Below are 56064 nucleotides of genomic sequence, written 5' to 3' on the forward strand. Positions count from 1 at the left end.
CGGACCGCTTTTAAGCCGAATGACTTCGAGGCCCGGGCAGGCTTCCTGCACGCGCCCGCCGGTGGTGCCGGTGGCGACGATCTTGAACTTGGCAAGCGCCTTTTGATGCTGACGGGCGAAGTCCGCCATATCGTCTTTTTTCTCGTCGTGAGCGATGAGCGCGATACAGCGTAGCCCTTCCATGATCCCAGCCTGTGTCATGAGAATTAAATCGATTTGAAGCCTTCTATAACAGCTTGCCGCCATTTGAAAAGGGAAGCTGTCGAATGCCTCCGTTTTGTTTCAGTTCAATGTCGGACGCTGGGTCGGGAGGGGAATATCGGATGGCGGCTGGATGGCCGGAGCATTCTGAATGACCTGTTCTACATTCTGCTGTCGCACGGCCTGAGCCGGAGAGGCGGAATAGGCCTGAGCCGCAATCCCCTCGGGATTGGCGGAAGGAGCAGCTGCAACTGCGGCGCAGGCCGCCGGCAGATCGGAAACCATCACCTGGCGCGGCTTTACCGGCTTGGCATTGGGGTCCTTTTTCGGCGGCGCCCATGGCTCCTTGGTGAACCACCAGGCAAGGGACTTGTCGCAACCATCGCCCTTGCCGACGGATGCCTGCGGTTTGCAATTGGGCGCGCCGGGCGGGCATTCCAGCCGAATGTGGAAGTGCTCGTCATGGCCGTAAATCGGCCTGATCTTGCCCATGAAGGTCCGGTCGCCGGTCCATGTCTGGCAGAGTTTCTGCTTGATGGCCGGGTTGACGAAGACACGCTCCACCTGCGGGTAACTTGCCGCCATCATCACCAGCCGGGCATTCAGCGGCGACCATTTGCGGTCGTCAACCGTCAGAAACTTGCTCTTGTCCAGCATCGAGATGAAGGGCACCGTCTCTCGCTGCTCCACCGTCAGCCGGGGAGTGGGCATGGGCCGCCACCAGACATCCACATCGAGACCGATCTGGTGCGAGGCATGCCCTGTCAGCATAGGACCGCCGCGTGGCTGGGAAATATCGCCAAGCAGCAGGCCCGGCCAGCCGATCTTCTGGGCATCCTGCGAAAACCGCTCAAGAAAGGAAATCAGCTGCGGCTGGCCCCAGCGCCGGTTGCGGGAAAGGCGCATGGCCTGCCAACCGGGGCCATCGGTAGGCATGGCGACAGCGCCAGCCTGGCAGCCTTTGGCATAAGAGCCGATCGGTTGGGAAGCTGCGGCGGAAGGCAGCGCCATGTGGCCGAACACTTCTTTTGCGGGCCTGTCTTCGGCCGATGCGGCCTCGATCTGCCATTGCAGCGCCGAGACGACCGACATCGTGAGCATCGCTGCCTTGAAAATTCTGGATGATCCCGCCGTCATGTAGCCGTGCCCGCCCGATCAGTTGATTCTCTACCTCTGAGGATAAACTGGAACGGGATTTTGTTAAAACCATGTTTCGCTTGGCCCGCACAAAGCAGGATAAATACGTCGATAAAGAGCTTGTGAGACAGCGCATCTGTTTTTTGCCAATCTTTCTTTTATGCTCTCTTGAGCAAGTACAAGAACACGGACATTGACCCGATGATATTGGCACCACTGAAATCCCGCTTTCTCATTGCCCTCACGGCCTCCGCCCTGCTGATCCCGGCGGCGGCTTTTTCCCAGTCGGGCGATGTCTGGCGAAAGGGGATTTCGACGGTCGGGGAGTTGAAGCATCCCGATGGCTTCGACCATTTCGACTATGTGAACACCAATGCGCCCAAAGGCGGCACGTTGCGCCTCTCGACATCGGGCACCTTCGATACGCTAAACCCGCTGCTGGCCAAGGGCGAGGCGGCAACGGGCCTTTCGCTCGTCTTCGATACGCTGATGAAATCGACGGAAGAGGAACTCTCGGCCTCCTATGGTTTGCTGGCGGAAGGCGTCAGCTATCCCGACGATATTTCCAGAGCGACGTTCCGCCTGCGGCAGGAGGCCAAATGGGCGGACGGCAAGCCGGTGACGCCCGAGGATGTCGTGTTCAGCTTCGAAAAGGCCAAGGACCTGAGCCCGCAGCTTGCGACCTATTACACCCACGTCACCAAGGCGGAAGTGAGCGGTGACAGGGACATCACCTTCACCTTCGATGAAAAGAACAATCGCGAGCTGCCGCAGATCGTCGGTCAATTGATGATCGTTCCCAAGCACTGGTGGGAAGGCACCGGCCCGGACGGGAAGCCGCGTGACATTTCGCGCGGCACGCTGGAGCCGGTCATGGGTTCCGGCCCCTACAAGATCGCTGCCGTCGCCCCCGGATCGACCATCACTTATGAGCGCCGTGACGATTATTGGGGCAAGGACGTCAACGTAAACGTGGGGATGAACAACTTCAAAACCATCGCCTACACCTTTTTTGCCGATCAGGACGTGGAATTCCAGGCATTTAAATCGGGCACGATCGATTTCGCGCGGGAAGCTTCCTCCAGCCGCTGGGTCACGGGTTATGATTTTCCCGCTGTCAAAGACGGTCGGGTGAAGAAGGAGGAGCTGCCAAACATCTACCGTTCCGTTGGCATCATGCAGGCCTTTGTGCCGAACATGCGGCGGGAAAAGTTCCAGAACCCGAAACTGCGCAAGGCGCTGAACTATGCCTTCGATTTCGAGGAACTCAACCGCACGCTGGCTTATGGCCAGTTCCAGCGCATCAACAGCTTCTTCATGGGCAGCGAATTGGCTTCATCTGGCCTGCCGACGGGTCGAGAACTGGAACTGCTTCAGGAGCTCAAGGATCAGATCCCACCTGAGGTCTTCACGACGGAATACAAGAATCCGGTGGCGGGCGATCCGGCCAAGCAGCGTGACAATCTGCGCGAGGCCGTCAAGCTGATGAAGGAGGCCGGTTACGAGTTGCGCGGCAACCGCATGGTCAATGCGAAGACCGGTCAGCAACTCGATATGGAATTCCTGATTGATTCCGCCGGCATGGAACGAACGATCCTTCCCTATGTGCAGAGTCTGAAGAAAATCGGCATCAACGCGACCATCCGCACGGTCGATGCCTCGCAATTCACCAACCGCACCCGCAGCTTCGATTACGACATTATCGTCAAGCTCTGGGCGACGTCGGCCAATCCGGGCAACGAGCAAGCCGATTACTGGGGTTCGGCGGCTGCTGATCGTCAGGGATCGAACAACCTCGCCGGCATCAAGAACCCGGCCGTCGATGCTTTGGTGCGCAAGGTCATTTTTGCGCCCAATCGCGATGAGCAGGTCGCTGCTGCCCGGGCGCTTGACCGGGTGCTGCTCGCCAACAGCTATGTCATTCCGCAATTCTACCGTGGCGAGCTGTTCATCGCCTATTGGAACACGATTGTCCGCCCGGAAAACCTGCCCGAATACGGCATCGGATTTCCCGAAGCCTGGTGGTCCAGCCAGGCCGGAAAATGACGCCGGCCTTGCTTTCGCGATCAAGGCTTGATTCACATAGGCCAGGACGAATCGCTTGAAATGCGCACGACGCTGCTTTGAGGAAAGGACCGGGCTTGACCCAGACGAAAGACGCTGACCGAACGGCTGGGAGAAAAGGCTGATGGGCGCCTATATCCTCAGACGTCTGGCGCTGATGATCCCAACCATCATCGGCATCATGGGCATTTCGTTTCTCGTCATCCAGTTCGCCCCGGGCGGTCCGGTGGAACAGGTCGTCGCGCAGTTGACGGGCCAGGGCGACAGCGCTTCCGACCGTCTCTCTGGCGGCGGCGACCTCACGGGGCAGGGGGGCGGCTTCGATGAAAGCGGGTCGAAATATCGCGGCGCGCAGGGGCTCGATCCGGAGCTGATCAAGAAGCTCGAAAAGCAGTTCGGTTTTGACAAACCGCCGCTCACCCGGTTCCTTGAAATGATGTGGAATTACATCCGCTTCGACTTTGGCGACAGCTTCTTCCGCAATTCGTCGGTCATCGATCTCATCATCGACAAGCTGCCGGTCTCGGCCTCGCTCGGCTTCTGGATTTTGATCATTTCTTATGTGATTTCCATTCCGCTCGGCATCAAGAAGGCCGTTTCCGACGGCTCGACCTTCGATGTCTGGACATCGGGCATCATCATCATCGGGTATGCGGTGCCGAGCTTCCTGTTCGGCATCCTGCTCATCGTGCTTTTCGCCGGCGGATCGTTCTTCGACTGGTTTCCGCTCCGCGGCCTGGTATCGGACAATTTCGACCAGCTGAACTGGTGGCAGAAGATCATCGACTATTTCTGGCACCTCACATTGCCGCTCATCGCGCTCTCGCTCTCTGCCTTCGCGACGACGACGCTTTTGACCAAAAATTCCTTCATCGACGAGATCAAGAAGCAATATGTCATCACCGCCCGAGCCAAGGGTCTTACGGAACGCAAGGTTCTCTACGGCCATGTCTTCCGCAACGCGATGCTGATCGTGATCGCCGGCTTTCCGGGCGCCTTTATCTCGGCCTTCTTCACCGGCTCGCTGCTGATCGAGAATATCTTCTCGCTGGATGGCCTCGGCCGGCTCGGTTATCTCTCGGTCGTCAACCGTGATTACCCGATTGTCTTCGGCACGCTGTTCATCTTTTCGCTGATGGGCCTCGTCGTTGGCCTGCTCTCTGACCTCATCTACACATGGATCGATCCGCGCATCGACTTCGAGCGGAGGGACGTGTGATGTCGCTTGCTCATCCCGCCGGAACAGAGATGCTGGTCAAGCCCAAGCGCCCGTGGTTTTCGCCAACCACAAAGCGCCGTTGGCAGAATTTCAAGGCTAATCGCCGTGGATACTGGTCCTTCTGGCTGTTCCTGATCCTGTTCTTCCTGAGCCTCATGGCGGAATTCATCGCCAACGACAAACCCATCCTCGCCTCCTATAAGGGCGAGCTTCTGGTGCCGGTCATGGTCGATTATCCGGAAGAGAAGTTCGGCGGGTTTCTCGCCCAGACCGATTACAAGTCCTCCTTCATTCAGGACGAAATCAACGCCAATGGCTGGATGATCTGGCCGCCGATCCGGTATTCCTACCAGACGGTCAATTCCAATATTCCGCATTCCGCGCCCACGGCACCTTTCTGGCTGATGGATAAAAAGGAGCGCTGCTCGGCCTACCCGCAGGGCGATGCCGATTCCGGCTGCACGCTTGGCAATCTGAACTGGCTCGGCACCGACAATCAGGCCCGCGACGTCACGGCGCGGATGATCTACGGCTTTCGCATCTCCGTGCTGTTCGGTCTGACGCTGACCATTGCTTCTGCCATTGTCGGTGTCACCGCCGGCGCTATCCAGGGCTATTTCGGTGGCTGGACGGACCTGCTTCTGCAGCGTTTCATCGAAATCTGGTCGTCGATGCCGGTGCTTTACATCCTGCTGATCATCGCGGCCATCCTGCCGCCGGGCTTCTTCGTGCTGCTCGGCATCATGCTGCTGTTTTCATGGGTCGGCTTTGTGGGCATTGTCCGCGCCGAATTCCTGCGCGCCCGAAACTTCGAATATGTCCGGGCTGCCCGCGCACTCGGGGTCGGAAACTGGACGATCATGTTCCGCCACCTTCTGCCCAACGCCATGGTGGCAACGCTGACCTTCCTGCCCTTCATTCTCTCTGGGTCGATCACGACACTCACCTCACTCGACTTCCTCGGTTTTGGAATGCCGCCGGGATCGCCGTCGCTGGGCGAGATGATTGCGCAGGGAAAGAACAACCTCCAGGCTCCCTGGCTGGGCCTGACGGCATTCTTTACGATGTCCATCATGCTGTCGCTCCTGATCTTCATCGGCGAGGCCGTTCGCGACGCCTTCGATCCACGCAAGACGTTCCGGTGATCGCCATGATGGAAACAACTATTCAGCCGCTTCTCTCCGTCCGTGATCTCTCCGTCGCCTTCCATCAGGGCGGCGCGACCAGTGTCGCTGTCGATCACGTCTCCTTTGACCTGATGCCGGGCGAAGTCGTTGCCCTCGTCGGGGAATCCGGCTCCGGCAAGTCGGTCACCGCAAATTCCATTCTCAAACTCCTGCCCTATCCGGCGGCCAGCCACCCCTCCGGCAAAATCCTGTTCGATGGCAAGGATATGCTGACATTGCCGGAGCGCTCCCTGCGTGCGGTGCGCGGCAACGATATCACCATGATCTTCCAGGAGCCGATGACCTCGCTCAACCCGCTCCACACCATCGAGCGGCAGATCGGCGAAATCTTGGAGCTGCATCAGGCAATTACCGGCGCAGAGGCACGTCAACGCACCCTGGAATTGTTGTTGCAGGTCGGTATCCGAGAGCCGGAAAAGCGTCTGAAGGCCTATCCGCACGAATTGTCTGGAGGCCAGCGGCAACGCGTGATGATCGCCATGGCGCTCGCCAACCGGCCAAAATTGCTGATCGCCGACGAGCCGACCACCGCACTCGACGTCACGGTCCAGGCGCAGATCCTCGAACTCTTGAGCGATCTGAAGGCGAAACATGGCATGTCCATGCTGTTCATCACCCACGATCTCGGTATCGTCCGCAAGTTTGCCGACCGTGTCTGCGTCATGACCAAGGGCAAGATTGTCGAGACCGGCACGGTTGAGCAGGTGTTTACCGATCCGCAGCACGCCTATACCCGCCATCTTCTGGCTGCCGAGCCGAAGGGCGAGCCGCCGCATTCCGATGCCAGCAAGCCGGTGGTCATGCAGGGTGAAGACATCAAGGTCTGGTTTCCCATCAAAGCCGGGTTGATGCGTCGCGTTGTCGACCATGTGAAGGCGGTTGACGGCATTGATATTACCCTGCGCGCCGGCCAGACCGTTGGCGTGGTGGGCGAGTCCGGCTCCGGTAAGACCACGCTTGGCCTTGCGCTCTCGCGGCTGATCGCGTCTGAGGGACGTATCAGCTTCGTTGGTCAGTCGATCGACCACTATTCGTACGAGATGATGAAGCCGTTGAGAAATCGGCTTCAGGTGGTATTTCAGGACCCTTACGGCTCTCTCAGCCCGCGCATGTCCGTTGGCGAGATTATTGCCGAAGGCCTGAAGGTGCATGAGCGGTCGCTATCGGCCGACGAGCGCGATACGCGTGTCGCCACGGCACTGGAGGAGGTGGGCCTTGATCCGGCCACCCGCTGGCGGTATCCGCACGAATTTTCCGGCGGCCAGCGCCAGCGCATCGCCATTGCCCGCGCCATGGTGCTGAAGCCCCGTTTCGTCATGCTTGACGAGCCGACATCCGCGCTCGACATGAGCGTGCAGGCGCAGGTGGTTGATCTGCTGCGGGATCTGCAGGCAAAACACGAATTGGCCTATCTCTTCATCAGCCACGATCTGAAGGTGGTGAAGGCGCTCGCCAACGATCTCATCGTCATGCGTCATGGCAAGGTGGTTGAAAGTGGCCCTGCGGCTAACGTTTTTGCCAATCCGCAGCAGGACTACACCAAGGCATTGCTCGCCGCCGCCTTCAATATCGAGGCCGTGGAAACGAAAGCGGTGAGCCAGTAAGCCGCATCGGTATTTCGTTCAAGGCGATGACTTCCTGTTGCTTTGCGCAGCAGGCGGACCCATGTTGCGATAAAGGTGACATGGAATTGGATGGATTGCGATGGCAGCGGATGTGATCGTTTTGGGAGCGGGCATCATCGGAGTTTCGGTGGCCCTGCAACTCGCCCGACGGGGCAAGTCGGTGGTGCTGGTGGACCGGCGCGGGCCGGGGGAAGAAACATCCTTTGGCAATGCCGGCCTGATCCAGAGAGAGGGCGTGGTGCCCTACGGTTTTCCGCAGGACCTCGCGCTCTTGCTGCGCTACTCGCTGAACAACAGGATCGATGTCCGTTATCGCCTCTCCGCGCTTCCCAAAATCGCGCCGTTTCTCGGGCGCTACTGGTATAATTCAGCCGCCGCCAGGCACGCCGCAATCGCCCGCGCCTATACGCCTTTGATCGAACATTCGGTGTCCGAGCATAACATCTTGATCGATGAGGCCGGGGCGGGTGAACTGATTGTCAAAAATGGCTGGATGGAAGCCTATCGAACCGCCGAGAGGCGAGATGCCGATTATGCTTTCGCCGAGCGTCTTTCCCGCGAAAACGGCATTTCCCACACCAAACTGGATGCCAAAGAGCTTGCGGCATCCGAACCGCACCTCTCCCGGGATTTCGTTGGTGGACTGAAATGGAATGACCCGTGGTCCGTACTTGATCCGCACGCGCTGACGCTTGCCTATGTAAAGCTGTTCGAAAGCCTCGGCGGCAGCGTCGTGCGGGGCGATGCCTCGACACTGAGCCAGACCACAAGCGGCTGGACGGTGCGCACGGCGACAGGTGCGGTTGAGGGCGAGCAGGCGGTCCTGGCGCTGGGTCCCTGGGCCGATACCGTGACGCAACGACTGGGTTATCGCTTCCCGCTCGGGGTGAAGCGCGGTTATCACATGCATTATGCGCCGCAGGAGGGCGCCAGGCTCAATAACTGGCTGATCGATGCCGAGCGCGGCTATTTCCTTGCGCCCATGCGGAAGGGCATCCGGCTGACGACCGGAGCAGAGTTTGCCGAGCGCGACGCACCGAAATCCCCCGTGCAGATCGACCGCGCGGAGCGCGTGGCGCGCAGCGTTTTCCCACTCGGCGGAAGGCTCGATGCTGAGCCATGGATGGGTGCGCGGCCATGCACACCGGACATGATGCCGATCATTGGCAAGGCGCCGCGTCACAAAACATTATGGTTCGCATTCGGGCACGCCCATCATGGTCTTACCCTCGGGCCAATTACGGGCCGGGTCATAGCCGAAGCCATGCTGGGAGAGCAGCCGGTTATCGCGATCGATGCCTATCGCCCGGAGAGGTTCAATCCGTAAGAAGAGGAAACTGCTGGCCTTCCTGCAACAGGCCACGTAACATGTTCATATACAAAAGGGGAAAAAGGGCGAACGTCATCATGGTGGCGAGGTTTCTCATCTATCAGCAGCAGGACGATTTTCGTTAGCGAAACTCGCTGCGCATGAACGAGATGGAAACGGCTTGCTGGTGCATGATGGATGATATTGAAAACGCAAAGAAATTTTTCGCCGATAATCCCGATATCGAAATTCTCGAAGCTTTCGTCATAGATGCGAATGGCGTTCCGCGCGGCAAATGGATTCCGCGCGAAAGGGCAATCGACGTGCTCGAAAAGGGAATGGCCATCCCGCGCTCCGTCTACGCGCTGGATATCTGGGGCAGGGATGTGCACGCGGCCGGTCTGGCCGAGGGCACCGGGGATCCGGATGGGTTCTGTTTTCCGGTGCCCGGCACACTGTCGCGGGTGACATGGCTTGGCAGGCCGACCGCACAGGTTCTTCTAGCCATGAAAAACCCCGATGGAACCGGTTTTTATGGCGATCCGCGCCATGTTCTGTCGCAGGTTCTGAATGCCTATAACAAGGCCGGTCTAACGCCCGTTGTGGCGACAGAACTCGAATTTTACCTGATCGATCCCGTTCGTTCGGCGCTTGATCCGGTGCGCCCACCGCACAGCCGTGAGGGACGCTGGCACACCGGTCAGACACAGGTTCTGTCGATTTCCGAATTACAGGATTTCGAGGATGTCTTTCATGACATCGCCACCGCCTGCCGCGCACAGGGTGTGCTTGCTGATACCACGCTGCGGGAAAATGGTCCCGGGCAATATGAGATCAACCTCAACCATGTGCCGGATGCCCTGCAGGCCGCAGATTTCGCCGTCTTTCTCAAACGCATCGTCAAGGGCGTCGCACGACGGCACGATCTCGACGCAACTTTCATGGCGAAGCCCTATGGGCTCCAGGCCGGCAATGGCATGCATGTGCATTTCTCCGTTCTCGACAAGAGCGGCAGGAATATCTACGCCGGGGAAGAGGGGCCATCGGACGCGCTGATGCATTCGGTCGGGGGTCTCCTGGAAAACATGGGGGAAAGCATGGCGATCTTTGCTCCCCATGCCAATTCCTATCGCCGCCTCACACCGAGCGAACATGCGCCGACCTACGCCTCCTGGGGCATCGATAACCGCTCGGCAGCGGTGCGCGTCATTGTTGCCAGCAAGGCGGCGACGCGTATCGAACATCGCGTCGCTGGCGCCGATACCAATCCCTATCTGGTTCTTGCCATGATCCTCAGCGCGGCCCTCGCCGGCATGAAGGAGAAGCGCCAACCGGGTGGCGCGATTTCCGGCGACAGCCATGCGATCAACCACGAGCCGCTGCCTACCAACTGGGACTATGCGCTGCAGCGCTTCACGCGGTCGAGTTTTGCATATGCAACGCTCGGGCAGAAGTACCGCACGCTGTTCTCCGCCTGCAAACAGCAGGAGCTTTCCGAATTTTCCCTGCGTGTAACCGACGTCGAATATGACGCCTATATCAGGACGGTGTGAAATGGCTGAGGTAACCGATATTCCCAATCCCGGCCACACATCGTCGTGGTACGCGGCATGCGCCAATATCAAAACCGTGCGGCCGACGCTTGAGGGCGCGCTGGATGCGGATGTCTGCATCATCGGTGGCGGCTTCACCGGCATTTCAGCGGCGCTGGAACTGAGCGAACGCGGTTACGCGGTCATCGTGCTGGAAGGTGTGCGGGTTGGCTTCGGCGCGTCGGGCCGCAATGGCGGGCAGATCGTCAATGGTTACAGCCGCGATCTCGAAACCATCGCCGGCCGCTACGGGCATGACAAGGCAGTAAAGCTCGGCGAAATGTCGCTGGAAGGCGGCGACATCATCCGCAGCCGCGTCGCCAAATACGGGATCGACTGCGATCTCGTCGACGGCGGCTTTTTCGCCGCCTTCACACCGAAGCAGATCCGCGAAATGGAAGCCCATAAGGCTCACTGGGAAAAACACGGCCATGGCGGGCTCGAAATGGTCTCAAAGGCGGATGTCGGGAAATATGTGAAGACCGATCGTTATGCAGGCGGCATGATCGACCGCTTCGGTGGCCACATTCACCCTCTTAATCTTGTCCAGGGGGAAGCGGCGGCAGCCGAAAGCCTCGGTGCGCGCATATTCGAAAACTCGCGTGTCATTGCGGTGGAGCAGGGCGTCAATCCCATCGTGCGCACGGCAACGGGCAGCGTGAAGGCAAAATATGTCCTCGTCTGCGGCAATGCCTATCTCGGCACATTACTGCCGGAAATCGGCGAGCGAATGATGCCGGTCTCGAGCCAGGTCATGGCGACGGAGCCGCTCGATGCCGATCTGATCGAAGCCCTTCTTCCTGCCAATTATTGCGTCGAGGACGCTAATTACATTCTCGATTATTACCGCCGCACGTCTGACAACCGTCTGCTTTACGGCGGCGGCATCGGTTATGGCGGCAGCGACCCGGCCGACCTGACGGGTGTGATCCGGCCGAATATGCTGAAGACATTTCCGCAGCTGGAAAAGGCAAAGATCGACTTCGCCTGGAGCGGCAACTTCGCGCTGACCCTGACGCGCATTCCGCATATGGGCAGGCTCTCGCACAATATCTACTTCTCGCACGGCGACAGCGGTCACGGCGTCACCACGACCCATCTTCTGGGAAAGATATTGGGCGAAGCCGTTGCCGGCCACGCCGAGCGGTTCGATATCTGGAGTTCGCTGCCGAATTACCCGTTCCCGGGTGGAAAGACCTTCCGTGTGCCGCTCACCGTGCTCGGTGCCTGGTGGTACGGCTTAAGGGACAAGCTCGGCCTCTAGCGCATTCCAGTAAAGACGCGGCGTCGTTTACCTCACGCCATGTCTGCTGCTTCCGCAGCCCGGACAGTCCTAGAAGGTCACCGCCTTCAGTCCGGCAAGAGCATTTTTGGTGATCTCTTCAGGTGTGGTGTCGATGCTGACGGTGACGACACCCGGTTCGCCGGTTGGCACTTCCAGCGTGGCAAGCTGTGTTTGAAGCAGCGAGAGTGGCATGAAATGGCCCTTGCGTTCACCCATGCGCCGGCTGAGCAGCTCCAGGCTGCCGTCCAGATAAACGAAAGCAAGCGGACCGCCCGTGGCCTTGCGCAGGTAGTCGCGGTAGATTTTCTTGAGCGCCGAGCAGGATACAACGACGCCACCGCTCGCGTTTCCCTTTTGCAACTCAGCACCGATCAGATCGAGCCAGGGCCAGCGGTCGTCGTCCGTCAGGGGAATGCCTTCGGACATTTTCTCGACATTGGATTTGGGGTGCAGCTTGTCACCTTCAATGAAGGCTATGCCCAGCTTGTCTGCCAGCGCTTCCGCGACCGTGGACTTGCCCGACCCGCTCACTCCCATCACGACGATTGCCTGCGTCACGCCAACCTCTGATATTTCTGTTTCGACAGTGAGCCCCTAACATGTGCGGCAGGTCTCGTGAATACAAAAATGAGGGAGATTTCCTGCAGCCTCCTCCCAAATACTGCTCCGGGTCATCAAGTTCGTTCCGCTTTTGTTCTTTAAATTTTCCCGTGATGATGATAACATCGAAACTTGGGCAAAACGTCCTGGAGTACCGCGGTGGGGTTCGATTTGGCAGACGCGAGGAATTTGGAGCAGCTATCCTTCGAGGGATGGGAACCGGGGAAAGTACGGCGTTTTAATTCTCAATATACCACCAAGCTCTTGATCACCGTGAGACCGCCGGCAGCCCTGGCAGCACGGATTTTTGCCGATTCCTCGCACCACGCGGCGAAGCAGACGAAGCGCGAGGCTCATCCAGCAGCCGTTCTGCATATAACATTGCTTTGTGTTGGATGCTTTGAGGCTGTGCCGGAGGAGCTCGTTCATCGGCTGAAGAATACGCTTGGCGAGATCAAGGCCCGTCCCGTTCCGATAACATTCGATAAGACCTCGCTGTTTGGCAATCGCGGCAGCCTCGCTTTGCACAGCAGCCATGAGATGCTGGAAATGCAGTCTTTATCGACGATGTTGCAACGTGCCCTTTGGCGGGCCAACCTGCCCTTTGTTGCGCCCTCGTCTTTTGCGCCCCATCTCGCGCTGATTACCGGCTGTGGAAGAATTGAGCCGATGCCCGTCGAGAAACCATATAGTTGGCTTGCCGGAAGCTTCGAGCTTGTGTGCAGTCACGTGGGCGAACCGCAGCTTGAGTTACTCGCACGCTTCGCGCTTACCCCGAAAGCAGAGTGTTACGAGCGGCCTGAAAGCCAACTGCACTTACCAGGAAAAATAATCGGACACTCTAAACGGTCGATGCAGAGGGCATCGGCGCAATAACGGGTTAAAGGCTTACGAGCGGGGGGATGCCACGCTACGTTCACTCGGTTGGTCCGATGATCAGTTTCAATTGATGGGACCTTGCAACAACGGCACAGCCTTCTTGTCCACTGGTCCACACTGCGCGCATCAACACCAAAAGGCGTCGATCGCGCAAGCGAGGCGATTTCGCCTCGCTGGAAGCAATGTGCAGCTTAGAGCTGGACCTTGTCAAATGCCTTGCCGTCGATGCCGAGGGCTTCGAGGTCGGCGCGGGCGGGCTTGCGATGTGCGCGAACTGCGGCCGAAACCGAAAGTGCTGCACCGAGAACGGCGAAAGTTTCACCGAAGAAGTGACGCGATGTCTTAGCAACCTGACGCATTTTTTCTCTCCATCTTTGATGCCCAGATAATGGGCATTCCGTCGCCGCTCTACAACGCCTGATGCAGCAGGGAAGCCATGCAGCTTTGCTCGCGCTCGTTTGGATATCAGTCAATTCATTTTTGCATGGCTCGAGAGCTTGAGCGGTATATTTGCGCAGGGCGTCGAGCCGGGCGGGTTGAACGAGCCGGATAATTTGTTATGCCGGGATGCTGAGCGCGACGAAGAGGTGGATGGAATGACGGTCACGATTTACGGTATCAAGAACTGCGATACGATGAAAAAGGCCAGAAGTTGGCTTGAAGCCAATGGCGTAGACTATTCCTTTCATGACTACAAGGCCGCCGGCATCGACCGCGCTCATCTTGAGGCATGGTGCGACGCCGCAGGCTGGGAAACCGTCCTGAACCGGGCTGGCACGACGTTCAAAAAACTGGACGACGCGAAGAAGGCCGATCTTTCCCGGGAGAAAGCCATCGCATTGATGGTGGAGCAGCCCTCCATGATCAAGCGACCGGTGCTGGAGACGCGGGGCAAGATCACGGTCGGCTTCAAGCCGGACACTTATCAGGCCCTTTTTGCGTAAGCAGATTTATCCATGTCGAAAACAACCCGCGCCACGCAAGTGTTGACGAAGGCCGGCATCGCCTTCACCACTGTCACCTATGACTACGACCCGACTGCCGATCGCATCGGTTTGCAGGCGGCGGCAGCGATTGGCGAGCCGCCCCATCTGGTGCTGAAGACGCTGATGGCTGAGCTCGATGGCAAGCCGGTCTGCGTTGTGGTTCCTTCGGATCGGGAAGTGAGCATGAAGAAGCTCGCGACCGCCTTCGGAGGCAAATCGGCCAGCATGATGAAGCCCGCCGAAGCGGAACGGGCAACCGGCTACCACGTCGGCGGTATCAGCCCTTTCGGGCAGAAGAAGCAGGTGCCGACAGCCATCGAATCCACTGCCATGGGCCATGATTACGTCTACATGAATGGTGGGCAGCGCGGCTTGCAACTGCGGCTTTCCCCGCGCGACGCGCAGACGGCATTGAACGCGATCGCCGCGCCGCTGGTCGCCGATTGAAGCGCGAGAGGCAGCGTTGAAAGCATTTGGCTTTCAGTTGGAATGGGCTATGGTCGGCGCCTCCGAATGAAATAGACGAAGGCAGATCATGACTGTTTCTCCCATCGATTCCGTCAAACTCGAAAAACTGGCCGAAGTCGCCATCAAGGTCGGCCTGCAATTGCAGAAGGATCAGGATCTGGTGATCACCGCGCCGCTGGCAGCCCTGCCGCTGGTGCGTTTTCTGACCAAACACGCCTATATGGCCGGTGGCGGGCTGGTCACCACCTTCTATTCCGATGAAGAAACCACGCTTGCCCGCTATCGCCACGCGAGCGACGCCAATTTTGACCGGGCTTCCGGCTGGCTCTATGAAGGCATGGCAAAAGCCTACGCCAATGGCGCAGCGCGGCTGGCGATTGCCGGCGACAATCCGATGCTGCTGGCCGAACAGGATCCGGCCAAGGTGGCGCGCGCCAACAAGGCCAATTCCACCGCCTACAAGCCGGCGCTGGAGAAGATTTCCAACTTCGACATCAACTGGAACATCATCTCTTATCCAAACCCGTCCTGGGCAAAGCAGGTCTTCCCCGATGTATCAGAAGACGACGCTGTCCGCAGGCTCGCTGATGCCATTTTCGCCGCATCGCGCGTGGATGTGGCCGATCCGGTTACAGCCTGGGCGCAGCATAACGCCAATCTTGCCAAGCGGTCGGCGTGGCTCAATGGCGAGCGTTTTTCGGCACTGCGTTTCACCGGTCCGGGCACGGATGTCACGATCGGGCTTGCGGACGGGCATGAATGGCACGGCGGCGCTTCGGTCGCCAAAAACGGCGTAACCTGCAACCCGAATATTCCCACTGAAGAGGTCTTCACGACGCCGCACGCGTTGCGCGTGGATGGTTATGTTTCCAGCACGAAACCCCTTTCGCATCAGGGTACGCTGATCGACGATATCCAGGTAAAGTTCGAAGCTGGCCGCATCGTCGAAGCCAAGGCTTCGAAGGGCGAAGCCGTATTGAACAAGGTCCTCGACACTGACGAAGGCGCGCGGCGCCTGGGTGAAGTGGCGCTGGTGCCGCATTCCTCGCCGATTTCGGCAAGCGGCATCCTTTTCTACAACACGCTGTTCGATGAAAATGCCTCATGTCACATCGCGCTTGGCCAGTGCTACTCGAAATGCTTCCTTAACGGTGCTTCGCTGTCGCAAGAGCAGATCAAGGCACAGGGCGGCAATTCCAGCTTGATCCATATCGACTGGATGATCGGTTCCGACAAGGTGGACATTGACGGCGTGAAGCCGGATGGCTCCACGGTTCCTGTCATGCGCAAGGGCGAATGGGCGTGACGGCTATTTCGGCAACTGGCTGCGCTGGCTGAGCCAGATGCTGAAAAGCACGGCCATGAAGCCGGCGATCTGCGCTGGCGTGAGGCTTTGACCGAGCGCCAGCCAGCCGAGCAGCGTTGCCACAACAGGACTCAAGAATCCGAGCGAGGCTGCCGCTGAAGGTTCGATGCGGGCTAGCCCACGAAACCAAAGAACATAGGTGAGTGCCGCACCGATGAGCCCAAGATAGGCGATTCCGAGAATATTAGTCGCTGATGGCGTCGGCAGTGCCGGCTCCAGAAGATAGGCGAGCGGTAAAAGAAGAATGCCGCCTGCGGTCAGTTGCCATGCGGTGAAGGTGAGGTTCGAGACCGGCGGGCGCCATTTGCGGGTCAGTACTGTTCCGAAGGCCATGGAGACGGCACCCGCAAGGCCTGCGGCAATGCCGATGCCATCGAGCACCGCCCCCGGCGTCAAGACGAGTAGCGCGACACCGGCGATACCGAGAACACCGGCGGCGATGGCCAGCGGTCGGATTTGGGTTGCGAGAAACAGTCGCGAAAGGCCGATCACAATGAGAGGCTGGACCGCGCCCACGGTTGCCGCAACGCCGCCCGGCAATCGATAGGCCGAAACGAACAGCATCGCCCAGAAAAACGCAAAATTCAGCGCGCCGAGAACGAAGCTGCGGTGCCACCAGATACCCTTCGGCAGCCTGCGGACGATCAGCAGCAGCAGGATGCCGGCCGGCAAAGCGCGCAGCATGGCGACATGCAGTGGATATCCCTGCGGCAGGAATTCCGTCGTGACGAAGTAGGTCGTGCCCCAGATGACGGGGGCAAGCGCGGTAACCAGCACGTCAGCTGCAAAAGTCGAATTTGTCTTCATTTCAAGAATCTCTATATCAAGATAAAATGAGTTTAATGGAATTTGTCTTGACGTCAAGATACCTCTCGCTATGCATAGGCGATGAGCAAGAATCCACCTGATCACGTCGACCATATTCTCGCACAATGGCGCAGGGAGCGACCCGATCTCGATGTCGGGCCCATGGGCTTGCTTGGCCGTCTACACCGGCTGAGCACGCACCTCGGCCGCGAGGTTGAGGCGGTGCTCTTGAAGCACGGCCTCTCCTCCTCCGCCTTCGACGTGCTGGCGACCTTACGGCGCGCGGGCTCACCCTATCGGCTCTCTCCCGGCGATCTGCTGTCCATGACCATGGTCAGTTCCGGCACCATGACAAACCGGATTGACCAGCTTGAGAAAGCAGGGATGGTGGAGCGTATCCACAATCCACAGGACCGGCGCAGCGTCTTGATATCGCTGACGGAACGGGGCTTTTGCGTGGTGGAGGCGGCGGTCGCGGCGCATGTCGAAAACCAGCATCGGCTTGTCGCCTGTCTCACCGAAGAAGAACGAACGACTTTAGACGGGCTGTTGAAGCGGTTCCTGCAGGGGGTCGAGGAGTAATATGAAGCGTCACCGCCGGCCCCGCGGCAAGGGGTCTGCGGCGCTTGTTTCCTGAAGAAGAATCCTGTAAGCATTTTTCAAGAAACCTGTACGACAGGTTGGAGGAAGAATGTTAAATCCAATTGCGCATGAGGCCGGTCTTGTCAGCAGCACGATCGGCGCGATCACCCGCCACATCAGAGAGAACGAACTGGCGCCCGGCGCAAAGCTGCCGAGTGAACTTTCGCTCTCGCAACAGCTTGGCGTCTCGCGCACTGTCGTCCGCGAGGCTTTCCGATCGCTTTCGGCGATGCGGCTCATCGATGTCAGCGCCGGCAAGCGCGCCACAGTGGCCACGCTGGATCATGGCGCGATGTCGTTGATGTTCGAACATGGCATTCACACCGAGCAGATCAACATCCAGCAGATCTATGACGTACGCCGCACGATCGAAGTTCGCACCGTGACCCTTGCGGCGCTACGACGCACGGATGCAGAAGCGCTCATCATTCTGGAACATGCCAAGGCCATGGAGAGTGATTTTGGGAAGAACGACAAGGTCATGGAGCATGATCTGGCGTTCCATCTGGCAATCGCCAAGGCTTCCAAGAACCCTGTTTTCGAACTCATTCTTGGCGCGTTCCAGAACGTGACGCGTCAGACCTGGCCGATCGGCTGGAAAAGCCGCACATCCGACGCGCAGCGCCACGCCGCCGGTGAGCTACACATCGCCATCGGACAGGCCATTGCCGCGGGCGATCCGCAAACGGCCTCGACGCTGATGGCGCGGCATTTCGATGAAAGCGTGCACGCGCTTCTGGCGGCTGGCATCGCCTGATTTCTCAAACCCAGTTCCAGACGGAACACGACCTGCCTCTGGAGGAGACACTTCATGAAAATCACCAAACTTGAGACCGTTCGTGTGGCGGAACGGGCCAACCTGCTTTGGGTTCTGGTCCACACGGATGAGGGGATCACCGGATTAGGCGAAACCTTCTATGGCGCGGAGACCGTCGAGGCCTATGTGCACGAATACATCGCGCCGCGCGTGATCGGCCGCGACCCGCTGCAGATCGACCTTCTCGCGCAAGACCTTGTGGGCTATCTCGGTTTTCGCTCATCCGGCGCAGAAGTGCGCGGCAACTCCGCCTTTGACATCGCCCTCTGGGATATTTTCGGCAAGGCCACCAACCAGCCCATAGCCCAGCTGCTCGGTGGTTTCAGCCGCAGGGAAATCCGGACTTACAATACCTGTGCGGGCACCGAATATATCAAGAAGGCGACCGGGCAGCAGACGGCCAATTACGGCCTTTCCGGTGGCAAGGACTATGATGACCTGAATGGCTTCCTGCACCGCGCGGACGAACTTGCGCACTCGCTACTTGAGGATGGCATCACGGCCATGAAGATCTGGCCCTTCGACGCGGCGGCGGAAAAGACACGCGGGCAATATATCTCGATGCCGGACCTGAAAAGCGCGCTGGAGCCTTTCGAAAAAATCCGCAAGGCGGTGGGCGATAAGATGGATATCATGGTGGAGTTTCACTCCATGTGGCAGCTTCTGCCCGCCATGCAGATCGCCAAGGCGCTGACCCCCTACCAGACTTTCTGGCACGAAGACCCGATCAAGATGGACAGCCTTTCCAGCCTGACGCGATATGCCGCCGTTTCGCCCGCACCGATTTCGGCATCGGAAACGCTCGGCTCCCGCTGGGCCTTCCGTGATCTCCTGGAAACGGGCGCTGCCGGTGTTGTCATGCTTGACATCAGCTGGTGCGGCGGGCTTTCGGAAGCACGCAAGATCGCCTCCATGGCGGAAGCCTGGCATCTGCCGGTCGCCCCGCATGATTGCACCGGGCCGGTGGTGCTCTGTGCCTCCACTCACCTGTCGCTCAACGCGCCGAATGCGCTGGTGCAGGAAAGCGTGCGCGCCTTCTACAAGACTTGGTATCGTGATCTCGTCACGGCCTTGCCGGAAGTGAAAAACGGCATGATAACGGTGCCGCCGGGCGCCGGGCTCGGCATGGAACTGCATCCCGACATCGAGAAGAGCTTCACCGTCAGCCGCCGTTTTTCGGATGCGGCTTCGATCTGATCAGAACAGGCTGCCCTGGTTGCCCGGGTCCGAAGAAGCTGGCTTGACCGGCTTCTTTTTCGGCGCGGCGGTGGCATCCGGGGAAGATGTGCCTTCTCCGGTTGTGATCGCCGAGACGCGGCCATCGGAAAATTCCATCGATACCACGGCACCGGAAGCAATGGCCGCAGCGCGGGTCAAAGGGCGGTTCTCCTCATCGCGGATGACAGCATAGCCGCGCTTGAGCACGTTTTTATACGAGAGCGATTGCAGGATACGGTCATGGGCGGCAAGGCCGGACCGGTTTTGCGCCATCCGATGCAACACGGCAGTATCGGCCCGGCGTGACGCCGTGGCAAGGCGCTCCTTTTGCCGCTCAACTTGGCCGAGCAGCCTGGCGGGTAGCGAGCGCAGGGATGAGTCGAAGGAATCGACACGCCCTTTTCCCTGCAGCAGCCGGCGTTCCACCAGCGTCTCCGCCCTGTGCATGCGCTCGGTGATCCTCTGCCTGTGGTGCTTGAGGCCATTCAACAGGGTTTCCGGTCTCAGTCCCGAGGCCGAACGCTCGAATGTCCGCCGCTTGTTCAGCGTCGTCAACTCCAGTCCACGCCCAAGACCACTCGCAGCCTCGTCGAACCGGCGGCGCGGCAAGGCGAGAAGCTGATCGAGCGACGGTAGCGCCCGCACCAGGGCGCGCACGCCTTGCCGGCGATTGTCCATCTGCCGCGAGACAGAGCCGGAAAGGCGGGCAGCGAGGCCGGAAAGCTGCGCCTCGAGTTCCGCCCGCACAGGCACCGCCATTTCGGCGGCTCCCGTCGGCGTCGGCGCACGGACATCGGCGGCGTAATCGATCAGGGTGGTATCGGTCTCATGTCCGACGGCGGAAATCAGCGGAATTTCGCTTTCCGCTGCGGCGCGCACGACGATCTCATCGTTGAAGCTCCAGAGGTCTTCCAGACTGCCGCCACCACGCGCAACGATCAGCACATCAGGCCGTGCGATCTCGCCACCGGGCTGAAGCGCATTGAAACCGCGAATGGCGTTCGCCACCTCCTCGCCCGAACCTTCTCCCTGCACCTTGACCGGCCAGACAAGCACATGAACGGGAAAGCGATCCGAAATGCGATGGAGAATATCGCGGATCACCGCGCCCGTCGGCGAGGTGACGACGCCAATGACGTGTGGCATGAACGGCAGCCGGCGCTTGCGGGCCGGGTCGAACAGTCCCTCGGCCGCCAGTCGACGGCGCCGGTCTTCGAGAAGCGCCATCAAAGCGCCGGCACCGGCCGGTTCAAGGCTTTCGATAACGATCTGATATTTCGAGGAGCCTGGGAAGGTCGTGACCTTGCCCGTCGCGATCACTTCCATGCCCTCTTCCGGGCGGAACTTCAGCCGAGAGAAGGTTCCTTTCCAGATCACGGCATCGATGCGGGCGCGATCGTCCTTCAGCGAGAAATAGGCGTGGCCGGACGAATGTGGCCCGCGATAACCAGAAATCTCGCCACGCACACGCACCTGATCGAAGGCCGTTTCCACCGTTCGCTTGATGGAACCCGACAGTTCGGACACCGAAAACTCGGCAAGATTGCTCAATGCGGCGTGGGAGAAAATATCGCTCATGCTTGCTTTTATCGAAAATGGCTCGATTCGGAAATGCCGGGGAAAGCTCGCACCGATTTTAACGGCGGTGAAACCATATCCTCAACTACAGAGTTAGGAAAACGGGAGTTGGAGGTAAAAACAAGGGTTCGTTAGGGAAGACAGCGTTAGGTCTGTTCCCGGCCCGGCAACCAAAGAGGAGGCGGCACCATGATTTTTCTCACCGCCACAGTGCTCGGCATCGCTGCCGTTGCATTACGTTCGGTCTTCAGCATCGTGTTCATCTGCATGATGATTATCGGAGCCTACGGCGTCGCGATCGCGCTTTCGTCCGGTGCTGTTCCGCTGATGTCTCTGCTTCAGGCGCTCGCGGGTTATAATTTCGGCGTCGTTGGCGTCGTCATCAGCCTTCTGGTACTGCAGCGCCCGCGGTCCACCCCGCCAACTCTCTAAAAGACCACGGCCTTGAGGCTTCGTTCCGTTGCACTCAGCGAGATTTGCGGTCTGGCGGCCGATATAGCCATCACCTGTCTGCTCATTTTCTTTCTCACGGTCGACCCGATCGCTGCGCGTTTGCCGGGGGCGGTGTCCGGGCTTGCAACAAGCTGGCGGCTGAACCGCTCAATGAGTGGCGCGCCAGGCGCCTTTCCGGCCAATGCCGTCACCCTCATTTCCCGCATTGTGAGCGTCGGACTTTTCTCGCTGCTGCAATGGCGCAACCCGCTGATCCAGCCGGTCGTGCCACTTGCCTTTTCTGCGCTCGCAGCTCTGGTCCTCGCATGCTGCGGCCATTGGCGGCTTCAGAAACTGCGTCGGGCAAAGGGCTAAACCGTTTCCCAGCCCTCCTTATCCGCAGCGCGATAAATCGCATCGATGAAAAGCTGGTTGTTTTTGGAGCTTTCCAGCGTGACAACCTCTCCTTCACCCCTTACTGCGCGGGCAAAGGCCTCCGCTTCCAGCTTGTACTGGCGGCTATCCTGAAACCTGAAGATTTGCGACTGGTTGTGGGCCTGATTGGTCAGCTCGACTTCTTCCGCACCCCAGCGGTTTGCATTAAACGGCGATTTGACTTCGATGTAACCGTCCGTGCCGTGGAAAACCATCAGCTGGCGGGCGGCAAGCTGCGTTGCAAGATAAAAACTGAGTTCGAAGCTGCCGAAATCCGCCCGCACACTGGAATAGATATCGGTGCCGAACTCTCTGTCACGCTCCACGGAGGCCTGCACGCGCTTGGGTTCTTCACCGGTGACGAAGCGGGTCACGATCGTCGGATAAACGCCGATATCCGGCAAGGCGCCGCCGCCGAGTTCGGGAATGTTGCGCATATTCTGAGGATCGCGGTTGAAGTAGCTGAAAGCGCCCTGCACATGTTTCAGCGTTCCGATCGCGCCCGAAGAAAGCAATGCTTTCACCTTGGCCCAGACCGGCGCATAGGTCACCATGAAGGCTTCCGAGATGATGACACCGTTGCGGTCCCGCGCAGCGATAAGCGTGTCGATTTCCTGCGCTTTCAAAGCAATGGGCTTTTCGCAGAGAACATGTTTGCCCGCATCGGCGGCCTTGATCGTCCATTCGACGTGCTGCGACGTTGGAAGTGGAATGTAAACCGCGTCGATGACATCGGACGCCAGCATTTCTTCGTAGGAGCCGAAAGCGTGGGGCGCGGAGAACCGATCTGCGACCGCGCGGGCCCTCGAAAGATCACGACTGGCGATGGCGCTGACCACACAGTTCTCAGCATCCTGTATCGCGGGGATGACGTGGTCCTGAGCGATCTTCGCCGTTGAGATGATTCCGAAGCGCAGCATTTAGTCCTCCCGATCTGACATATGCCGGAAACTTATCATTGTCATGCCGAGTGGCAACCCGTTGCTTCAAGATTAGAGAGGTGATGGCTGGATGTGTCCGCTCTTTGTCAGGAAGGTTTCTTTTTTTCCGGGCTTTCATGACGAATTATGCTATGCATCAAGGTAACGGAGAAACATGAAATGTCCTCTTCCCATACAGCCCTAATGGTCATCGATGTGCAGGAATCCTTTCGGCACGCTCCGTATTTCGAGGATAGCGAATTGGCCGCCTATCTCGAGAAACAACAGGCGCTGATTGACGGCGCCAAAGCCGCTGGCATTGCCATTGTCCAGATATTTCATGTTGATGGCGACAGAGCATTTTCGAGCGACAGCGGCTTTATTCGGCCGCTGGAAGGTGTGCGGATTTCCCCTGACGTGACCTTCCGCAAAAACCGGCATTCTGCCTTTGTGGGAACCGGTCTCGAAATCTGGCTGACGCAGAGGGGCATCAACCGGCTGATTATCTCCGGGATCCGTACCGAACAATGCTGCGAGACCACCACCCGACATGCGTCCGATCTCGGTTACGCCGTCGATTACGTCACCGAAGCAACGCTGACTTTCCCGATGACACATGCATCAGGCACTGTTTTCAGCCCGGATGACATCCGTCAGCGCACCGAGCTGGTACTGGCCGGTCGCTTCGCACGGATCGTTGGCGTCGATGACGTGCTGGCGACGATGAAAGAGGCGGCCTGATGAATAAGGGCGACACGCGCGTTGTTCCTTTTTTAACGCTCGTGCCGCCGCATGCGCTTCTGCTGGACATTGCCGGTCCACTGGAGGTGGTTCGTTACGCCAATGCAGAGCAGCAGGATATCCACTTTGAGTGTCGGTACATCGCCGCAAGGAACGAACAACAATCCTCCATCGGCCTTCAGCTTTCCGCACTGGAGACCCTGCCGGCGGCGCTGCCGGAAAACGCTTTCCTTCTGATCTCCGGCAGCACATCCGGCTTCGACGATGATCCGCAGACGCGACGGGAGCGGCGGGCCCTGGCAGCCTGGCTTCATGCGGCGGTGCGTGCCGACACGACCGTTATCTCCATCTGCTCCGGTGCCCTGCTGGCGGGAGAGGCGGGGCTTTTCGACGGGCGAACCTGCACGACCCATGCCGATTGTATCGAAAGCCTGCGACGCATCGCGCCCTTGGCGCAGGTGGCGGAAAATCGTCTTTTCGTGGAGGATGGCAGGCGTTTCTCGAGCGCCGGTATTTCCACCGGTATCGACCTGATGCTGCATGTGATTTCCGGGATGACATCGCCTGCCGTCGCGGCGCGGATTGCCAAGACAATGGTGGTTTATCTCAGGCGCAGCGGCAACGACGCGCAAATCTCCCCCTGGTTGACGGGCCGCAACCACATCCATCCCGCCATTCACCGGGTCCAGGACCGTGTCATGGCCGAGCCGGCGAAGGACTGGTCGCTCGAAGCTCTGGCCGATATTGCTGCACTGAGCGAAAGGCACCTCTCCCGTCTCTTTCGCGACCGTACCGGTCTCAGCGTGATCGACTACGTCAACCTGATGAGGGTCAATCTGGCCCGAGATATTCTCGCCAATAGTCGTCTGGACATGGAGACCGTCGCAGAACGGGCAGGCTTTGCATCTGCACGGCATCTGCGCCGCGTGTGGCAGCAGCACAATCATTTACCTCCCAGCCATTATCGCGGTCTCCAAAGGTGAGTTTCCAACCTCACGGCTGCCTGATGAATGCCATCAAATGAATTCAATGGTTATGCCGGCGGCCAGTTGGTACCCTGTCGCCAGGATAGCAACAGGAGTATTCCCGTGGAAAAACGAAGCCTTGGCCGCACAGGCCTCTCCATCGCCCCGATCGTCTTTGGCGGTAACGTGTTCGGCTGGACAGCGGATGAGAAGACCTCCTTTGCCCTGCTCGATGCCTTTTTCGATGCCGGGTTCAACGCCATCGATACGGCGGATGTCTACTCCGCCTGGGTGGACGGGCATGTGGGTGGCGAGTCGGAGGCGATTATCGGCAAGTGGCTGAAGCAGTCCTCCGTTAAGCGGGAGGATGCAGTGATCGTCACCAAGGTCGGTTTCGACAATCGCGGTCAGAAGACCGGGCTGAGCGCCAAATGGATCGCAGAGGCCGTCGATGCTTCGCTCAAGCGGCTTCAGACCGATTACATCGACCTTTACCTAGCCCATAAGCCTGACGCCGACGTGCCGCTGGAGGAAACGCTTGCCGCCTTCGCCAAGTTGAAGGAGCAGGGGAAAATCCGCGCCATCGGCTGCTCCAACTATTCCGCAAACCAGCTCCAGGAGGCTCTTGATGTGGCTGCCAGGAACAATCTGCCGCGTTACGATGTGCTGCAGCCGGAATATAATCTCTACAACCGGGCAGATTTCGAAGGCCCATTAGCAGATCTTTGTGTGAAACAAGAGATCGGCGTGATCAATTATTATAGCCTCGCCGCCGGGTTCCTCACCGGAAAATACCGTGCCAAGGCAGATACGGAAGGCGTTGCCCGCAGCTATCGCGTGGCTGACTACGTCAATGCCCGCGGCCTCGCCGTTCTCGGCGCAATGGATGCCGTCGCGGTGCAGACCGGGGCAAAGCTCGCCGACATCGCGCTAGCCTGGCTGCTGCGCAAGAAGGCCGTAACAGCGCCGATCGCCAGCGCCACCAGCCTGTCGCAGCTTGAAAGCTTCAAACGCGCCGTCGAGCTGAAACTGACCGACGAGATGATGGCGCTTCTCGACAAGGCGGGGGCGTAAGATGGATCTTGGAATTCGCGATGCCGCTCCGTCGGACCGGGCGGAGTGGCTGCGGCTGTGGAATGACTATCTCGCCTTTTATGAGGTCGATCTCGCCGCCGACGTGACCGAATATACCTGGGAACGCATCCTCGATCCCGCGTCCCGCGTCTCCATGCGCGTGGCGATGCTGGGTGAGCGCATGGCGGGCTTTGCCATTTACCACTTCCACGATTCCACTTGGGTGAAGACACCTGACTGCTATCTTGAGGATTTGTATGTCGATGGCGACATCCGCGGCAAGGGCGCGGGGCGGGCATTGATGGATGATCTGATCACTATCTGTAAGAAAATGGGCTGGTCGCGTCTTTACTGGAATACCGGCGAGGACAATCACCGGGCCCAGAAGCTCTATGACAGTTACGTGAAAAGCGACGGTCACATCCGCTACCGCATCACCTTCTGATCAACTCCGGAAACGGAAGAAATCCACGAAAGCCCTCAGCGCCGGACGCATCTGCCGGCGAGAAGGGTAGTAGATATAAAATCCGTCAAAGGGCGCACACCATTCGTCCAGCACGCGGATGAGCCGGCCTTGCCTGATATCGTCTTCGACGCGCTGCTCGAAAACGAAGGCAAGTCCTGCTCCATCGATTGCCGCCCTTCGGATAAGGCTCTGGTCCGACAAAATAAGCGGCCCCTGCACATCCACAACGAGCGGCTTGCCGTCTTTTTCCAGCTCCCAGCGATAGATGAGGCCGCTTGCAAACCGCCGGCGTATGCAGCGATGCCGGATGAGGTCCCTCGGATCATGCGGTGGCGGGTTATCAGCGAAATAAGAAGGGGAACCGACGATAGCCCCGCGCCATTCACCGCTCGCTTTCACCGCGATCATGTCTGCATCAAGATGCTCCCCGAGACGAAGACCGGCATCGAAACCCTTCGCGACGATATCTTCGAAGCGATCATCGGTCGAAATCTCGAGAGAGATTTCGGGATAGAGCCGTAGGAACTCCCCCAGTCTGGGTACGATAAGGTCTTCGGCGGCAAGCCTCGGTAACGTAATACGCAAGGGGCCGGCCGGTCTGCCGCCCTGTTCGGCCAAGGTATCGATGACGGCGTCAATGTCGGCAAGGGCGGGGCCTAAGGTTTCAAGAAGGCGCTTTCCCTCCTCTGTCGGAGAAACGCTGCGGGTGGTACGGTGAAGCAGCCGCAAGCCGAGGCTGGCCTCCAGTGAGGAAACCGCGTGGCTGACGGCGGAGGGGGCGATACCGAGTTCGGCCGCGGCCTTGCGAAAGCTGCGGCCTTCCGCAACGGCGGAAAGAACGGCCAATTGGGAGAGCTGTACGCGATTCATTGTTCTAAATTATAGAACAACCCGCACGGATTTGCAGCGATTATTTTCGCCGCCGTCATTCGCTATGTTTCGATCACGCCCTGATGACGGGCGATTCCTGATGGAAGGACGAACTGATGAGAAGCAGAACCCTTGGAAACAATCTGACCGTTTCGGCACTTGGTCTTGGGTGCATGGGAATGACCCATGCCTACAGCCCGACAGGTGATGAAAACAGCGCGATCGCGACGCTTCATCGCGCCGTTGATCTCGGCGTTACTTTTTTCGATACGGCGGAGGTTTATGGGCCTTACACGAATGAAGTTCTCGTCGGCAAGGGGCTGAAGCCCTATCGCGACAAGGTGGTGATTGCCACCAAGTTTGGTTTCAAGATCGATGGTAGCAAACCGGCCGGGCAGATGATGGTAGGGACAGACGGTCGGCCGGAAAATGTCCGCGCTGTCGCCGAAGCGTCTCTCAAGCGTCTCGACGTTGACGCCATCGACCTCTTTTATCAGCACCGCGTCGATCCCGATGTGCCGATCGAAGAAACGGTCGGAGCGATGGCCGAACTGGTGAAACAAGGCAAGGTAAAGCATCTCGGCCTCTCCGAAGCCAGTGCAGAAACGCTTCGCAAGGCCCATGCCACCCACCCGATTGCCGCGATTCAGAGCGAATATTCGCTGTGGACCCGCGACCCGGAAGAAAATGGCGTGCTGGATACCTGCCGTGAGCTCGGCATCGGTTTCGTCCCCTTCAGCCCTCTTGGGCGCGGTGCGCTGACCGGAGCGCTGAAATCGCTGGATGGACTCGCAGCCGATGATTTCCGGCGCGGCTTGCCGCGTTTCCAAGGCGAAAACTTCGACGCCAATCTAGCGCTGGTCAAGCTTCTGGAAGACATGGCGGCAGAAAAAGGCGTGACTGCCGGGCAACTGGCATTGGCCTGGGTGTTGGCGCAGGGGGATTTCATCGTGCCGATCCCCGGCACCACGAAGATTGCCAATCTTGAGAAAAACGTCGCGGCGGCGGACGTATCCCTGACACGGCAAGAAGTCGAAAACCTCGGTTCGTTGCTGGCTCCGTCGAAGGTAGCGGGCAAACGATACCCTGAGCGCATGTCACAGATGGCCAACCGTTAAAAAAAGCCGCGGTGGTTGCCGCGGCTTTTTTCAATCTGTTTCGGATGTCAGGCGCGCAGAACGCCGCCTGTCGATTTTTCGACATTGCCGACGATCTTTGCCGTGAGCGCTTCGAAATCCTCATCCGTCGGCGTTTTATCGATCGGCTGAATCTGGACTTCGATGGCGACCGACTTGCGATTTTCTCCGAGCGATGCTCCCTCGAAAATATCGAAGACGTTGACCCCCGTGATCAGCTTGCGGTCGGCGCTTGTCGCCGCCTTGATGATGGCAGCCGCCTCGACCGATTTCTCAACCACGAAAGCGAAGTCGCGCTTCACCGCCTGGAACGGCGAAAGCTCGAGCGCCGGCTTGGTGCGGGTCGCCTTCTTTTTCGGCTCCTGCATAGCGTCGATATAGATCTCAAAACCGCAATAGGCGCCGGATATATCCAGCTCGGACAGCGTTTTCGGATGGAACTCACCGAAATAGCCGAGCACAACTTTCGGACCCATCTTGATGGTGCCGGAGCGGCCTGGGTGATACCAGTCGGGCGCCCCTGCTTCGATCTGGACATTGGCCATGGGTAGACCGCAGGCCTCAAGCACAGCCAGTGCATCGGCCTTGGCGTCATAGACGTCAACCGGCTTGCCACCGCCCTTGGCCGCATTCGACCACATGCGGCCGCTGCCCGCGAGCGAAGCCGTGCCGCGGCGAACACCACCGGCAACACGGCGCTGCGTATCGGGCGTATCGCCCTCATAGGTGCCGGAGACCTCGAAGATCGCGACGTCACCATAACCCTTGTCGGCATTGCGCTGGGCAGCGGTGAGAAGACCGGGCAGAAGCGAGGGCCGCATATCAGACATATCGGCCGCGATGGGGTTTGCGAGTTTGAGCGCCGGTGAACCGCCGCCGAACAGCTTTGCCTGCGCTTCTGGAATGAAGGACCAGGTGACAGCCTCAAGCATGCCGCGGCTTGCCAGCGCCCGGCGCGCGGTGCGGGTGCGGATCTGCAGCGTGGTCAGGATACGACCATTGACGGCGCCGAGGCTTTCCAGTGGCTCCGGCTTGATATTGTCGACGCCATGGATGCGCATGACTTCTTCGACCAGATCGGCCTTGCCATCGACATCCGGCCGCCAGGAGGGCACGGTAACGGAGACCCGTTCGCCGGTTCCCTCGACACCAAAACCCAGACCCTTGAGAATGGCGAGGCTCTCTTCAGCCGAGACTTCGAGGCCTGTCAGGCGCTTCACTTCCGCAAGCGGGAAGTCGACGACTTTGGGTTCGTAGCCCTTGTAACCAACGACCCTGGCTTCGCCGGGAACGCCGCCGCAGAGCTCGAGAACCAGTTCGGTGGTGCGCTCCAGGCCCGGAACCATATATTCCGGATCGACGCCCCGCTCGAAACGATAACGCGCATCGGTGATGATGCCGAGGGAGCGTCCGGTCTTGGCGATATTGATGGGATCCCAGAGTGCGGATTCAATCAGCACGTCGACGGTGTTTTCATCGCAGCCTGAATGTTCGCCACCCATAACGCCGCCGATGGATTCGAGGCCGTTTTCGTCGGCGATGACGACATTGTTCGGGCCGAGCTTATATTCACGCTGGTCGAGCGCGAGGATCGTCTCGCCCTCTACCGCACGGCGCACGGTGAGATCGCCTTTAACCTTCGCGGCGTCGAAGACATGCATCGGCCGGCCCTGATCGAAGGTCATGTAGTTGGTGATATCAACAAGCGCATTGATTGGGCGCAGGCCGATCGCCAGAAGACGCTGCTGCATCCACTTGGGGCTGGGGCCATTCTTCACGCCGCGCACGATGCGTAGCGAGAAGCCGGGGCAGAGCGCGGGATCGTCCAGATCCAGCTTCACGTCGACGGGCGTTGCGCCTTCCACCTTGAAGGAGGGTGCGGGCTTCGTCTTCAGCTTGCCGAGACCGGAGGCCGCGAGATCGCGCGCAATGCCGTAGATGGAGGTGCAGTCCGGACGGTTCGGCGTCAGGTTGATCTCGATGACGGGATCGTCCAAGCCGGCATAGCTGGCAAAGGACGTACCGACAGGTGCATCATCAGGCAGATCGATGATGCCGTCGTGATCGTCGGATATGTTCAGCTCCTTTTCGGAGCACATCATGCCATGGCTTTCGACGCCGCGAATCTTCCCGACAGCGAGCGTCACATCGATGCCCGGAACATAGGTGCCGGGACGTGCCAGCGCACCAACGAGGCCCGCGCGCGCATTCGGTGCACCGCAGACGATCTGCACCGGCTTGCCGTCACCGGCATCCACCATCAGCACCTTCAGGCGGTCTGCCTCGGGGTGCTTTTCAGCGGAAACCACCTTGGCAATGACGAAGGGCTTGTAGGCCGCCTTGTCGTCAACGTCTTCGACCTCAAGGCCAATCGCCGTCAACCGCTCGCAAATCTCGTCCAGCGTCGCATCCGTATCGAGATGGTCTTTGAGCCAGGAAAGAGTGAATTTCATTCGTCTTGTCTCGCACTTAACTATAGGCACAAGGCCACATTGCGTTTCTATGCAGCCTTCTGCGGCGCTTTGGCGCCTGGCGCCTTCCAGCCGAGCAGCATTGATTTTACGGAAACACCCTCATCCATGTCTGGCCACCACACCCCGGAGAATTGTAGCTCCACGTGGGCGCGTTGTTTGGACGAAGCTTTTTCCAGAAATGGATACCACCATAGCGGGGCCCGAATTTGCCGACCATCTGCGAGCGTCACATAGACGAAGCTGGCATCGCATTCGGCTGCCACGGGCATCATGTCTTCGGTTTCAAACTCCAAAGAACTCATTCCACTTCTCCATCCAGCCGTCGCGATTTTCATCGACTTTCGAAAGAAATTCGGCCACTTCGCGACTATTGTAGCCGTGATTATAAGCCATTTCCATGCTCAGAAGCCAGACTTTGGCGGAGCACTTGTCCTTGATAATATGAATATGGGGCGGTTCCGGTCCGTCCGAAGCGTAGAACCGGAACTTGTAACCATGCCATATTAGCAAAGTCGGCATACTAGCTACTGAGGCCTCCGAACAGCGTCGGCATGTCGAGCGGCCGGAAGCCGTAATGGGTCATCCAGCGGACATCGGCGTTGAAGAAGTCACGCAGGTCAGGCATGCCGTATTTCAGCATGGCGATGCGGTCGAGCCCCATGCCCCAGGCAAAGCCCTGATATTCGTCCGGGTCCAGCCCGCCGGCACGCAGGACGTTCGGGTGCACCATGCCGCAGCCGAGGATTTCCATCCAGTCCTTGCCTTCGCCGAACTTGACGATAGGGCCGGAACGATCACACTGGATGTCCACTTCGAAGCTTGGCTCCGTGAAGGGAAAGAAGGACGGGCGGAAGCGCATGACGACGCTGTCGACCTCGAAGAAGGTCTTGCAGAACTCCTCGAGAATCCAGCGCAGATTGCCCACATGCGCCTTCTTGTCGATGACAAGCCCCTCGACCTGATGGAACATGGGCGAATGGGTGGCGTCGGAATCCTGGCGATAGGTCTTGCCGGGAATGACGATGCGGATCGGCGGCTTCTGGCTCTCCATGGTGCGGACCTGCACCGGCGAGGTGTGCGTGCGCAGCACCTTGCGCTCACCCTTTTCATTCGGTGGCAAGAAGAAGGTGTCGTGCATTTCGCGGGCGGGATGGCCTTCCGGGAAGTTCAGAGCCGTGAAGTTGTAATAATCTGTCTCGATATCGGGGCCTTCCGCAATCGAAAAACCCATATCCGCAAATATCGCGGTGATTTCATCGACGATCTGGCTGATCGGATGAATGCGGCCGCGCTCCGTCGGTGACTGACGGACCGGCAGGCTGACATCGACGGTTTCCGCCTTCAGGCGCGCAGCGATGGCAGCATCCTTCAGCGCATTCTTGCGCTCGCCGATCAGATCGGTAATCTCGGTCTTCAGTTGATTGATGGCGGCACCACGGGTCTGGCGCTCTTCCGGGCTCATGCTGCCAAGCGTCTTCAGAAGCTCCGAAACCGAGCCCTTCTTGCCGAGCGCGGAAACACGGACGGCCTCGATGGCCGGCTCATCGGCAGCGGCGGCGATTTCCGACACCAGTTGCGATTTCAAGATATCAAGTTCAGTCATCTTTTCCTGCCTTGCCGGTTTTTCTAACAGCGGCGTCGGTGTTCACAGCATTCATCAGATAGTCGGTCGCCATGATAAAGCGTCGCAGATCACTACCCATCCGCACGCGCCCGATCAACCGGGCAAGCGGTAAAAAACGCCCGAGAATTCGGGTCAGGCGGCTTAATTCGTCGACTGCCCGCGGCGGGGCGTTTTCGAGCCACCGCGAAAAAGCGGCGTTACGGGTTCCGTCGGCTTCACAGGCACGAGTGGCGACCTGCAAAAACAGCAGCCAGATATCGCGGGCCTGCGCTGTCGCAAGCGGCATCACATCCTGGGGCCGCTCCTCGAAATCCATGAAGCCAACCCGGCCATCGGCCAGAAAGAAGTCGCGGACATGCGGGCGGCCGTGGCAGAGGCCTGCAGCATGCAACTCCCCGAGCGCTTCCGCAGATTTGACCAAAAGGGCGTCATGCTCATGGGGATCGGACGCCTTCAGCGCATCCATTCGCTCCATCAGCGTCGGCCCCACGTCGCCCAGCACCACGGCCGTGCGGGATGAGTAGATCAGCGGCGGAACGGGGAAGCCGCATTGCTGGAACTGCTGCAAGGTTTCCAGTTCCCGCCGCATGAGGCCTGCGCCGTCAAGCGGCTCCGACGGGCGAAGGAAGGCATAGGGCAATAGCTTCGACAGCAGCTTCTGCATCTTCATCCACCAGGTCACCCGCTCCGTGCCCTGCCGTTTTATCCAGACTGTGAGCTGCGAGAGTTCGAGCTTCTGGATACGGCGGTCACTGTTCAGCAAAACGCGCATCAGCGCCGCGATATCGGCATCGTCAAGATGAACGTAAAAACCCTCGGCCTTTTCAGCCTCATTTGCAGTCAACAGCATTTCCATCCACCAGACGATTTTCGGGGCAGATGGGCTGGATACTCCATTTTTTCTAATTTCCTAAATTAAAAACACGGACTGAATGGACAGGGGGCCGCGAGAGTTGAAAAACGAAAAACCCGCGCCGGTTTCCCGACGCGGGTTCGAATGACAACAGATTGTCCGCGCCGTAATTACTTGACGGCGGTTTCAAACTCGTTGGTGGTACCAGCATCCTTGAGGTACTCAAGTGCCTTCTTCGCTGCTTCAACGAGCGCGCCGAATGCTGCCGGCTCATGGATGGCCATGTCGGACAGAACCTTGCGGTCGACTTCGATGCCAGCCTTGTTCAGGCCGTCGATGAAGCGGCCGTAGGTCAGGCCGAATTCGCGAACAGCAGCGTTGATACGCTGGATCCACAGAGCGCGGAAGTTGCGCTTGTTGACCTTGCGGTCGCGGTAAGCGTACTGCTTGGAACGATCCACGGCAGCCTTTGCTGCGCGGATGGTGTTCTTGCGGCGGCCGTAGAAGCCCTTGGCTGCCTTGAGTGTCTTGGTGTGCTTGGCGCGGGAAGTTACGCCACGTTTTACGCGTGCCATGTCATGATCTCCTTAAAGTGTCCAAAAGTGCGGAAAAGTCTCAGAGACCGTTCGGCAGGTAGTTCTTGACGACCTTCTTGCCGTCAGCTTCGGCGAGAACCATGGTTCCACGCGCGTCGCGAATGAACTTGTTGGTACGCTTGATCATGCCGTGGCGCTTGCCGGCGGCGGCTGCAACGACCTTGCCGGTCGCGGTGATCTTGAACCGCTTCTTTGCAGCGGACTTCGTCTTCATCTTGGGCATTTTGCTACTCCGTTTTTGTATCGAAAAAGGCAGACGAGGCCTATTTCAAGCTATTCAGGAACGGCCACGGCATGCCCTGCCGGACCGTTCGGACGCGCGCTTATAACCGCAGTCGGCCAAAAGCGCAACGGGGAATGAAAATTTCCCCTCGCGGATCAGATATGCGCCTGTGATCGGGGCACGTCAGACTTATTTCGGGGCAAGAACCATCATCATCTGACGGCCTTCCAGCTTCGGCTCGGCCTCCACCTTGGCAATCGCCTGGGTGTCTTCCTTCACCTGAAGGAGAAGTTTCATGCCGAGTTCCTGGTGGGCCATTTCGCGGCCGCGGAACTTCAGCGTTACCTTCACCTTGTCACCTTCGTCAAAGAAACGGTTCATCGCCTTCATCTTCACGTCATAGTCATGCGTGTCGATGTTGGGGCGCATCTTGATTTCTTTGACTTCGACGATCTTCTGTTTCTTGCGCGCTTCAGCGGCCTTTTTCTGGGTCGAGTATTTAAGCTTGCCGAGATCGAGGATCTTGCATACCGGCGGCTCTGCGTTCGGCGAAATCTCGACGAGATCGAGACCGGCCTCTTCCGCCATTTTCAAAGCCTGATCCGTCGGCATGCTACCGAGGTTCTGGCCCTCTTCATCGATAAGCTGAACTCTGGGAACCCGAATTTCCCGGTTGGAGCGCGGCCCCTCCTTGACGGGGGCATCGGCTTTGAAAGGTCTGCGAATGGTCGTATTCTCCTGATCTGTTTCTGGATCACGTCAGCAAAAAACAGCTTGTTTAGTACAAGCGGCGGAAATGTCGTTATTGCTGTGGCGAAGTCAATAGCATATCTGGCCGAAAAGATCACCTGTTGTCACGGTTTTTGCAAAATACCGCCGTTATGGCACCAAAATCAGGAGAATTGCATATACATGACCGATCAAGCCGTTGAATTCCTGTCCGTAGGCCCCGACAATGACTGCCGCGACATCGCTTTCCTCCATCGGCAGGCGACGTCAGTCGAGACCGCGCCGACAATAGTCTGGCTGGGTGGCTATCGCTCCGACATGACGGGAACCAAGGCGGTCGAGCTCGATCGTTTCGCGGCTGAGAACGGGCTTGCCTGCCTGCGGCTGGACTATTCCGGTCACGGCGCCTCCGGCGGCGACTTCAGGAAGGGCACGATCTCGCGGTGGCTGGACGAGGCACTTGCTGTCGTTCGGGCGAAGGCCCCGTCCCGTGTCGTGCTCGTCGGCTCATCTATGGGAGGATGGATTGCCTTGCGCATGGTTGAAGAGTTGCGCAAGGCGGGTGGCGCACCTACCGTGGCGGGTCTTGTCCTGATCGCGCCGGCTCCCGATTTCACACAGGAACTGATCGAGCCCAGCCTTTCGGAGGCCGAGCGGCTTTCTCTCTCGGAAAAGGGGTATTTTGAGGAGCATTCGGAATATAGCCCCGAACCGAACATCTTCACCCGCGCGCTGATGGAGGATGGAAAGCAGAACCGCGTCTTACGGGGGATCATCACCACGGGGTGCCCGGTTCACATTCTGCAGGGCATGCGGGATCCCGATGTGCCGTATCAGCACGCTCTAAAATTGCTGGAACACCTTCCATCTGACGACGTCGTCCTGACGCTCATCCGCGACGGCGACCACCGGCTGTCGCGTCCACAGGATATAGATCGAATGCTCGCGGCGGTGAAATCCCTTGCAATATAGGCATTTCCGCAACGGTCTTAACCATATTCAGCGAGTCTTGAGCGCGGCCGTTTGCTAATGATTGACTCGCACCCCCGATCCCTCTTAACTTTTCATTAAGAATTTAAGGGACGGGTTTCATGATGAACGCACCGCTGGCGCGTGCGCTGCTGTTTGCAGTTGCCGCCGGGCTAATGACTGCTGCCTCCGCCACCGCGGAAACCAAGGGAAGCCCCTCCATGGTGACGGGCGGGATTACGTCCCAGCCGATCGGCCATTACGAGTTCTGTCAGAAATATGCCGACGAGTGCAATATTCGCAGCAAGGTGACGCCGCCACCGCGCGTCACCGACTATGGCTGGAATGTCATTCGCGAGGTCAATACGACGGTCAATACCACCATCGTGGCGATGACCGACATGGAAATCTACGGCAAGGACGAAGTCTGGGAATATCCGACGACGGCCGGCGACTGCGAAGATTTCGTACTGCTGAAGCGCAAGAAGCTGGTCGAACGCGGCTTTTCCGTCGCCGATCTGCTGATAACGGTGGTGCGCAAGCCTGACGGTGAGGGGCACGCCGTACTGACGCTTCGCACGACGGATGGCGATTACATTCTCGACAATCTTACCAACGACGTGAAGCTCTGGACCGATACCAACTACACCTATCTGAAGCGACAGGCGTCCTTCAATACCGGCCGCTGGGTCTCCATCGAAGACGGTCGCGACGTTCTGGTCGGCGCGTTGCGCTGATCACGGAAGAGGCCGATCTGACAAAAAAGCCCGCGTTTCCGACGCGGGCATTTTGTTTTCGATTGATGTCTTTATGATCAGGCAGCCGGAAGCGCGGCAACCTTTGGCATTTCCGTATCGAGACCAAGCAGGAAGTTGATCTGCGGACGGGCCTTGACGAGATCGTCGATCGAATATTCCGTCAGGACGTCGAAGAATGCATTCAGCGCCTTGCGCAATGCCGAGTTCAGGCCGCAGCTATCCACGAGCGGACATTCAACGGCACCGTCCTCGAAGCACTCGGCCATGGCGAAGCTGTCTTCGGTGACCTTCACGACGTCGAACAGGCTGATCTTCTCGGCCGGTTTGCCAAGGCGGACACCGCCATTGCGGCCACGCACGGTCTCAACCAGGCCAGCCTTGTTCAGCGGCTGCAGGATTTTGAACAGGAACAGTTCCGACACGCCGTAGGCTCTTGCGATCTCTGGAATTCGGCTGAGCTTGCCTTCATTTGCGGCGCAATACATCAACATGCGAACGGCATAGTTGGTCTGTTTGGTCAAACGCATGCTGGTCTCCTAACTCTCAATGTGGAGTTATATAGTCTCTTTTTCAGTTTAGAACAATTCCAGAAACCGAAAAAACTGGCTTCTATTCGAGATTTCTCAAACAGCCTTGTTGACCGCCCGCATGATTCATGAACAAACAAGTCAAGAATCGGAATGTAATGGAGGCATTCACAATGGCAAGCCTGAAATCCTGCTTTTCCGCTGCCGTTTTCTCAGGGATGACACTGTTTTCCTGCGCGCCTGCCGCCTGGGCAGAGGGCGAAGTTAACGTCTATTCCTATCGCCAACCTGAATTGATCCAGCCGCTTCTCGATGCCTTTACGAAGGAAACGGGGATCGAGACAAACGTCCTGTTTCTCGACAAAGGTCTGGTGGAGCGTATTCAGGCAGAGGGTGTCAACTCTCCCGCGGATGTGCTTCTGACGGTCGATATCGCTCGCCTTGTTGAGGCGAAAGAAGGCAAGGTCACCCAGCCTGTCCTCAATGATCCCGTGATCGAAAAGGACATTCCAGCGAATCTGCGGGACCCCGACGGCGAATGGTTTGGGCTGACGACGCGTGGCCGGGTCGTCTACGCTTCGAGGGAACGGGTGACCCAGAAGGAGATCACCTATGAGGAGCTTGCCGATCCGAAGTGGAAAGGCAAGATCTGCATTCGTGATGGCCAGCACTCCTATAATATTGCTCTGATCGCCTCCATGATCGCCCATCACGGCGTCGATTACACCCGCACATGGCTGACCGGCCTGAAGAACAATCTCGCCCGCAAGCCTGATGGAACCGACCGCAGCCAGGCGAAATCGATCTTTTCCGGCGAATGCGATATTGCGCTCGGCAATACCTATTATGTCGGCCTGATGCTGACCAATGATCGCGAGCCGGAAGAGCAGGAATGGGCTCGCTCCGTGCGCGTGATCTTCCCCAATGCGGGCGATCGCGGGACGCATGTGAATATCTCGGGCATGTCGCTGACGAAATATGCGCCCAATAAGGACAATGCGCTGAAGCTGATGGAATTTCTCGCCTCCAGGCAAGCGCAGGAAATTTACGCCAAGCAGGTCTTCGAATACCCAGTGCTGCCCGGCGCAGAGCCTTCAGATGTGGTGAAAGGCTTCGGCCCGATCAACCCCGATAAGCTGCCACTGACGGACATTGCCGCCCATCGCAAGGAGGCTTCTGAGTTGGTGGATGAGGTCGGCTTCAACGACGGCCCGACCAACTGATTTTGCGAAGACTGGATTGCAAAAGCCCCGCCGTGAAAACACAGCGGGGCATCTTTTGGCTTATCGACTGGCTTACTTCATCGTCGGCATGACGAATTCCGCACCCGACTTGATGCCGGATGGCCAGCGTGAGGTGATCGTTTTGGTCTTCGTCCAGAACTTGATCGAATCCGTGCCATGCTGGTTGAGATCACCGAAGCTCGAAGCCTTCCAGCCGCCGAAGGAGTGGTAGGCAAGCGGAACAGGGATCGGAACGTTGATGCCGATCATGCCGATATTGACGCGGCTTGCGAAATCGCGGGCCGCATCGCCGTCACGGGTAAAAATGGCGACTCCGTTGCCATATTCATGCTTCATCGGCAGTTCCAGCGCCTCTTCATAGTTTTTGGCGCGAACGACCGACAGAACCGGTCCGAAGATTTCGGTCTTGTAGATGTCCATGTCGGGCGTGACGTGGTCGAACAGGCAGCCACCGACGAAATAGCCGTCTTCATAGCCCTGCAGCTTGAAGTCGCGGCCGTCGACCAGAAGCTTTGCGCCCTGCTCGACACCGCTGTCGATCAGGCCCTTGACGCGGGTCTGCGCTTCCTTGGTGACGAGCGGCCCCATATCGGCCTTGTCGTCCGTATAGGGACCGATCTTCAATGCCTCGATCTGCGGAATGAGTTTTTCAACGAGGCGATTTGCCGTCTCTTCGCCGACCGGAACCGCAACGGAAACAGCCATGCAGCGCTCGCCGGCCGAACCGTAACCGGCGCCCATCAGCGCGTTTACAGCCTGATCGAGATCGGCATCCGGCATGATGATCATGTGGTTCTTCGCGCCGCCGAAGCATTGCGCGCGCTTGCCGTTCATGGCGGCGGTGCCATAGACATAGCGTGCGATCGGCGTCGAACCGACGAAGGAGACCGCGCCGATATCGGGATCGGTGAGGATGGCATCGACAGCGCCCTTGTCGCCGTTGACGACGTTGAGGATGCCAGCCGGAAGACCGGCTTCGATCATCAGTTCGGCAAGGCGGATCGGCAGCGACGGATCGCGCTCGGAGGGCTTGAGGATAAAGGCGTTGCCGCAGGCGATCGCCGGCGCAAACATCCACATCGGGATCATGCCGGGGAAGTTGAACGGGGTGATGCCCGCGCCGATGCCGACCGGCTGGCGGATCGAATACATGTCAATCGCAGGGCCGGCGCCTTCCGTGAATTCGCCCTTCTGCAGATGCGGAATGCCGCAGACGAATTCGCAAACTTCGAGGCCACGGACGATGTCGCCCTTGGAATCCTCAACGGTCTTGCCATGTTCGCTGGAAAGCAGAACGGCCAACTCATTCATGTCGCGGTTCAGAAGTTCGACGAATTTGAAGAAAACGCGCGCACGGCGTTGCGGATTGGTGGCGGCCCATTTGGGCTGTGCCGCCTTTGCGCTTTCAACAGCAGCGCGAAGCTCTGCATCGCTCGCAAGCGCAACGGTCGCCTGCACTTCGCCGGTGGCGGGGTTATAGACATTGGATGTGCGGCCGCTGGTGCCCGCCACATGCTTGCCGTTTATGAAATGACCGATTTCCTTCATGGGTGTTCCTCCAGAATAAGATGGCGCAGCATTACCTTTCGAATTGCACAAATCAATCGCCTCAAATAAGCATCCATTGTGCAAAAATACGTATAATAGGCTCCTCATGAACTGGGATGATGTGCGTTTGTTTCTAAGCGTGGCGCGGAGCGGCCAGTTTCTCTCCGCCGCCAGAAAGCTTGGCCTCAATCATGCGACCCTCAGCCGACGTATCTCCGCGCTTGAAGCGGCGATCGGTACGCAGCTGTTTTTGCGAAGCACCAATGGCTGCGAACTGACGGAGGAAGGGCAGCGGCTGCTTGTGGCGGCTGAGCGCATGGAAACCGAAATGCTGGGCGCCCAAGCCAATCTGGGTCGGGTTGATGCTGCCGTGGCCGGAACGGTTCGCATCGGCGCGCCTGACGGTCTCGGCGTATCCTTCCTCGCGCCAAGGCTTGGCAGGCTGACGGCCCGTTATCCCGAGCTCAAAATCCAGCTCGTGCCGGTGCCACGCTCTTTCTCCCTGTCGCAGCGCGAGGCCGATATCGCCATCACCATCGAGCGACCGGAACAGGGCAGGCTGATGTTTTCGAAGCTCACGGATTACTCGCTTGGGCTGTATGGTTCGGCGGATTATCTGGCTGAATACGGGACGCCTGATGAAGTCGAGGCGCTAAAGCGCCACCGCCGGATCGGTTATGTCGAGGATCTGATCTTCTCCCCTTCACTGAACTTTACCGGCGAGATCATGCGCGACTGGGACGCGGCCTTCGAAATTTCGAGCGCCACCGGCCAGACCGAGGCGGTACGTTCAGGCGCAGGTATCGGCATACTGCACAATTACATTGCTGGCCAGTATTCGGAACTTCGGCGAATCCTGCCTGAGATCAGCATTAACCGATCCTACTGGACGGCCTATCATGAATCGGCCCGACAGCTTGTTCGCGTCCGCACGGTCGTTGATTTTCTTCAGGAACTCGTCGCTGACGAACGGCGGATCTTCGCTTGAGGCCTATTAGTAATATTATTTGCGCCAAGGGGCGTTTCCGGGCTTGACAATGGGCCGCCCGGTGGACGACCAATGCAGCTATTGGGAGAAATCGGAATCTGACATGTCGACTATGATGAAGAAGCTATCGCCGACTGGCCTCGGCGTGGCCGTAATGCTGCTTGGAATGCTGCTTTTTGCGTTGAATGACGCCATGGGGAAATGGCTCGTGTCGACTTACAGCCAGGGTCAGGTCATCCTGATCAGAAGCGCTGCGGCGCTTGTCATTCTCGTTCCGATCGTCTGGAGGGGCGGCGTTTCCCGACTCGTAAAAATCGAGCGGCCCGGCCTTCAGGCGGCGCGTGTTTTCTTCTCCACCGCCGAGCTTTTCTGTTTCTACTTCGCCGTCGCCGCCTTGCCGCTGGCTGACGTCATGACCTACTGGCTAGCCGCGCCAATCTACGTTGCCGCGCTGTCGCCATTTCTGCTTGGCGAAAAGGTTGGCTGGCGTCGCTGGACGGCCATTGCCATCGGTTTCGTCGGTGTTCTCATCGCTCTGAAGCCTAGCTCGGCAAGCCTCACCTCCGCGGCACTCTTTTCCATTCTCGGCAGTGCCGCTTTCGCCTTCATGATGCTGTCCGGCCGGCAATTGCGCAACACACCGGATACGGTACTGGCATTCTGGCAGATCATTGGCGCGGGTCTGGCAGGTATCGTCGCGGTACTGGTAACACCGGCCGGATGGTTGCCGGTACAGTCCGGCTTTGATCTGGCATTTCTTGGCCTGCTGGGCGTTGTGGCCATGGCGGCCCATGTGCTCGTCAACCGGGCGCTCAAACTTGCCGACGCCGCGACGGTCGCGCCGCTGCAATATACGCTGCTGCTTTGGGCTGTCATTTTCGGCTGGCTGTTTTTCGGTGACGTGCCGCAGACGAGCATCGTTATCGGTGCCGGCCTGATTGTTCTTTCCGGCCTTTACATCTTCTTCCGCGAAAACGCCCTCAAACGACGCCGCGATACGGCGGCGGGACTGGCGGCGGAGCAGGTTTGATCGTCGCCGTCAGCCAAGCTCACAATCACGGGACTTGACGACGGCGTGATCTTCAGTGAGTAAGAAGGGGCCCTGCGATGATTTGTCTCGCATGGGCAGAGGAAACAAAGGTGCCGGGCCCCTCTGGCGAGAGTTTTACGGCGCTCTCGTGATGTCGGTACCGCCTGCAAAATTGGCCGGCGGATTAAAAACTATGAAAAACCTGAATGTGCTTCGCGCGCGTGCTTTCTGCGTGCGGCCGGACGCCCTGCGTCGGCCCGCGACCGTCCTCGTCATGAATGGTGACCGGACATGAGCGCCGCCCAGAAAACCACGCTCTCCTACTTCAAGTGGGCGTTTATCGTCACTGTCGTCGGTCTGATCCTCGGCGGCTATCTTGGCTGGGAAATGACCGGCACGGTCGGCGGCACGGCCACGATCTTCTTCATCTGCGTCGTTCTGGCGGTGCTGGAAATTTCTCTTTCCTTCGACAATGCCATCGTCAATGCCAACAAGCTGAAGGACATGACGCCAGTCTGGCAGCATCGCTTCCTGACCTGGGGTATTTTGATTGCCGTTTTTGGCATGCGTATCGTCTTTCCGCTGCTGATCGTTGTCGTCGCCGCGAATGTCGGCCCCTGGACGGCGATCGTCATGGCAGCCACCCAGCCGGAACGTTATGCGGAAATCATGCGTGACGCTCACTTGCCGATCGCGGCATTTGGCGGCACCTTCCTGATGATGGTCGGTCTCAACTTCTTCTTCGACCATGAGAAGGACGTGCATTGGGTGCGCTGGATCGAGGAAAAGGCTGCGACCTATTCTTCCGTCAAGGGCATTGAAATCGCTTTCGTACTTGTCGTGATGCTGATCTTTTCCCGCATCATCGGCGCCAGCGAAAATCCTGAACTTGGTCCGGTCGCGGCCAATACCTTCTTCCATTCCGCGATCTGGGGTCTGTTGACCTTCCTTCTGGTGGAAGTGGTCGGCGGCATTCTCGATCGCAGCCAGGAAATGCTGGAAGGGGCGGCAAAGGGCGGCTTCGGTGCGTTTCTTTATCTCGAAGTACTGGATGCCAGCTTCTCCTTCGATGGCGTAATCGGCGCTTTCGCACTGACGCAGAATCTTTTCATCATCGCTATCGGCCTCGGCATCGGCGCCATGTATGTGCGCTCCATGACCATCATGCTGGTGGAGAAGGGGACGCTTGCCGAATACCGCTATCTGGAACACGGCGCCTTCTATGCGATCCTGATCCTGTCCGTCATCATGTACGTGCAGACAATGGTTCATATCCCCGAGGTCATTACCGGCCTTGGCGGCGCGACCCTGATCGGCATCTCGCTGTGGTCATCCATCCGTTATAACCGGCAACAGAGTGCCGGTGCTGCGGATGCGGCACGCGGCGCGGAAATCTGATCCGAACTATCGATGCCTTCCGCTGTTGCGGCGGAAGGCAGTATTTAAGCATTGAACCGCTTTTTGCCTGTTTTCACCGCATTTTGAATATTGTGCAAAATTTCGCCGCGCAGCGATAATGCGGCTAACAGACTGTTTTTACAAGCTATTCCTCCCTAAAGTAAAACTGGCACACTTCCTGCTTCTTGCTTGCTAAGTCCAGAGGGGACGCATGGCTCGAAAACGGGTCAACAAACCGCCGCGCCGCGCGATCTTCGGGTCTGCGCCGTGCGGCGGTTCTGTTTGTGCGGTATGGTTCTTGAGTTTTTCGTTCGGTTGAATGAAAACGGTGGCATAACGACTGGAGGGGGCAAGGCTTGCCTGCACATTTGTCGCCAACCGAGGCCCTTGGGCTCTGGCACCGCGTCTCCACGGCGCAGGTCATTGACGATCAGCCGGATTTGACCTTGCGTCAGACCGCCATCCTGCTGCAAATTTACCTTGTCACGCCGCCACACACCGTCAGAGGGCTTGCCGCGATCTTCGGGGTTACAAAGCCGGTCATCACGCGGGCGCTCGACAGTCTGGGGGCGCTCGGTTTGGTCGATCGGGTTCGCGATGAGCGCGACAGGCGCAACGTCGTGATAAAACGCACCGTTGCCGGTGCGCTTTATCTGGAAAAATTCGGCGATCTGATTATTGATCAGGCACGCAAGATCTAACTTTTGGATGCTATCATGATGCTCGACCGCCGCCTCAACGTCTTCCGCCCCGACCTCGCTGATGAAAAATTGCAGGGTGTCGTCAAGGCCGACCGTTTCGTCAGCGGTTCGCCCGCGCAGATCACCGCAGCGGTCATCGGCCTGCGGCCCAATCCCGATCTCGCGACCGGCATCGACACGGAGCTTCTCTGCGGCGAGACGGTGCGCGTTTTCGACAGGGCTGATGGCTGGGCCTGGGTGCAGGCGGATGTCGATGGCTACGCAGGTTATGTGCCGGAAGCGTCTCTCGGCGACGTTACTGTAGCCACGCATCAGATCGTCGCGCCGCGCACCTTCCTTTATCCCTCCGCCGAGTTGCGCAAGCCGCCCGTCGCTGCACTCTCCATGGGTAGCCTCGTTCGCATCGTCGGTGAGGCGGAGACGCGGGGCACCCGTTATTTTATGACCGAAAAAGGCGAAGGTATCATCGCCGCCCATTGCCGGGCGGTGGATGCAGCGCTTGACGACGACTATGTGGCGGTGGCGCTGCGCTTTATCGAAACACCTTATCTCTGGGGCGGTCGCTCCGGCTTCGGGATCGATTGTTCCGGCCTCGTGCAGTTGTCCATGGCGATGACGGGCCGCCGCGTTCTGCGCGACACCGATATGCAGGTAAAGTCTCTGGGCGTTGAAATCGAGCGCGACGAATTGCGGCGCGGTGATCTCGTCTTCTGGAAGGGCCATGTCGGCCTGATGGAAAACGAGGAAACGCTGCTACACGCTAACGGCCACACGATGAATGTCGCGCGCGAAAACCTCGATGCGGCCATTGAGCGCATCGGTTGGCTTTACGACAGGCCGACGGCTTTCCGCCGCCTGGAAGGCTGAGGGTGGTCCTCACGAAATTGTGGCCGCAACGCCTTTGTGTGGACCTTCCCGACAGCCTACATCAATAGAGTGATGGCACGGGACCGGTATCGATGAAGACAAGAACGGCAATACGATTGGCAGCGATCTTCTCGGTTGCACTCTGGGGCGTATCCGCTGAGGCACAGACCGTGTTTCAGAATGGTTTCGCCCCGGCGCCGGACGCCTATGTCAATCTGCCCGGTGTGAAGGATCCGAAGACGCTGCAGCCGAAAGTACGCTATACGTGCCATAGCGAACTGGGCGTAACGGGATATGCACGCGGGCCCTATCGCACTGTCTTTGGCAGCCGCGGGCTTCCCGTTCAGGGTTATCGCTGCACCGACGAGAACGGCATTTCCAGCTTCGGCGGCAAAAATCCCGTCTCCAAGGACTGGTATCCAGGCATCAACCCGGTTGATCCAACCTTCTGAACCGGTTTCACTCCCTAACCTCTGCACAGAACATCGGTCACCGGCAGGCGGCCATCAATTGCCGTTGCCAGTGCTCTGGACTTGTTGTTGCTTTTTCAGATAAATCTTTGGCATGACAGGTTCGCGCCTGCCGGGTGGGAGTGACATCGGCCAGTTCCGTGCGTGGCCGATATTGGGGAATGCAAGTATGACGAAGACCGATATAGCCACCCGCGTCCACAATCATACCTGGAAACTAGACCCGATCGTCCGCAGCCTGATCGATACGGACTTCTACAAGCTTCTGATGCTGCAGATGATCTGGAAGCTTTATCCGGAGGTCGATGCGACTTTTTCGCTGATCAACCGCACGAAAACCGTGCGGCTGGCGGAAGAGATCGACGAGATGGAATTGCGCGAACAGCTCGATCACGCACGCACCCTTCGCCTCTCCAAGAAGGAGAATATCTGGCTCGCGGGTAACACCTTTTACGGCCGCTCGCAGATTTTCGAGCCTGAATTCCTCTCCTGGCTGTCCAGCTATCAATTGCCGGAATACGAGCTTTTCAAGCGTGATGGGCAATATGAGCTGAATTTCCACGGCCGCTGGATGGATACGACGCTGTGGGAAATCCCGGCGCTCGCCATCATCAACGAGCTGCGTTCGCGCAGCGCCATGCGTTCGCTCGGATATTTCACGCTCGATGTCCTCTATGCCCGCGCAAAGGCCAAGATGTGGGAGAAGGTGGAACGGCTGCGGGAACTTCCCGGGCTGCGCATCTCCGATTTCGGGACCCGTCGCCGCCACAGCTTTCTTTGGCAGCGCTGGTGCGTCGAGGCGTTGAAAGAAGGCATCGGCCCAGCCTTTACCGGTACGAGCAACGTCCTGCTCGCCATGGATTCCGATCTGGAAGCCGTCGGTACGAACGCCCATGAGCTGCCGATGGTGGTTGCGGCACTCGCCCAGACGGATGAGGAGCTCGCTGCTGCCCCCTATCAGGTTCTGAAGGACTGGAACCGGCTCTATGGCGGCAACCTGTTGATCGTGCTGCCGGATGCGTTTGGCACCGCTGCATTTCTGCGCAATGCCCCGGAATGGGTGGCAGACTGGACCGGTTTCCGTCCTGATAGCGCGCCGCCGATCGAGGGCGGTGAAAAGATCATCGAGTGGTGGCAGAAGATGGGCCGCGACCCGCGCAAGAAAATGCTGATCTTCTCCGACGGTCTGGATGTCGACGCCATCATCGACACCTACAGGCACTTCGAAGGCCGGGTTCGCATGAGCTTTGGCTGGGGCACGAACCTCACCAACGATTTTGCCGGCTGTGCGCCCAAAACCATTGCCAGCCTCAAGCCGATTTCCATCGTCTGTAAGGTCAGCGACGCCAACGGCCGCCCCGCGGTGAAGCTCTCGGACAATCCGCAGAAGGCAACCGGAGACCCGGCCGAGGTGCAGCGCTATCTCAAGTTCTTCGGCCAGGAAGATCACAAGGAACAAAAAGTTCTGGTTTGACGCTTTCGCTGGAGGGCAAACGCAGCGGACAGTCGATGCCTCGCGTCGCGATCGGACGCTCCTGATTTGGAAGCGCCCGACAAAGCGTGGATAGGATTACTTCGCGAAGTGTTGCGTGATGTATCGGAAGAGCGCTCGAATGCCCTGTGCCTCACCGCCGATCGATGAGTGGTGCCGCTCGCTGAGCGACCAGCCGTAAATATCGAAATGGGCCCAGCGCTTGGTATTCGTCACGAAGCGCTTCAGGAACAGGGCGGCGGTGATAGATCCGGCCATGCCGCCGGACGGCGCGTTGGTGATATCGGCCGCCCGAGAGCGAATATCCTTGTCGTAACCCATGTAAAGCGGCATGCGCCAGAGCGGATCATCCGTATCGATGCTGGCTTCCGCGATATCATGCGCCAGATCCTCGTCATCCGTATAGAAGGGTGGCAAATCGGGCCCCAGCGCCACACGCGCCGCACCTGTCAGCGTCGCCATGTCGATCATCAGATCAGGCGCATCTTCGTCCGCATAGGCCAGAGCATCCGCCAAAACGAGGCGGCCTTCGGCGTCGGTATTGTCGATCTGCACGGTCAGCCCCTTGCGGCTCTTATAGATATCGCCGGGACGAAAAGCATTCGAAGAGATCGAGTTTTCAACCGCGGGTACGAGCACACGCAGATCGACCGGCAGTTTCGCATCCATGATCATCAGCGCAAGACCAAGAACATTGGCAGCGCCACCCATATCCTTCTTCATTAGCGCCATGGAAGCGGCAGGCTTGATATCGAGACCGCCCGTATCGAAGCACACGCCCTTGCCTACCAGAGTGAGGCGCGGATTGCCCTTCTTGCCCCAGTTCATTTCCAGAAGCCGCGGCGCGCTTTCGCTGGCGCGGCCTACGGCATGGATCAGGGGAAAGTTCTCCTTAAGCAGATCGTCGCCGGTGATGACCTTCACCTTCGCCTTGTAATGGGCGGCAAGCGCGCGGAATGCGATCTCGAGCTCATCCGGCCCCATGTCGTTGGCCGGCACGTTGATGAGGTCGCGCGCCATGAAGACACCGGCTAACACGCGTTTGATCTCACCATCTTCAGCGTCCTGCGGAATGAGAAGCTTTGCCCCGTTTGTCTTGGTGGTCTTGTATTTATCGAAGCGATAGCTGCCGAGGCCGAAACCGAGCGCGAGGCGATTGGCCGTCAGCGGTGCGGTTTCGATATGCCACTCCCCCTCAGGCAGGTCACGCGCCAGCTTGCCGGTAATGAAGGGTATCTCGGAAGGATTGCCACCCAACCCGAGAAGCGCGCCGCCGAGCGATCCGTCGGCGGAGGGGACGAGCAGGATGGCGCCGGCTTCGGCCTTGAAGCCAGCCTTTTTGGCCCAGTCAAGTGCGACGGGGTCGATGGCGCCCTGTTCGATATGGGCCGGCGTCACGGCAAAAACGGGCAACGTGCTGCCGGCCTTCGAGCTGAAAGGGGTAGCACGTTCGATGAACTGATAAGGCGCCATGGGATGTTTCCGTAACTCTCGTGAATCGGTGCGATTAACGCTCTGTTAGGGTTAACAGATTATTGCTTAAGCGAAAGTTGCGTCATGTGAGTCTGTCGTGTGTCGGGCGCAAGATCGATCATTCTTGGGCGGGGGCGCTGCCGTGACTGCATTTTCTTTGGTGACCAAAGCTCAAACAGGACTACGTCGGGGAGCATGTCTCGCGGCACTGGCTGTCGCGATTTCAGGATGCGCAAGCACGAACAAGCCGGATCGCATGTCAACCGGCTCCATCCCTGCCGCCACACGCTCCTATGACCGCATGAACATGGATCAGCTTCGCCAGGCCGAAGAAAGCGCTGGTAAAGCCTATGAACGCAATCCTAAAGACAAATCTGTCGGCATGAACTACGCCAGCGTGCTGATGATGACGGGCAAGAATACGCAGGCGCTCGCCGTGATGCAGCAGATCGCGATCGCCAACCCGGCGGACCGCGAGGTTCTTGCCGCCTACGGCAAGGCGCAGGCCGCAGCCGGCCAGCTGGAGCAGGCGCTCTCAACCATCCAGCGGGCGCAGACCCCCGATCGTCCCGACTGGCGGCTCTACTCCGCCGAAGGCGCCGTGCTCGACCAGCTTGGACGCTCGAACGAGGCTCGTTCCAGATATCGCCAGGCGCTGGACCTCAAGCCCAACGACCCAAGCGTCCTGTCCAATCTCGGCATGTCCTATGTCCTGTCGAGCGATCCGCGCACGGCCGAAACCTATCTGCAATCGGCCATCGCCCAGCCCGGCGCCGACAGCCGCGTCCGCCAGAACCTCGCGCTCGTCGTCGGTCTGCAGGGCCGGTTTGCGGAAGCGGAACGCATCGCGGTGCAGGAACTCTCCGCGCAGCAGGCCCAAGCCAATCTCAGCTATCTGCGGGCAATGCTCTCACAGCAGAATTCCTGGCAGCAGCTGGCGAAGAAGGACCCCAAGACCGCGGGTTGAAACATGGGGTTGCTAAAGCAATCAAACTTATGTTGGCGCCGTCATCGTCATCGTCATCGTCATCGTCATCGTCATCGTCATCGTCAACGGCATCAATGTCAAAACGTGTCCATAACGCGGATGATCGCCGGGCCAAGAATGACGGCAACCAATACCGGCAGGAAAAATATGATCATGGGTACGGTCAATTTAGGCGGTAGCGCTGCCGCCTTTTTTTCTGCTTCATTCATTCGTTCGTCGCGCCCTTCCTGCGCGAGGACGCGAAGGGCCTGGGCGAGCGGCGTACCGTAACGCTCGGCCTGAATCAGAGCTTGCACCACGCTTTTCACCCCTTCCAGCTGGGTGCGTTGACCAAAATTCTCAAGAGCGACACGCCGGTCCTGCAAAAAGGAAAGTTCCGCCGTCGTCAGCATCATTTCTTCCGCAAGCTCAGGAGACTGTTCACCCATTTCCTCGGCAACACGTCGCATGGCAGCCTCCATCGAGACGCCTGATTCGATGCAGATGAGCATCAGATCGAGCGCATCGGGCCAGGCCCGCCTTATCGATGCCTGCCGCTTGTTCATGCGGTTCGAGACATAGATGTTGGGGGCGTAAAAGCCGATATATCCGAACAGCAGCACCGCCATCAGCCGAAATACAAACGCTTTGTCGGCGAGGTTCCCGAGAACAAAAACCCAGGTGAATGCCACGGCCAGGAAGATGAACGGCAGGATGAATCGGGCCGCGAGAAAAGTGTTGAAGGCATTCTGCGAGCGCAGGCCGGCCGCACGCAGTTTGTTCATCGTATTCTGGTCGGCAAGCGCTTCGCGAAGATTGAATTTTTCAACGATGCGCCTGGCGGACTTGTTGTTGTTGCCACGAAGCGATGTCCTGCCGTCACGCGTGGCTGTCGAAAGCCGCTCGCGTTCGCGGCTTCGAATGAACTCCCGTTCCGACGAGACCGCTTTCATGCGCTTGGCGAGGTCTTTTCGCTCCAGAAATGGCATGATCAGCGTGTAAAGCGTCGCAAAGACAGCCAGAGTGACGAGAGCAGCGACGATCGTCTGGGGATTGGTGAGGCTAGAAAGAAGATTTCCTGTCATGCCGCGACCTCAAATATCGAAATTGATCATCTGGCGCATGATGAATATCCCGATCAGCATCCAAAGCCCGGACGCGCCCAGAATGATGTGCCCGCGCAAGTCGGTGAAAAGGATCGAGAGATAGTCCGGCGAGGTGAAATGCACCAGCATCATGACGATGAACGGCAGGGCGCCGATGATAACCGCGGACGCTTTCGCTTCCATCGAAAGGGCGTTCACCTTGGCGCGCATCTTTTTGCGGTCACGCAATACCTTTGAGAGATTGGAAAGCGCTTCCGAAAGGTTGCCGCCCGCCTGGGCTTGAATATTGATGACGGTGCTGAAGAAGCTGACTTCAAACAACGGCATGGTCAGCATCATGCGCTCTATTCCCTGCGGAATACCGATGCCCACCTGTTGTGCGTCGACGACACGCTGGAATTCGGATTTGACGGGTTCCTGGCCATCTGACGCTATAAGCCGAACCGCGTCGTTTAGCGGCAACCCCGATTTGATCGAGCGGCACATGACATCGAGAGCATTGGGAAATTCCGCGAGGAATTTTTTTTGCCGCCGCTTAAGAATGAATGCGAGTGTCCATCGGGGTAGTCCCAGTGCCGCGACGAGTCCGATGAGTAGAGCGATGAGCGGGGACAGGTCATAAAGCAGAGCGATAAGAACAGAAAAGACAGCTGCGCCGATGGTCAGCATATGGAATTTTCGGGCGGAAATACCCAGCCCAGCCTGTACCAGCTTGTCGCGCAGGCTGACATTCTTTGCCTTCTTCGCCTTTTCGTTCTGCTTTTTCTCCATATCGCGCAGGCTGTCCTGCATGGATTTACGCCGCTTGCTGAGTTCCTGCACACGGTCGCGCGCCGCCTTGATATTGGCGTGATCCGTCTCGGCGGCCTTCACACGCTTGAAGCGGCTGCTCGTCTTTTTTTCGACCTCGATCTGCTGAAAGAGAAACGCATAAGCAAAGGCCCCCGCCGAGATGGCGACGAGTATTGCCAGTAATACGATCGTCGGGTCCATGGCCGTCGCTTCCCGTTAGGACATCTTTTCCATTTCATCGAGCGCGGCCGCCAACCGTTTTTCTTCACCGTAATAGCGGGCGCGATCCCAGAAATGGGGCTTGCTGATACCGGTCGAGACATGCCTGCCGATCAGCTTGCCGTTGGCGTCTTCGCCCTCGATCTCGTATCGCATCAGGTCCTGGGTGACGATAACATCGCCTTCCATGCCGATCACCTCGGTGATCTGCGTGATCCGACGTGACCCGTCTCGCAGACGCGCCGCCTGAACGACGACATCGATGGATCCAGAAATGATTTCGCGGACGGTCTTTGCCGGCAGCGTAAAACCGCCCATCGCAATCATCGATTCGATGCGGCTGAGGCATTCGCGCGGGGTATTGGCGTGCAGCGTTCCCATCGAGCCGTCATGACCGGTGTTCATGGCCTGCAGCAGGTCAAAAACCTCCGGTCCGCGAACTTCGCCGACGATGATACGTTCAGGCCGCATACGAAGGCAGTTCTTGACGAGATCGCGCATCGTGATCTCGCCCTCTCCTTCAATGTTCGGCGGCCGTGTCTCGAGCCGCACGACATGCGGCTGTTGCAGCTGCAGTTCGGCGGTGTCTTCGCAGGTGATGACACGTTCGTCCCTGTCGATGAAGCTCGTCAGGCAGTTAAGAAGCGTTGTCTTACCCGAGCCGGTGCCGCCGGAGATGACGACATTGCAGCGGACACGGCCGATGATCTTCAGCAATGTCGCGCCTTCGGGCGTAATCGCTCCAAAGCGCACGAGCTGATCGAGCGTCAGCTTGTCCTTCTTGAATTTTCGGATTGTGAGTGCAGGACCGTCGATGGCAAGCGGCGGAGCAATGACGTTGACGCGCGATCCATCCGGCAGGCGCGCGTCGCAGATCGGGCTCGATTCATCGACACGGCGGCCGACCTGACTGACGATCCGCTGGCAGATGGAAAGCAGCTGCGCATTGTCACGAAAGCGGATATCGGACTCGATGGTCTTTCCACCCACTTCGATAAAGGTCTGGCCGGAACCGTTGACCATGATATCGGCAATGTCGTCGCGTGCGAGAAGCGGCTCCAGCGGACCATAGCCGAGAACGTCGTTGCAGATGTCCTCTAGCAACTCTTCCTGCTCGGCAATCGACATCGCAAAACTTTTGATCGTGATGATGTCGTTGACGATATCGCGAATTTCCTCACGCGCGCTTTCCGCGTCGAGTTTGGCGAGCTGCGAAAGGTCGATGGTATCGATGAGAGCCGAAAACACCTGGCTCTTGGTATTGTAATATTCTTCCGTCCGGGCGCGTTTTCTCTGCGCCGGGGATGCGGTTGCCGGGGCTTGACGCGTCACGGGTTTTTGGCCGGGTTCAAGCGTATCGATTGCCGCGGAACGGGGCTCAGGCGCCATCACCGTCTGCACGGGGACAGGCGCAACAAGATCCGGTTTCGTGCTTCTGACTGGGCCCTCAGGCCCGCGTTTTCCGAACATCGGCGTTTCCGTCTAACAACGCAGGCAAAAGACCTACTTGCGCTTGAGAATATTCTTCAGTTTTTCTAGGCCACCGCGTCTGCTTTTGCGCAGCACCGTGCGGCCAGTGATGGTGTGGGCGATCTGCGAAAACGTCTCTGCCGTCTGGGATTTTTCGTCCAGCTCGCTGATCATACGCCCACTATTGGCAGCGTTTCCGAACAATTGCGCGTCGAAGGGGATGACCGCGATCGGCTCGATCTCCAGGGGTTCGAGGAAGTCCGCGGGTGCGATTTCAGGCCTTTTCGGCATGCCGACCTGATTGAGGATGAGATGCGGTAATTTGTCGTTCGGCCGCAGCTTGATCAGGGCATCGAACAGGTTCTTGGTGTTGCGCAGATTGGCGAGATCCGGAACCGCGGTGATAACGACCTCGTCAGCTTCTGAAAGAACGGCTCTCGTCCAGTCGCACCATTGGTGAGGAAGATCGAGAACCGCGACCGGCGCGGTGCGTTGCAGGACCTCAAGGATCGGCAGGAACGCCTGGCGATCCAGATCGTAGGTCCTGTCGAGAAGCGACGGCGCCGCAAGAAGCGAGAGATGATCGGAACATTTCGTCAGCAGGCGATCAAGGAAAACCTCGTCCAGCCGCTCTGGAGAAAAGACCGCTTCAGCCATCCCCTGCGCGGGATCCTGATCGAAATCGATATTGGCGGTGCCGTAGGCCAGATCCATGTCCGCCAGAATGGTTTCTGTCGAAAAAAGGCTCGATATGCCGAAGGCGCAATTATGCGCGATGGTGGATGAACCAACGCCGCCCTTGGCGCCGATGAAGGCGATATTGCGCCCGAGCGGTTCCGCTTCAGGATCGACAAAAATAGCGGCTATCGACCCGAGCAGGTCGGCCATATTGATTGGCGCAACGAGATATTCGGAAATGCCGTTGCGGATGAGGTCGCGATAAAGTGTGATGTCGTTGTGACGGCCGATGATGATGACGCGTGTGGATGGATCGCAGACCTCAGCCAGTGGGGCAAGGTCATCGAGCAGCGAGGCGGGCGAGCTCGCTGTTTCCAGAACGATGAGATTGGGCGTGGGCGAAGCGGAAAACATGGTGGCCGCCGCGTTGATATCGCCCTTCGTCACCCGCAGGGTAACCTTGCTCATGCGCCGGTCGCTGGACAAGGCATCCATCACGCCCTGCATATTGTCGCTGACGCAGAACGCGTGAACGGAAATCCGCGGCAAGGGCCGCAGCCGATCCATGTCGGACCCGCGCAAGAGCGGTTCGGCTTCCTGTCCGCCACTTGGGTTGATATCGTATTCTACAGCGCTCATTGTCTTTCCTGCCGTGGCGAATTCTGGAGCCGCATCAATTTGTCGTCGCCGTGTTTTTACCCTGGCGGTATGTGTCGATAACAACCGCACGGCGCTCGGCATCGATCGGGCTCATACCGCGCGGGCCAACCAGATCCATCGGGTTTGCAACTTGTGCTGCGAGATTGCTTTGCGAGGCGCAGCCGAAATTGTACCAGTTCTTGTTGGCAAAGGTATTGTCCGAAAGATCTTCGGGCCATTGGCCGCACTGTCCGGTCATGGCAGTAACGGCGACATAGCTCAGGCGGATCGGCGCTGAATCGCCGTTGGGAGAGGCGGCGTAGTGCGTTTGCATGATCTTGCCCGGCGCCACGCCCGCACCGGAAAGAGTGGAGCGGATCTGTTTAGCCATTCGCGATGCCGCGGCGGAATTGGCCGAGCCCGATGGTATTTGAATATTGACGACGCCTGTCGACATGGAAGCATAGTTCTGCGCAAAGCCGCGCACATTGTCAGCCATCGCTGTGGTCAATCGGCTATCACCGCCAGAAACAGGTATATCAAGCGAATGCTCTGCTTCAGAAAGCGTAATGGGGTGGCGGGTGCGATAATCATCGGGAATGGCGTTGGTCGTCATCGGGTCGCGCGCGCAGCCCTGCAGCAGCCCTGCGACAACTGCGACGACAGCCGCAAGACCGATCCGCCGTGCCAGATGGAGGTGAGTGTTTACGTGCATGATGTCACCTGCGCGGGCCAGATTTGCTGCGAAATCGGGTTGGGGATGTGTTGTGCTCGTCTTCATTTGTAGATGAACCCCACGGAGCCTTGGTAGGGCGCTGCCTGAACCTGGTCCTTGCGGCCATAGACCTTGTTGACGCGGTTCATGAAATACATGGCGGCATCGTTTTCTGGATTGAAGTTGTCATCGGGGCGCGCGATCTGGTTACGGGCAACAGGCCGAACCAGATAGGGCGTTGCGATGATCACCAGTTCAGTCTCGTTTCGAATGAAGTCCTTGCTGCGGAAAAGCGTACCGAAAACCGGAATCTTCGACATACCGGGAAGTCCGGACATCGCCTGACGGATGTTATCCTGAACCAGCCCAGCGATGACGATCGACCCACCGGAAGGAAGTTCGACGCTCGTCGACGCCTCACGCTTCCGTAGCGACATGAATGTGGTGCCGGCTATGCCTCGCGTATTGTTTCCGGAGACGACGTTACCTTCATATGTAGGTTCAGAAACATTTGTTTCGACCTTCAGGCTTATGCGCCCAGGAGAGAGCACCACAGGTCTGAAATTGAGCTCGATTCCGTAGTTAACGGTATTTGTTTCACGTCTCACGGTTGGACGACCGGTGTCTTTATCAACTTCGACTTCCTGAGAGCCAGCCAGGCGGAACTCGCCGCCGACGTAGAACTTCGCCTGCTCACCCGATATCGCTGTAAGGCTGGGCTCAGCGAGTGTTCGCATGACGCCGGCCTGCTCCATGGCATTGATGTACGTGCTCAAGACCATTCCGCCGATCGATTTCGAAGCGAGCGGAAGGACGCCGCCAAGACTGTTTGTCAAGCCAGCGGCATTCCCCAAGTTCGATGGGTTCTGGAACGTAATACCGTTCGTGCCGTCGAACGCGCTGCCGCTAAAACCGAGCTGCTTAAGAACCTGCCGGCTGACTTCCGCAACAGTAACCTTTAGGGTTACCTGATCTTCCCCTTCGATCGTCAACATGTTGACAATTTGGGATTTCTGCCGGGCTTCGGCGAATATAGCCGCGTCGCCGCCATTATCGCCACCGGTAAGGGAGATATTGCGGGTCGTGGCCTCGCCGCCTTTGAGGAAGGCCTCAGCAAGCTGCACCGCGCGGGCGGAATCCTGCGGCGTCCTGACACTACCGCTCAGCACGATGTTGTCGGAAACGATCTCGACCTTGATGTCAGATTCCGGGATGAAGCGTCTGATATTGGCCTCGAGACCCGAGATGTCCCGCTCGACCTCAAGATCGAGGCTGACGATTTCGCGACCGCCTTCGCCGAAAATAAAAATGTTTGTCTGGCCGACCAGCTTGCCAAACAGATAGATACGCCTTGATGTACGTGTAACCGCATCCGCGAGTGTCGGATCGGCAACAAGAATGTCGTGCGCATCATCCGGAAGGTCGATGACCAGTGCTTTGTTGAGCCCGAGCTTCAGGCGTTTACGAATACCGTTGCCACTCTCCGTTATCCGCA

56 protein-coding genes and 1 pseudogene (1 of these 57 only partly in view) are annotated in these 56064 nt (G+C 58.5%); 32 read left to right on the forward strand and 25 right to left on the reverse strand.

Going from position 1 to position 56064, the window contains the following annotated elements:
* Both ACUTJJ_RS00005 and mepA read right to left on the reverse strand, forming a co-directional pair.
* Positions 1-183, reverse strand: a pseudogene (locus ACUTJJ_RS00005) (methylglyoxal synthase); the annotation flags it as partial.
* 99 nt (positions 184-282) lie between these two features.
* A complete protein-coding gene (gene mepA / locus ACUTJJ_RS00010; RefSeq protein ID WP_445540907.1) occupies positions 283-1338 on the reverse strand; it encodes a penicillin-insensitive murein endopeptidase in 1056 nt (351 codons plus the stop codon).
* Between the two features lie 201 nt (positions 1339-1539).
* Here mepA and ACUTJJ_RS00015 point away from each other — a divergent pair, with 201 nt between their 5' ends.
* The 7 genes from ACUTJJ_RS00015 (at position 1540) to ACUTJJ_RS00045 (ending at position 11598) form a co-directional block, all read left to right on the forward strand.
* The gene (locus tag ACUTJJ_RS00015; protein WP_445540908.1) at positions 1540-3384 is read left to right on the forward strand and encodes an extracellular solute-binding protein; all 1845 of its coding nucleotides are present in this window, start codon (positions 1540-1542) and stop codon (positions 3382-3384) included.
* A 142-nt stretch (positions 3385-3526) separates the two neighbouring features.
* Positions 3527-4621, forward strand: coding sequence for a microcin C ABC transporter permease YejB (locus ACUTJJ_RS00020; RefSeq protein WP_144576195.1), 1095 nt, complete (start codon positions 3527-3529; stop codon positions 4619-4621).
* Between the two features lie 29 nt (positions 4622-4650).
* Positions 4651-5766: an ABC transporter permease gene (locus ACUTJJ_RS00025; protein WP_445540981.1), complete on the forward strand. Its 1116-nt coding sequence runs from the start codon at positions 4651-4653 to the stop codon at positions 5764-5766.
* 5 nt (positions 5767-5771) lie between these two features.
* Positions 5772-7412, forward strand: coding sequence for an ABC transporter ATP-binding protein (locus ACUTJJ_RS00030; protein WP_445540909.1), 1641 nt, complete (start codon positions 5772-5774; stop codon positions 7410-7412).
* A gap of 100 nt (positions 7413-7512) precedes the next feature.
* Entirely contained in the window at positions 7513-8760 is a 1248-nt protein-coding gene (locus ACUTJJ_RS00035; RefSeq protein ID WP_445540910.1) for an NAD(P)/FAD-dependent oxidoreductase, read from the forward strand.
* A gap of 173 nt (positions 8761-8933) precedes the next feature.
* Positions 8934-10295 carry a glutamine synthetase family protein gene (locus ACUTJJ_RS00040; protein WP_404494333.1) on the forward strand — a complete coding sequence of 454 codons (1362 nt, stop codon included), beginning with the start codon at positions 8934-8936 and terminating at the stop codon, positions 10293-10295.
* A 1-nt stretch (position 10296) separates the two neighbouring features.
* On the forward strand, positions 10297-11598 hold the full coding sequence (locus ACUTJJ_RS00045; protein WP_445540911.1) for an NAD(P)/FAD-dependent oxidoreductase: 1302 nt from the start codon (positions 10297-10299) through the stop codon (positions 11596-11598).
* A 69-nt stretch (positions 11599-11667) separates the two neighbouring features.
* Here ACUTJJ_RS00045 and ACUTJJ_RS00050 read toward each other — a convergent pair whose 3' ends face one another.
* Positions 11668-12156: a gluconokinase gene (locus tag ACUTJJ_RS00050; protein ID WP_209089651.1), complete on the reverse strand. Its 489-nt coding sequence runs from the start codon at positions 12154-12156 to the stop codon at positions 11668-11670.
* A 222-nt stretch (positions 12157-12378) separates the two neighbouring features.
* On the opposite strand from ACUTJJ_RS00050, the gene ACUTJJ_RS00055 reads away from it, so the two are divergent.
* Positions 12379-13095, forward strand: coding sequence for a 2'-5' RNA ligase family protein (locus ACUTJJ_RS00055; RefSeq protein ID WP_445540912.1), 717 nt, complete (start codon positions 12379-12381; stop codon positions 13093-13095).
* A 194-nt stretch (positions 13096-13289) separates the two neighbouring features.
* On the opposite strand, the gene ACUTJJ_RS00060 is transcribed toward ACUTJJ_RS00055, so the two are convergent.
* Complete coding sequence (locus ACUTJJ_RS00060) at positions 13290-13457, reverse strand: hypothetical protein (RefSeq protein ID WP_172801619.1); 168 nt, start codon at positions 13455-13457, stop codon at positions 13290-13292.
* 237 nt (positions 13458-13694) lie between these two features.
* Between ACUTJJ_RS00060 and ACUTJJ_RS00065 the strand changes: the two genes are divergently transcribed.
* The 3 genes from ACUTJJ_RS00065 to ACUTJJ_RS00075 all read left to right on the forward strand — a co-directional run bounded on the left by ACUTJJ_RS00065 (position 13695) and on the right by ACUTJJ_RS00075 (position 15858).
* A complete protein-coding gene (locus ACUTJJ_RS00065) occupies positions 13695-14042 on the forward strand; it encodes an ArsC family reductase (RefSeq protein WP_144576189.1) in 348 nt (115 codons plus the stop codon).
* A gap of 12 nt (positions 14043-14054) precedes the next feature.
* Positions 14055-14531 carry a Cys-tRNA(Pro) deacylase gene (gene ybaK, locus ACUTJJ_RS00070; protein WP_063949420.1) on the forward strand — a complete coding sequence of 159 codons (477 nt, stop codon included), beginning with the start codon at positions 14055-14057 and terminating at the stop codon, positions 14529-14531.
* Positions 14532-14619: 88 nt separating this feature from the next.
* Positions 14620-15858, forward strand: a complete 1239-nt coding sequence (locus ACUTJJ_RS00075; RefSeq protein WP_445540913.1) for an aminopeptidase — start codon at positions 14620-14622, stop codon at positions 15856-15858.
* A 3-nt stretch (positions 15859-15861) separates the two neighbouring features.
* Here the strand turns inward: ACUTJJ_RS00075 and ACUTJJ_RS00080 are convergent, their stop codons facing one another.
* Positions 15862-16725: an EamA family transporter gene (locus tag ACUTJJ_RS00080; RefSeq protein WP_445540914.1), complete on the reverse strand. Its 864-nt coding sequence runs from the start codon at positions 16723-16725 to the stop codon at positions 15862-15864.
* 81 nt (positions 16726-16806) lie between these two features.
* On the opposite strand from ACUTJJ_RS00080, the gene ACUTJJ_RS00085 reads away from it, so the two are divergent.
* The 3 genes from ACUTJJ_RS00085 (at position 16807) to ACUTJJ_RS00095 (ending at position 19381) form a co-directional block, all read left to right on the forward strand.
* A complete protein-coding gene (locus ACUTJJ_RS00085) occupies positions 16807-17307 on the forward strand; it encodes a MarR family winged helix-turn-helix transcriptional regulator (protein ID WP_445540915.1) in 501 nt (166 codons plus the stop codon).
* A gap of 109 nt (positions 17308-17416) precedes the next feature.
* Positions 17417-18124 (forward strand): FadR/GntR family transcriptional regulator, encoded by a 708-nt coding sequence (locus tag ACUTJJ_RS00090; protein ID WP_063949424.1) that lies wholly within the window; start codon positions 17417-17419, stop codon positions 18122-18124.
* Between the two features lie 54 nt (positions 18125-18178).
* A complete protein-coding gene (locus ACUTJJ_RS00095) occupies positions 18179-19381 on the forward strand; it encodes a mandelate racemase/muconate lactonizing enzyme family protein (protein ID WP_209086039.1) in 1203 nt (400 codons plus the stop codon).
* Here ACUTJJ_RS00095 and xseA read toward each other — a convergent pair whose 3' ends face one another.
* Positions 19382-20980 carry an exodeoxyribonuclease VII large subunit gene (xseA, locus tag ACUTJJ_RS00100; RefSeq protein ID WP_063949426.1) on the reverse strand — a complete coding sequence of 533 codons (1599 nt, stop codon included), beginning with the start codon at positions 20978-20980 and terminating at the stop codon, positions 19382-19384.
* 189 nt (positions 20981-21169) lie between these two features.
* Between xseA and ACUTJJ_RS00105 the strand changes: the two genes are divergently transcribed.
* Positions 21170-21412 (forward strand): hypothetical protein, encoded by a 243-nt coding sequence (locus ACUTJJ_RS00105; RefSeq protein WP_063949427.1) that lies wholly within the window; start codon positions 21170-21172, stop codon positions 21410-21412.
* 12 nt (positions 21413-21424) lie between these two features.
* Positions 21425-21787 (forward strand): hypothetical protein, encoded by a 363-nt coding sequence (locus ACUTJJ_RS00110; RefSeq protein ID WP_445540916.1) that lies wholly within the window; start codon positions 21425-21427, stop codon positions 21785-21787.
* On the opposite strand, the gene ACUTJJ_RS00115 is transcribed toward ACUTJJ_RS00110, so the two are convergent.
* A complete protein-coding gene (locus ACUTJJ_RS00115; protein ID WP_445540917.1) occupies positions 21784-22767 on the reverse strand; it encodes a Gfo/Idh/MocA family protein in 984 nt (327 codons plus the stop codon). The two genes, ACUTJJ_RS00110 and ACUTJJ_RS00115, sit on opposite strands and share 4 nt — an antisense overlap.
* A gap of 180 nt (positions 22768-22947) precedes the next feature.
* On the opposite strand from ACUTJJ_RS00115, the gene ACUTJJ_RS00120 reads away from it, so the two are divergent.
* From ACUTJJ_RS00120 to ACUTJJ_RS00135, 4 genes are all read left to right on the forward strand, one after another.
* Positions 22948-23508: a cysteine hydrolase family protein gene (locus ACUTJJ_RS00120; RefSeq protein WP_445540918.1), complete on the forward strand. Its 561-nt coding sequence runs from the start codon at positions 22948-22950 to the stop codon at positions 23506-23508.
* Entirely contained in the window at positions 23508-24491 is a 984-nt protein-coding gene (locus tag ACUTJJ_RS00125) for a GlxA family transcriptional regulator (protein ID WP_445540919.1), read from the forward strand. The genes ACUTJJ_RS00120 and ACUTJJ_RS00125 overlap by 1 nt, the downstream gene beginning before the upstream one ends.
* Positions 24492-24596: 105 nt before the next feature.
* Positions 24597-25547, forward strand: coding sequence for an aldo/keto reductase (locus ACUTJJ_RS00130; RefSeq protein ID WP_445540920.1), 951 nt, complete (start codon positions 24597-24599; stop codon positions 25545-25547).
* 1 nt (position 25548) lies between these two features.
* Positions 25549-25992 carry a GNAT family N-acetyltransferase gene (locus ACUTJJ_RS00135; RefSeq protein WP_063949433.1) on the forward strand — a complete coding sequence of 148 codons (444 nt, stop codon included), beginning with the start codon at positions 25549-25551 and terminating at the stop codon, positions 25990-25992.
* On the opposite strand, the gene ACUTJJ_RS00140 is transcribed toward ACUTJJ_RS00135, so the two are convergent.
* Positions 25993-26883 carry a LysR family transcriptional regulator gene (locus ACUTJJ_RS00140; protein ID WP_144576177.1) on the reverse strand — a complete coding sequence of 297 codons (891 nt, stop codon included), beginning with the start codon at positions 26881-26883 and terminating at the stop codon, positions 25993-25995.
* A 116-nt stretch (positions 26884-26999) separates the two neighbouring features.
* Here ACUTJJ_RS00140 and ACUTJJ_RS00145 point away from each other — a divergent pair, with 116 nt between their 5' ends.
* Positions 27000-28001, forward strand: coding sequence for an aldo/keto reductase (locus ACUTJJ_RS00145; RefSeq protein WP_404494316.1), 1002 nt, complete (start codon positions 27000-27002; stop codon positions 27999-28001).
* 47 nt (positions 28002-28048) lie between these two features.
* Here the strand turns inward: ACUTJJ_RS00145 and pheT are convergent, their stop codons facing one another.
* The 8 genes from pheT to infC form a co-directional block, all read right to left on the reverse strand.
* Positions 28049-30472 carry a phenylalanine--tRNA ligase subunit beta gene (gene pheT / locus ACUTJJ_RS00150; RefSeq protein WP_445540921.1) on the reverse strand — a complete coding sequence of 808 codons (2424 nt, stop codon included), beginning with the start codon at positions 30470-30472 and terminating at the stop codon, positions 28049-28051.
* Between the two features lie 47 nt (positions 30473-30519).
* Positions 30520-30795, reverse strand: coding sequence for a DUF2442 domain-containing protein (locus ACUTJJ_RS00155; RefSeq protein ID WP_063949437.1), 276 nt, complete (start codon positions 30793-30795; stop codon positions 30520-30522).
* On the reverse strand, positions 30776-31012 hold the full coding sequence (locus ACUTJJ_RS00160) for a DUF4160 domain-containing protein (protein WP_063949438.1): 237 nt from the start codon (positions 31010-31012) through the stop codon (positions 30776-30778). The genes ACUTJJ_RS00155 and ACUTJJ_RS00160 overlap by 20 nt, the downstream gene beginning before the upstream one ends.
* A gap of 1 nt (position 31013) precedes the next feature.
* Entirely contained in the window at positions 31014-32096 is a 1083-nt protein-coding gene (pheS, locus tag ACUTJJ_RS00165) for a phenylalanine--tRNA ligase subunit alpha (RefSeq protein WP_445540922.1), read from the reverse strand.
* On the reverse strand, positions 32089-32967 hold the full coding sequence (locus ACUTJJ_RS00170) for a lipopolysaccharide kinase InaA family protein (protein ID WP_296066084.1): 879 nt from the start codon (positions 32965-32967) through the stop codon (positions 32089-32091). Before ACUTJJ_RS00170 ends, pheS begins: the two co-directional genes overlap by 8 nt.
* Positions 32968-33140: 173 nt before the next feature.
* Positions 33141-33545: a 50S ribosomal protein L20 gene (gene rplT / locus ACUTJJ_RS00175; RefSeq protein WP_003507464.1), complete on the reverse strand. Its 405-nt coding sequence runs from the start codon at positions 33543-33545 to the stop codon at positions 33141-33143.
* A gap of 40 nt (positions 33546-33585) precedes the next feature.
* Positions 33586-33789: a 50S ribosomal protein L35 gene (rpmI, locus tag ACUTJJ_RS00180; protein ID WP_003493355.1), complete on the reverse strand. Its 204-nt coding sequence runs from the start codon at positions 33787-33789 to the stop codon at positions 33586-33588.
* 189 nt (positions 33790-33978) lie between these two features.
* Positions 33979-34515, reverse strand: coding sequence for a translation initiation factor IF-3 (gene infC, locus ACUTJJ_RS00185; protein ID WP_077224822.1), 537 nt, complete (start codon positions 34513-34515; stop codon positions 33979-33981).
* Between the two features lie 186 nt (positions 34516-34701).
* On the opposite strand from infC, the gene ACUTJJ_RS00190 reads away from it, so the two are divergent.
* Both ACUTJJ_RS00190 and ACUTJJ_RS00195 read left to right on the forward strand, forming a co-directional pair.
* Positions 34702-35490, forward strand: coding sequence for an alpha/beta hydrolase (locus tag ACUTJJ_RS00190; protein WP_445540923.1), 789 nt, complete (start codon positions 34702-34704; stop codon positions 35488-35490).
* Positions 35491-35609: 119 nt separating this feature from the next.
* On the forward strand, positions 35610-36224 hold the full coding sequence (locus ACUTJJ_RS00195; protein WP_063949441.1) for a transglutaminase-like cysteine peptidase: 615 nt from the start codon (positions 35610-35612) through the stop codon (positions 36222-36224).
* Between the two features lie 77 nt (positions 36225-36301).
* Here the strand turns inward: ACUTJJ_RS00195 and rirA are convergent, their stop codons facing one another.
* On the reverse strand, positions 36302-36772 hold the full coding sequence (rirA, locus tag ACUTJJ_RS00200) for an iron-responsive transcriptional regulator RirA (RefSeq protein WP_063949442.1): 471 nt from the start codon (positions 36770-36772) through the stop codon (positions 36302-36304).
* Positions 36773-36945: 173 nt separating this feature from the next.
* Here rirA and ACUTJJ_RS00205 point away from each other — a divergent pair, with 173 nt between their 5' ends.
* Positions 36946-37995, forward strand: coding sequence for a Fe(3+) ABC transporter substrate-binding protein (locus ACUTJJ_RS00205; protein WP_063949797.1), 1050 nt, complete (start codon positions 36946-36948; stop codon positions 37993-37995).
* 72 nt (positions 37996-38067) lie between these two features.
* Here ACUTJJ_RS00205 and ACUTJJ_RS00210 read toward each other — a convergent pair whose 3' ends face one another.
* Positions 38068-39564, reverse strand: coding sequence for a CoA-acylating methylmalonate-semialdehyde dehydrogenase (locus ACUTJJ_RS00210; RefSeq protein ID WP_006699765.1), 1497 nt, complete (start codon positions 39562-39564; stop codon positions 38068-38070).
* A gap of 106 nt (positions 39565-39670) precedes the next feature.
* Between ACUTJJ_RS00210 and ACUTJJ_RS00215 the strand changes: the two genes are divergently transcribed.
* The 7 genes from ACUTJJ_RS00215 (at position 39671) to pncB (ending at position 46492) form a co-directional block, all read left to right on the forward strand.
* Entirely contained in the window at positions 39671-40552 is an 882-nt protein-coding gene (locus tag ACUTJJ_RS00215; protein ID WP_445540924.1) for a LysR family transcriptional regulator, read from the forward strand.
* 112 nt (positions 40553-40664) lie between these two features.
* Entirely contained in the window at positions 40665-41582 is a 918-nt protein-coding gene (locus ACUTJJ_RS00220) for a DMT family transporter (protein ID WP_445540982.1), read from the forward strand.
* Positions 41583-41873: 291 nt separating this feature from the next.
* Positions 41874-42980 (forward strand): DUF475 domain-containing protein, encoded by a 1107-nt coding sequence (locus ACUTJJ_RS00225; protein WP_445540925.1) that lies wholly within the window; start codon positions 41874-41876, stop codon positions 42978-42980.
* Positions 42981-43336: 356 nt separating this feature from the next.
* Positions 43337-43681 carry a MarR family transcriptional regulator gene (locus ACUTJJ_RS00230; RefSeq protein WP_063949449.1) on the forward strand — a complete coding sequence of 115 codons (345 nt, stop codon included), beginning with the start codon at positions 43337-43339 and terminating at the stop codon, positions 43679-43681.
* 15 nt (positions 43682-43696) lie between these two features.
* Positions 43697-44548 (forward strand): C40 family peptidase, encoded by an 852-nt coding sequence (locus ACUTJJ_RS00235; protein WP_445540926.1) that lies wholly within the window; start codon positions 43697-43699, stop codon positions 44546-44548.
* A 92-nt stretch (positions 44549-44640) separates the two neighbouring features.
* On the forward strand, positions 44641-45000 hold the full coding sequence (locus ACUTJJ_RS00240) for a hypothetical protein (protein ID WP_296066060.1): 360 nt from the start codon (positions 44641-44643) through the stop codon (positions 44998-45000).
* 187 nt (positions 45001-45187) lie between these two features.
* On the forward strand, positions 45188-46492 hold the full coding sequence (pncB, locus tag ACUTJJ_RS00245; RefSeq protein WP_063949451.1) for a nicotinate phosphoribosyltransferase: 1305 nt from the start codon (positions 45188-45190) through the stop codon (positions 46490-46492).
* A 96-nt stretch (positions 46493-46588) separates the two neighbouring features.
* On the opposite strand, the gene ACUTJJ_RS00250 is transcribed toward pncB, so the two are convergent.
* Entirely contained in the window at positions 46589-47983 is a 1395-nt protein-coding gene (locus ACUTJJ_RS00250) for a leucyl aminopeptidase family protein (RefSeq protein ID WP_404494307.1), read from the reverse strand.
* A gap of 256 nt (positions 47984-48239) precedes the next feature.
* Between ACUTJJ_RS00250 and ACUTJJ_RS00255 the strand changes: the two genes are divergently transcribed.
* Entirely contained in the window at positions 48240-48950 is a 711-nt protein-coding gene (locus ACUTJJ_RS00255; RefSeq protein WP_063949453.1) for a tetratricopeptide repeat protein, read from the forward strand.
* Between the two features lie 98 nt (positions 48951-49048).
* Here the strand turns inward: ACUTJJ_RS00255 and ACUTJJ_RS00260 are convergent, their stop codons facing one another.
* The 6 genes from ACUTJJ_RS00260 to ACUTJJ_RS00285 all read right to left on the reverse strand — a co-directional run.
* On the reverse strand, positions 49049-50035 hold the full coding sequence (locus ACUTJJ_RS00260) for a type II secretion system F family protein (RefSeq protein WP_209085984.1): 987 nt from the start codon (positions 50033-50035) through the stop codon (positions 49049-49051).
* A gap of 9 nt (positions 50036-50044) precedes the next feature.
* Positions 50045-51049: a type II secretion system F family protein gene (locus ACUTJJ_RS00265; RefSeq protein WP_296066051.1), complete on the reverse strand. Its 1005-nt coding sequence runs from the start codon at positions 51047-51049 to the stop codon at positions 50045-50047.
* Positions 51050-51064: 15 nt separating this feature from the next.
* Complete coding sequence (locus ACUTJJ_RS00270; RefSeq protein WP_063949456.1) at positions 51065-52537, reverse strand: CpaF family protein; 1473 nt, start codon at positions 52535-52537, stop codon at positions 51065-51067.
* 33 nt (positions 52538-52570) lie between these two features.
* Complete coding sequence (locus ACUTJJ_RS00275) at positions 52571-53854, reverse strand: AAA family ATPase (RefSeq protein ID WP_445540927.1); 1284 nt, start codon at positions 53852-53854, stop codon at positions 52571-52573.
* A 34-nt stretch (positions 53855-53888) separates the two neighbouring features.
* Complete coding sequence (locus ACUTJJ_RS00280) at positions 53889-54569, reverse strand: CpaD family pilus assembly protein (protein ID WP_063949799.1); 681 nt, start codon at positions 54567-54569, stop codon at positions 53889-53891.
* A 62-nt stretch (positions 54570-54631) separates the two neighbouring features.
* A protein-coding gene (locus tag ACUTJJ_RS00285; protein WP_445540928.1) for a type II and III secretion system protein family protein crosses the window boundary here: on the reverse strand, positions 54632-56064 show its 3' portion. 157 nt of this gene lie beyond the right edge of the window; only the last 1433 of its 1590 coding nucleotides appear in the window; its start codon lies beyond the right edge, outside the window — the gene reads right to left on this strand; the stop codon is at positions 54632-54634.

This window comes from Agrobacterium sp. DKPNP3, assembly GCF_052686535.1.

Coding starts and splice junctions, on each gene's coding strand:
- ACUTJJ_RS00120 (WP_445540918.1), top strand. CDS start 22,948: ATGTCCTCTTCCCATACAGCCCTAATGGTCATCGATGTGCAGGAATCC.
- ACUTJJ_RS00160 (WP_063949438.1), bottom strand. CDS start 31,012: ATGCCGACTTTGCTAATATGGCATGGTTACAAGTTCCGGTTCTACGCT.
- ACUTJJ_RS00205 (WP_063949797.1), top strand. CDS start 36,946: ATGGCAAGCCTGAAATCCTGCTTTTCCGCTGCCGTTTTCTCAGGGATG.
- ACUTJJ_RS00050 (WP_209089651.1), bottom strand. CDS start 12,156: ATGGGAGTGAGCGGGTCGGGCAAGTCCACGGTCGCGGAAGCGCTGGCA.
- ACUTJJ_RS00085 (WP_445540915.1), top strand. CDS start 16,807: ATGAGCAAGAATCCACCTGATCACGTCGACCATATTCTCGCACAATGG.
- ACUTJJ_RS00250 (WP_404494307.1), bottom strand. CDS start 47,983: ATGGCGCCTTATCAGTTCATCGAACGTGCTACCCCTTTCAGCTCGAAG.
- ACUTJJ_RS00215 (WP_445540924.1), top strand. CDS start 39,671: ATGAACTGGGATGATGTGCGTTTGTTTCTAAGCGTGGCGCGGAGCGGC.
- ACUTJJ_RS00235 (WP_445540926.1), top strand. CDS start 43,697: ATGATGCTCGACCGCCGCCTCAACGTCTTCCGCCCCGACCTCGCTGAT.
- ACUTJJ_RS00255 (WP_063949453.1), top strand. CDS start 48,240: ATGTCAACCGGCTCCATCCCTGCCGCCACACGCTCCTATGACCGCATG.
- ACUTJJ_RS00275 (WP_445540927.1), bottom strand. CDS start 53,854: ATGAGCGCTGTAGAATACGATATCAACCCAAGTGGCGGACAGGAAGCC.
- ACUTJJ_RS00280 (WP_063949799.1), bottom strand. CDS start 54,569: ATGCACGTAAACACTCACCTCCATCTGGCACGGCGGATCGGTCTTGCG.
- rplT (WP_003507464.1), bottom strand. CDS start 33,545: ATGGCACGCGTAAAACGTGGCGTAACTTCCCGCGCCAAGCACACCAAG.
- ACUTJJ_RS00145 (WP_404494316.1), top strand. CDS start 27,000: ATGAGAAGCAGAACCCTTGGAAACAATCTGACCGTTTCGGCACTTGGT.
- rpmI (WP_003493355.1), bottom strand. CDS start 33,789: ATGCCCAAGATGAAGACGAAGTCCGCTGCAAAGAAGCGGTTCAAGATC.
- ACUTJJ_RS00155 (WP_063949437.1), bottom strand. CDS start 30,795: ATGAGTTCTTTGGAGTTTGAAACCGAAGACATGATGCCCGTGGCAGCC.
- ACUTJJ_RS00240 (WP_296066060.1), top strand. CDS start 44,641: ATGAAGACAAGAACGGCAATACGATTGGCAGCGATCTTCTCGGTTGCA.
- ACUTJJ_RS00065 (WP_144576189.1), top strand. CDS start 13,695: ATGACGGTCACGATTTACGGTATCAAGAACTGCGATACGATGAAAAAG.
- ACUTJJ_RS00220 (WP_445540982.1), top strand. CDS start 40,665: ATGATGAAGAAGCTATCGCCGACTGGCCTCGGCGTGGCCGTAATGCTG.
- ACUTJJ_RS00075 (WP_445540913.1), top strand. CDS start 14,620: ATGACTGTTTCTCCCATCGATTCCGTCAAACTCGAAAAACTGGCCGAA.
- ACUTJJ_RS00270 (WP_063949456.1), bottom strand. CDS start 52,537: ATGTTCGGAAAACGCGGGCCTGAGGGCCCAGTCAGAAGCACGAAACCG.
- ACUTJJ_RS00040 (WP_404494333.1), top strand. CDS start 8,934: ATGATGGATGATATTGAAAACGCAAAGAAATTTTTCGCCGATAATCCC.
- pncB (WP_063949451.1), top strand. CDS start 45,188: ATGACGAAGACCGATATAGCCACCCGCGTCCACAATCATACCTGGAAA.
- ACUTJJ_RS00090 (WP_063949424.1), top strand. CDS start 17,417: ATGTTAAATCCAATTGCGCATGAGGCCGGTCTTGTCAGCAGCACGATC.
- xseA (WP_063949426.1), bottom strand. CDS start 20,980: ATGAGCGATATTTTCTCCCACGCCGCATTGAGCAATCTTGCCGAGTTT.
- mepA (WP_445540907.1), bottom strand. CDS start 1,338: ATGACGGCGGGATCATCCAGAATTTTCAAGGCAGCGATGCTCACGATG.
- ACUTJJ_RS00140 (WP_144576177.1), bottom strand. CDS start 26,883: ATGAATCGCGTACAGCTCTCCCAATTGGCCGTTCTTTCCGCCGTTGCG.
- ACUTJJ_RS00225 (WP_445540925.1), top strand. CDS start 41,874: ATGAGCGCCGCCCAGAAAACCACGCTCTCCTACTTCAAGTGGGCGTTT.
- ACUTJJ_RS00020 (WP_144576195.1), top strand. CDS start 3,527: ATGGGCGCCTATATCCTCAGACGTCTGGCGCTGATGATCCCAACCATC.
- ACUTJJ_RS00115 (WP_445540917.1), bottom strand. CDS start 22,767: ATGCTGCGCTTCGGAATCATCTCAACGGCGAAGATCGCTCAGGACCAC.
- ACUTJJ_RS00190 (WP_445540923.1), top strand. CDS start 34,702: ATGACCGATCAAGCCGTTGAATTCCTGTCCGTAGGCCCCGACAATGAC.
- ACUTJJ_RS00080 (WP_445540914.1), bottom strand. CDS start 16,725: ATGAAGACAAATTCGACTTTTGCAGCTGACGTGCTGGTTACCGCGCTT.
- rirA (WP_063949442.1), bottom strand. CDS start 36,772: ATGCGTTTGACCAAACAGACCAACTATGCCGTTCGCATGTTGATGTAT.
- ACUTJJ_RS00105 (WP_063949427.1), top strand. CDS start 21,170: ATGATTTTTCTCACCGCCACAGTGCTCGGCATCGCTGCCGTTGCATTA.
- ACUTJJ_RS00030 (WP_445540909.1), top strand. CDS start 5,772: ATGATGGAAACAACTATTCAGCCGCTTCTCTCCGTCCGTGATCTCTCC.
- ACUTJJ_RS00210 (WP_006699765.1), bottom strand. CDS start 39,564: ATGAAGGAAATCGGTCATTTCATAAACGGCAAGCATGTGGCGGGCACC.
- ACUTJJ_RS00095 (WP_209086039.1), top strand. CDS start 18,179: ATGAAAATCACCAAACTTGAGACCGTTCGTGTGGCGGAACGGGCCAAC.
- ACUTJJ_RS00265 (WP_296066051.1), bottom strand. CDS start 51,049: ATGGACCCGACGATCGTATTACTGGCAATACTCGTCGCCATCTCGGCG.
- ACUTJJ_RS00195 (WP_063949441.1), top strand. CDS start 35,610: ATGATGAACGCACCGCTGGCGCGTGCGCTGCTGTTTGCAGTTGCCGCC.
- ACUTJJ_RS00015 (WP_445540908.1), top strand. CDS start 1,540: ATGATATTGGCACCACTGAAATCCCGCTTTCTCATTGCCCTCACGGCC.
- ACUTJJ_RS00035 (WP_445540910.1), top strand. CDS start 7,513: ATGGCAGCGGATGTGATCGTTTTGGGAGCGGGCATCATCGGAGTTTCG.
- ACUTJJ_RS00170 (WP_296066084.1), bottom strand. CDS start 32,967: ATGCTGTTGACTGCAAATGAGGCTGAAAAGGCCGAGGGTTTTTACGTT.
- ACUTJJ_RS00045 (WP_445540911.1), top strand. CDS start 10,297: ATGGCTGAGGTAACCGATATTCCCAATCCCGGCCACACATCGTCGTGG.
- ACUTJJ_RS00135 (WP_063949433.1), top strand. CDS start 25,549: ATGGATCTTGGAATTCGCGATGCCGCTCCGTCGGACCGGGCGGAGTGG.
- ACUTJJ_RS00025 (WP_445540981.1), top strand. CDS start 4,651: ATGCTGGTCAAGCCCAAGCGCCCGTGGTTTTCGCCAACCACAAAGCGC.
- ACUTJJ_RS00125 (WP_445540919.1), top strand. CDS start 23,508: ATGAATAAGGGCGACACGCGCGTTGTTCCTTTTTTAACGCTCGTGCCG.
- pheT (WP_445540921.1), bottom strand. CDS start 30,472: ATGAAATTCACTCTTTCCTGGCTCAAAGACCATCTCGATACGGATGCG.
- ACUTJJ_RS00060 (WP_172801619.1), bottom strand. CDS start 13,457: ATGCGTCAGGTTGCTAAGACATCGCGTCACTTCTTCGGTGAAACTTTC.
- pheS (WP_445540922.1), bottom strand. CDS start 32,096: ATGACTGAACTTGATATCTTGAAATCGCAACTGGTGTCGGAAATCGCC.
- ybaK (WP_063949420.1), top strand. CDS start 14,055: ATGTCGAAAACAACCCGCGCCACGCAAGTGTTGACGAAGGCCGGCATC.
- ACUTJJ_RS00260 (WP_209085984.1), bottom strand. CDS start 50,035: ATGACAGGAAATCTTCTTTCTAGCCTCACCAATCCCCAGACGATCGTC.